The 41,596-nt window shown below is 72.4% G+C and carries 43 protein-coding genes and 1 pseudogene (1 of these 44 only partly in view); 23 read left to right on the top strand and 21 right to left on the bottom strand.

Annotation, left to right across the window (positions count from 1 at the left end):
• The coding region (locus tag ACFP2E_RS06345) for an integrase core domain-containing protein (protein ID WP_378522057.1) at positions 1–126 on the top strand (126 nt) is incomplete at its 5' end.
• Here ACFP2E_RS06345 and ACFP2E_RS06340 read toward each other — a convergent pair.
• On the bottom strand, positions 123–1,394 hold the full coding sequence (locus ACFP2E_RS06340) for a lipopolysaccharide biosynthesis protein (protein WP_378522515.1): 1,272 nt from the start codon (positions 1,392–1,394) through the stop codon (positions 123–125). The two genes, ACFP2E_RS06345 and ACFP2E_RS06340, sit on opposite strands and share 4 nt — an antisense overlap.
• A gap of 101 nt (positions 1,395–1,495) precedes the next feature.
• Between ACFP2E_RS06340 and ACFP2E_RS06335 the strand changes: the two genes are divergently transcribed.
• The 3 genes from ACFP2E_RS06335 to ACFP2E_RS06325 are packed head-to-tail and all read left to right on the top strand — an operon-like array spanning position 1,496 to position 3,653.
• Positions 1,496–2,599, top strand: coding sequence for a DNA recombination protein RmuC (locus ACFP2E_RS06335; RefSeq protein WP_378522516.1), 1,104 nt, complete (start codon positions 1,496–1,498; stop codon positions 2,597–2,599).
• A 21-nt stretch (positions 2,600–2,620) separates the two neighbouring features.
• Positions 2,621–3,031, top strand: coding sequence for a DUF6542 domain-containing protein (locus tag ACFP2E_RS06330; protein WP_378522517.1), 411 nt, complete (start codon positions 2,621–2,623; stop codon positions 3,029–3,031).
• Positions 3,032–3,077: 46 nt separating this feature from the next.
• Complete coding sequence (locus tag ACFP2E_RS06325) at positions 3,078–3,653, top strand: hypothetical protein (RefSeq protein ID WP_378522518.1); 576 nt, start codon at positions 3,078–3,080, stop codon at positions 3,651–3,653.
• A 10-nt stretch (positions 3,654–3,663) separates the two neighbouring features.
• On the opposite strand, the gene ACFP2E_RS06320 is transcribed toward ACFP2E_RS06325, so the two are convergent.
• On the bottom strand, positions 3,664–4,287 hold the full coding sequence (locus ACFP2E_RS06320; RefSeq protein WP_378522519.1) for an L-threonylcarbamoyladenylate synthase: 624 nt from the start codon (positions 4,285–4,287) through the stop codon (positions 3,664–3,666).
• 22 nt (positions 4,288–4,309) lie between these two features.
• Entirely contained in the window at positions 4,310–5,317 is a 1,008-nt protein-coding gene (locus ACFP2E_RS06315) for a 4-hydroxy-3-methylbut-2-enyl diphosphate reductase (RefSeq protein WP_378522520.1), read from the bottom strand.
• Between the two features lie 68 nt (positions 5,318–5,385).
• Here ACFP2E_RS06315 and xseA point away from each other — a divergent pair, with 68 nt between their 5' ends.
• A complete protein-coding gene (gene xseA / locus ACFP2E_RS06310; RefSeq protein WP_378522521.1) occupies positions 5,386–6,648 on the top strand; it encodes an exodeoxyribonuclease VII large subunit in 1,263 nt (420 codons plus the stop codon).
• Positions 6,649–6,736: 88 nt separating this feature from the next.
• Positions 6,737–6,940: pseudogene (locus ACFP2E_RS06305) on the top strand (exodeoxyribonuclease VII small subunit); the annotation flags it as partial.
• A 47-nt stretch (positions 6,941–6,987) separates the two neighbouring features.
• Here ACFP2E_RS06305 and ACFP2E_RS06300 read toward each other — a convergent pair.
• A complete protein-coding gene (locus ACFP2E_RS06300) occupies positions 6,988–7,560 on the bottom strand; it encodes a DUF4245 domain-containing protein (RefSeq protein ID WP_378522522.1) in 573 nt (190 codons plus the stop codon).
• 182 nt (positions 7,561–7,742) lie between these two features.
• On the opposite strand from ACFP2E_RS06300, the gene ACFP2E_RS06295 reads away from it, so the two are divergent.
• From ACFP2E_RS06295 to glpX, 5 genes are read left to right on the top strand one after another with little or no spacing between them, the layout of a single operon-like run.
• The gene (locus tag ACFP2E_RS06295; RefSeq protein WP_378522523.1) at positions 7,743–8,138 is read left to right on the top strand and encodes a molybdopterin-binding protein; all 396 of its coding nucleotides are present in this window, start codon (positions 7,743–7,745) and stop codon (positions 8,136–8,138) included.
• Positions 8,135–8,884 (top strand): molybdate ABC transporter substrate-binding protein, encoded by a 750-nt coding sequence (modA, locus tag ACFP2E_RS06290; RefSeq protein ID WP_378522524.1) that lies wholly within the window; start codon positions 8,135–8,137, stop codon positions 8,882–8,884. Before ACFP2E_RS06295 ends, modA begins: the two co-directional genes overlap by 4 nt.
• The gene (locus ACFP2E_RS06285; protein WP_378522525.1) at positions 8,881–9,690 is read left to right on the top strand and encodes an ABC transporter permease; all 810 of its coding nucleotides are present in this window, start codon (positions 8,881–8,883) and stop codon (positions 9,688–9,690) included. The genes modA and ACFP2E_RS06285 overlap by 4 nt, the downstream gene beginning before the upstream one ends.
• Positions 9,687–10,655 (top strand): ABC transporter ATP-binding protein, encoded by a 969-nt coding sequence (locus ACFP2E_RS06280; protein WP_378522526.1) that lies wholly within the window; start codon positions 9,687–9,689, stop codon positions 10,653–10,655. The genes ACFP2E_RS06285 and ACFP2E_RS06280 overlap by 4 nt, the downstream gene beginning before the upstream one ends.
• A gap of 28 nt (positions 10,656–10,683) precedes the next feature.
• Positions 10,684–11,736, top strand: coding sequence for a class II fructose-bisphosphatase (gene glpX, locus ACFP2E_RS06275; RefSeq protein ID WP_378522527.1), 1,053 nt, complete (start codon positions 10,684–10,686; stop codon positions 11,734–11,736).
• Here the strand turns inward: glpX and ACFP2E_RS06270 are convergent.
• On the bottom strand, positions 11,701–12,531 hold the full coding sequence (locus tag ACFP2E_RS06270) for an esterase/lipase family protein (protein WP_378522529.1): 831 nt from the start codon (positions 12,529–12,531) through the stop codon (positions 11,701–11,703). The genes glpX and ACFP2E_RS06270 overlap by 36 nt on opposite strands.
• 180 nt (positions 12,532–12,711) lie before the next feature.
• Between ACFP2E_RS06270 and ACFP2E_RS06265 the strand changes: the two genes are divergently transcribed.
• Positions 12,712–13,683 carry an alpha/beta fold hydrolase gene (locus tag ACFP2E_RS06265; protein ID WP_378522530.1) on the top strand — a complete coding sequence of 324 codons (972 nt, stop codon included), beginning with the start codon at positions 12,712–12,714 and terminating at the stop codon, positions 13,681–13,683.
• Positions 13,684–13,775: 92 nt separating this feature from the next.
• Here ACFP2E_RS06265 and ACFP2E_RS06260 read toward each other — a convergent pair whose 3' ends face one another.
• The 5 genes from ACFP2E_RS06260 to ACFP2E_RS06240 form a co-directional block, all read right to left on the bottom strand.
• Entirely contained in the window at positions 13,776–14,867 is a 1,092-nt protein-coding gene (locus ACFP2E_RS06260) for an ABC transporter ATP-binding protein (protein WP_378522531.1), read from the bottom strand.
• Between the two features lie 61 nt (positions 14,868–14,928).
• A complete protein-coding gene (locus ACFP2E_RS06255) occupies positions 14,929–17,013 on the bottom strand; it encodes an alpha-galactosidase (RefSeq protein ID WP_378522532.1) in 2,085 nt (694 codons plus the stop codon).
• 105 nt (positions 17,014–17,118) lie between these two features.
• Complete coding sequence (locus ACFP2E_RS06250) at positions 17,119–18,051, bottom strand: carbohydrate ABC transporter permease (RefSeq protein ID WP_378522533.1); 933 nt, start codon at positions 18,049–18,051, stop codon at positions 17,119–17,121.
• Positions 18,048–19,220 carry a carbohydrate ABC transporter permease gene (locus ACFP2E_RS06245; RefSeq protein ID WP_378522534.1) on the bottom strand — a complete coding sequence of 391 codons (1,173 nt, stop codon included), beginning with the start codon at positions 19,218–19,220 and terminating at the stop codon, positions 18,048–18,050. The genes ACFP2E_RS06250 and ACFP2E_RS06245 overlap by 4 nt, the downstream gene beginning before the upstream one ends.
• Positions 19,217–20,488 (bottom strand): ABC transporter substrate-binding protein, encoded by a 1,272-nt coding sequence (locus ACFP2E_RS06240; RefSeq protein ID WP_378522535.1) that lies wholly within the window; start codon positions 20,486–20,488, stop codon positions 19,217–19,219. Before ACFP2E_RS06240 ends, ACFP2E_RS06245 begins: the two co-directional genes overlap by 4 nt.
• Positions 20,489–20,852: 364 nt before the next feature.
• Here ACFP2E_RS06240 and ACFP2E_RS06235 point away from each other — a divergent pair, with 364 nt between their 5' ends.
• Positions 20,853–21,989, top strand: coding sequence for a LacI family DNA-binding transcriptional regulator (locus ACFP2E_RS06235; protein WP_378522536.1), 1,137 nt, complete (start codon positions 20,853–20,855; stop codon positions 21,987–21,989).
• Between the two features lie 12 nt (positions 21,990–22,001).
• Here ACFP2E_RS06235 and ACFP2E_RS06230 read toward each other — a convergent pair whose 3' ends face one another.
• Entirely contained in the window at positions 22,002–22,661 is a 660-nt protein-coding gene (locus tag ACFP2E_RS06230; protein ID WP_378522537.1) for a DUF1707 domain-containing protein, read from the bottom strand.
• A gap of 36 nt (positions 22,662–22,697) precedes the next feature.
• Here ACFP2E_RS06230 and ACFP2E_RS06225 point away from each other — a divergent pair, with 36 nt between their 5' ends.
• Both ACFP2E_RS06225 and ACFP2E_RS06220 read left to right on the top strand, forming a co-directional pair.
• On the top strand, positions 22,698–24,383 hold the full coding sequence (locus ACFP2E_RS06225; RefSeq protein ID WP_378522538.1) for a fumarate hydratase: 1,686 nt from the start codon (positions 22,698–22,700) through the stop codon (positions 24,381–24,383).
• A gap of 114 nt (positions 24,384–24,497) precedes the next feature.
• Positions 24,498–24,797 (top strand): hypothetical protein, encoded by a 300-nt coding sequence (locus tag ACFP2E_RS06220; RefSeq protein WP_378522539.1) that lies wholly within the window; start codon positions 24,498–24,500, stop codon positions 24,795–24,797.
• Positions 24,798–24,826: 29 nt separating this feature from the next.
• Here ACFP2E_RS06220 and ACFP2E_RS06215 read toward each other — a convergent pair whose 3' ends face one another.
• The 5 genes from ACFP2E_RS06215 to ACFP2E_RS06195 form a co-directional block, all read right to left on the bottom strand.
• Complete coding sequence (locus ACFP2E_RS06215) at positions 24,827–25,897, bottom strand: ABC transporter ATP-binding protein (protein ID WP_378522540.1); 1,071 nt, start codon at positions 25,895–25,897, stop codon at positions 24,827–24,829.
• Positions 25,894–26,688 (bottom strand): ABC transporter permease, encoded by a 795-nt coding sequence (locus tag ACFP2E_RS06210; RefSeq protein WP_378522541.1) that lies wholly within the window; start codon positions 26,686–26,688, stop codon positions 25,894–25,896. Before ACFP2E_RS06210 ends, ACFP2E_RS06215 begins: the two co-directional genes overlap by 4 nt.
• Positions 26,685–27,581 carry an ABC transporter permease gene (locus tag ACFP2E_RS06205; protein WP_378522542.1) on the bottom strand — a complete coding sequence of 299 codons (897 nt, stop codon included), beginning with the start codon at positions 27,579–27,581 and terminating at the stop codon, positions 26,685–26,687. Before ACFP2E_RS06205 ends, ACFP2E_RS06210 begins: the two co-directional genes overlap by 4 nt.
• Before the next feature lie 14 nt (positions 27,582–27,595).
• A complete protein-coding gene (locus ACFP2E_RS06200; protein ID WP_378522543.1) occupies positions 27,596–28,714 on the bottom strand; it encodes an ABC transporter substrate-binding protein in 1,119 nt (372 codons plus the stop codon).
• A 125-nt stretch (positions 28,715–28,839) separates the two neighbouring features.
• Entirely contained in the window at positions 28,840–29,073 is a 234-nt protein-coding gene (locus tag ACFP2E_RS06195) for a hypothetical protein (RefSeq protein WP_378522544.1), read from the bottom strand.
• Between the two features lie 103 nt (positions 29,074–29,176).
• On the opposite strand from ACFP2E_RS06195, the gene ACFP2E_RS06190 reads away from it, so the two are divergent.
• The 4 genes from ACFP2E_RS06190 (at position 29,177) to ACFP2E_RS06175 (ending at position 32,810) form a co-directional block, all read left to right on the top strand.
• Positions 29,177–29,848, top strand: a complete 672-nt coding sequence (locus ACFP2E_RS06190; protein ID WP_378522545.1) for a spermidine synthase — start codon at positions 29,177–29,179, stop codon at positions 29,846–29,848.
• Positions 29,849–29,894: 46 nt separating this feature from the next.
• Positions 29,895–31,283 (top strand): class II fumarate hydratase, encoded by a 1,389-nt coding sequence (locus ACFP2E_RS06185; protein ID WP_378522546.1) that lies wholly within the window; start codon positions 29,895–29,897, stop codon positions 31,281–31,283.
• A 348-nt stretch (positions 31,284–31,631) separates the two neighbouring features.
• Entirely contained in the window at positions 31,632–32,312 is a 681-nt protein-coding gene (locus ACFP2E_RS06180) for a hypothetical protein (protein ID WP_378522547.1), read from the top strand.
• Positions 32,313–32,408: 96 nt separating this feature from the next.
• Complete coding sequence (locus tag ACFP2E_RS06175; protein WP_378522548.1) at positions 32,409–32,810, top strand: four-helix bundle copper-binding protein; 402 nt, start codon at positions 32,409–32,411, stop codon at positions 32,808–32,810.
• Positions 32,811–32,832: 22 nt separating this feature from the next.
• Here the strand turns inward: ACFP2E_RS06175 and ACFP2E_RS06170 are convergent, their stop codons facing one another.
• The 4 genes from ACFP2E_RS06170 to ACFP2E_RS06155 form a co-directional block, all read right to left on the bottom strand.
• Complete coding sequence (locus ACFP2E_RS06170; RefSeq protein WP_378522549.1) at positions 32,833–33,537, bottom strand: lytic transglycosylase domain-containing protein; 705 nt, start codon at positions 33,535–33,537, stop codon at positions 32,833–32,835.
• Between the two features lie 289 nt (positions 33,538–33,826).
• Positions 33,827–35,188, bottom strand: coding sequence for a PhoH family protein (locus tag ACFP2E_RS06165; protein WP_378522550.1), 1,362 nt, complete (start codon positions 35,186–35,188; stop codon positions 33,827–33,829).
• Positions 35,189–35,459: 271 nt separating this feature from the next.
• Positions 35,460–35,789: a hypothetical protein gene (locus ACFP2E_RS06160; protein WP_378522551.1), complete on the bottom strand. Its 330-nt coding sequence runs from the start codon at positions 35,787–35,789 to the stop codon at positions 35,460–35,462.
• 69 nt (positions 35,790–35,858) lie between these two features.
• Positions 35,859–36,635: an isoprenyl transferase gene (locus tag ACFP2E_RS06155; RefSeq protein ID WP_378522552.1), complete on the bottom strand. Its 777-nt coding sequence runs from the start codon at positions 36,633–36,635 to the stop codon at positions 35,859–35,861.
• A gap of 98 nt (positions 36,636–36,733) precedes the next feature.
• On the opposite strand from ACFP2E_RS06155, the gene ACFP2E_RS06150 reads away from it, so the two are divergent.
• Together ACFP2E_RS06150 and ACFP2E_RS06145 are read left to right on the top strand one after the other, a co-directional pair.
• Positions 36,734–37,453, top strand: coding sequence for a hemolysin III family protein (locus ACFP2E_RS06150; RefSeq protein ID WP_378522553.1), 720 nt, complete (start codon positions 36,734–36,736; stop codon positions 37,451–37,453).
• A gap of 94 nt (positions 37,454–37,547) precedes the next feature.
• On the top strand, positions 37,548–37,907 hold the full coding sequence (locus ACFP2E_RS06145) for a hypothetical protein (protein WP_378522554.1): 360 nt from the start codon (positions 37,548–37,550) through the stop codon (positions 37,905–37,907).
• A gap of 12 nt (positions 37,908–37,919) precedes the next feature.
• On the opposite strand, the gene ACFP2E_RS06140 is transcribed toward ACFP2E_RS06145, so the two are convergent.
• Positions 37,920–39,905, bottom strand: coding sequence for a thioredoxin domain-containing protein (locus ACFP2E_RS06140; RefSeq protein WP_378522555.1), 1,986 nt, complete (start codon positions 39,903–39,905; stop codon positions 37,920–37,922).
• A gap of 167 nt (positions 39,906–40,072) precedes the next feature.
• Between ACFP2E_RS06140 and ACFP2E_RS06135 the strand changes: the two genes are divergently transcribed.
• Both ACFP2E_RS06135 and ACFP2E_RS06130 read left to right on the top strand, forming a co-directional pair.
• On the top strand, positions 40,073–41,236 hold the full coding sequence (locus ACFP2E_RS06135; protein ID WP_378522556.1) for a hypothetical protein: 1,164 nt from the start codon (positions 40,073–40,075) through the stop codon (positions 41,234–41,236).
• Positions 41,208–41,596 carry the 5' portion of a GSU2403 family nucleotidyltransferase fold protein gene (locus tag ACFP2E_RS06130; RefSeq protein ID WP_378522557.1) on the top strand. Its footprint extends 427 nt past the window's final position, so the window shows 389 of its 816 coding nt (coding positions 1–389); it begins with the start codon at positions 41,208–41,210; its stop codon lies beyond the right edge, outside the window. Before ACFP2E_RS06135 ends, ACFP2E_RS06130 begins: the two co-directional genes overlap by 29 nt.

Below are 41,596 nucleotides of genomic sequence, written 5' to 3'. Positions count from 1 at the left end.
GAGGCAGCCAGGCTCGCGGCCCTGCCAGCATGGATCCACGAGTACAACCACCACCGGCCCCACTCGGCCATCGGGAAGCGCTCACCCATCGCCAGGTTGGACAACCTGGCTGGGCATCACAGCTAGCAGTCCCGCCGGTCGGCCCACCGGTCGGCGAGGACGAGGAGCACGAACGCCGTCACCTCGACCACCAGGAACGTCCAGCAGGTCCGCTCGGTCGCGTCGACGCCCCAGACGGCGAAGAGGGCAGCGCCGACGGCGACGGCGCCCAGCCAGGCGCGCAGCAGCACCGCCGTGCTGCCGCGGGCGATCAGCGCCACGGTCACGACGAGGTTGCCCAGCGCGGCTGCGCTGCCGACGGCCACCAGCAGGGTGAGCGTGCCGTCGAGCCGGACGTCGGACCCGAACACCAGCGCCATCAGCGGCGGCCCCAGCCAGAACCCGACCGGCGCGGCGACCGCGGCCGCCCCCAGGGTCGCCGCCACGGCCATGAGGCGGGCGCGGGCGAGCCGTGCCCACTCGCCGGCCGCGACGAGGTTCGACAGCCGCACGGTGAGCGGCCCGACCAGGCCGAGCGAGAACGTGTAGGGCGCTCGGAACAGTGCGAGCGCCGCGAAGAGCGCCGTCACGTCGGCGGCGCGGCCGCCCGCGAGCGCCAGCACCACCGGTCCCCCGGTCAACACGGTCTGCGACACCAGCTGCCCGGAGGCGACGCCGCCGACGAAGCCGAGCGAGCCGCCTGCGGCCGGCGGTGCCGCCGCGTCGCTGCGGAGCCGGAACGCACCCGGCCACAGCGCCGCGGTGACGTAGCCGAGCACCAGGCACGCGCCGTACGCCGCGGGGTCCTCGACCCCGGCCGCCAGCAGCACCGCGGCCCCGACGCAACGCAACGCGTTCTCCGCCGCCAGCCCGACACCGACGAGCGCGAACCGGCGGCGGGCGGTGAGCGTGCCGCGGACCAGCCCGAGCAGGGCCGAGCCGACCGCCACGGCGGCCACCATGAGCGGGAACAGCACGCCGTCCTGCCGGAACAGCAGGTCCCGCAGCAGCCACGAGACCAGCCCGGCGACGACGGCCACCGCCGCGACCGTGGCCGCGAGCCGGCCCGCCCCGCGGCGAACCGCGCCCTCGTCGCCGGCGTGGACCGCGACGGTGCGGGCGATCCAGTGCTGGATCGGGAAGGTCAGCGCGGCCCCGGCGAAGCCCCACCAGGCCCACAGCACCGAGACCGGGGCGGCGGCCTCGGCGCCGAGCGCGCGGGTGACCAGCGCGAAGAAGACGTAGGCGAGCAGGCCGCTGGCGACCGAGCCGGCGCCGAGCAGCGACGTCTCGCGCACGGCGCGGGCACGTCTCCCGCCCGATCCCCCGCCCGAGGCGGCACGCCGTGTGTCCACCGGCCGGATTGTGCCGGATCCTCCCCCCGGCCGGGCCGGCGGACGGGCATTCGGCCAGGCGGACGCACGGAGTGTCGGTGGCGTGCGGCACGCTTCACGCCATGGAGACGACCACTCTCTTCGGGGCCCTGCTCATCCTCCTCGTCGGGCTCGCGCTCGGCGCGGCGATCGGCCTGCTCTGGGCGCGCTCGCGGCCGTCGGTGGCTGCCGGGATGGTCGACCAGGCCGAGGTGATGCAGGGGCTCGACCGGCTCAGCGACCAGGTCCACGAGCTCGACCGCCACCGCGCGGCCTGGCAGGGCCAGTTCCACCAGCACGTCTCCGACCTGCAGCGGGAGACCCGCTCGCTGTCCACCGCGCTGCGCCGGCCGCAGGTGCGCGGCCGCTGGGGCGAGCTCCACCTGCGCCGGGCCGTCGAGCTCGCGGGGCTGGTCGACCGGTGCGACTTCAGCGAGCAGGTGCGGCTCGAGGACGGCGCGCTGCGGCCCGACCTGGTGGTCCACCTGGTCGGCGACCGGCAGCTCGTCATCGACGCCAAGGTGCCGCTCGACGCCTACCTCGACGCGACCTCGACCGACGACGGCCCGGACGACGGGGCGGCCCGCGCCGACGCGTTGCAGCGCCACGCCCGGCAGGTCCGCCAGCACGTCGACCAGCTGTCCTCCAAGCAGTACTGGCGGGCGCTCGCGCACACCCCGGAGTTCGTCGTGCTGTTCGTGCCGGCCGAGTCGTTCCTGGCGGCGGCGCTCGAGGCCGACCCCGGCCTCATCGAGCACGCCGCGTCCCGGCAGGTGGTGCTGGCCAGCCCGACCACCCTCATCGCGCTGCTGCGCACCGTCGCGCAGGGCTGGAGCCACGAGGCGCTCGCCGACCGTGCCCGCGAGATCCACCGCCTCGGCCGCGACCTCCACGACCGGCTCGGCACCCTCAACGGCCACCTCGACCAGCTCGGCCGCTCCCTGAACGCCGCGGTCGGCCACTACAACACCGCGGTCGGCTCGCTGGAGTCGCGCGTGCTGGTCGCGGCGCGACGCTTCACCGAGCTCTCCGTGGCCGACGACGAGCTTGGCTCGCCGCGCCAGGTCGAGAGCGCCGCCCGCACGGTCGCCCCCACGAGCCAGTCGACGCTGCCGGCCCACTCCGTGGCGGATGGCACCGACGAGCCGAGGCGCGAGCTGCGGCGCGTCGCCTCCGGAGGCGACTGACCGCCCCCTACCGTGACCTCCGTGAGTCCCGTGACGCACGCGAGGACCCTCTGGGAGGAGGGACGCGAGCCCGGCCACCAGGTCGTCGCGCTCGGGTCCGCGCTCGCCCTCACCGCGGCCGTCGTCGACCAGGCGCTGGTCGGCCGGATCAGCCTGCTGTTCGACGTCTGCTTCGTCGCGCTGTGCGTGCTGCTCGCGCTGCTGGTGCGGCCCACCGACTTCTTCACGGTGGGCGTGCTGCCGCCGCTGCTGATGGTCGGCGTCTTCACCCTGCTCGGCATGACCCGCCCCGAGCTGATCGCCCACCCCGAGGACGGCGCCGTGCAGGCGGTCGTGTCCGGGCTGTCGCACCACGCCGGCGCGCTGGTCACCGGCTACGTGCTGTGCCTGGCCTGCCTGGCGACCCGGCAGCGGGTCGCCGCCGCACGCTGAGGCGCGCCACCCCTCTCCGCCCTGCCGGTGGTGGCAGACTCCCCCGGTGATCTCGGACACCGCGCCCCCGTCCCACGACTCGCGGCCCCGCAGCCGGCTGCGCTCACCGGGGGTGGTCGCGGCAGTCGTCGGCGTGCTGGTGGTCGCCGGCCTCGCCCGGGTCGGCTGGGAGTGGCGCCACCCGGAGGCGTTCGTCGGCTACGACGGTGTGGGCATCGAGGACACCTGGCCGGCGGACGAGTGGGTCCACATCGGCGTGTCCCCCCGCGCTGACGGCGCCCGCGGTCTCGTCCGCATCCACTCCGTCCGGGCCGACGTCCTCGACAACACGGCGGGCGCCGAGATCACCTTCCAGGTCTGCCACCTCGCCGGGGACGCGGGAGCGGACATCGGCTCCGTCAGGGAGCCTGACCTGCGCAGCATGTGTGCATCGCTGGTCCCGGCCGAGGGCGCCACGCTCGACCTCGACGCCGAGCCGCTGCAGCAGCTCGTGATGGGGATCCGTCTCGACGGCCCGGGCCGCCTCGCCATCCGCGACGTGGAGCTCGGCTACAGCCACGGCTGGCAGCGCGGGTCCCAGCGGATCGGGGACGGAGTGGTCCTCAGGGCCGAGACGGGCTGAGCGACCCTGGTCAGGCCTCGAACCGGTCGGGGTCCCCGGCGCCGCGCCGCAGCACCTCGGGGTAGCCCTCCGACCAGTCGACGACCGTGGTCGGCGTGGCCGTGGTGTCGCCGGACTCGACCACGATGTCGACCTGGTGGTCGAGCTCCTCCTTGATCTCCCAGCCGGAGGTCCGCGCCTCCTCCTCACCGGGGAGGATCAGGGTGCTGCTCAGCAGCGGCTCGCCGAGCTCCTCGAGCAGCGCCTGCACGACCGGGTGGTCGGGGATCCGCACCCCCACGGTCCGCTTCTTCGGGTGCAGCAGCCGCCGCGGCACCTCGGGGGTGCCGGGCAGCACGAACGTGTACGGCCCCGGGGTGGCCGCCTTGATCGCCCGGAAGGCGGCGTTGTCGACGTGCACGAGCTGGCCCAGCTGGGCGAAGTCGCGGCAGACCAGCGTGAAGTGGTGCCGCTCGTCGAGGTCGCGGATCCGCAGGATCCGGTCGCGGCCGTCGCGGTTGCCGATCCGGCAGCCCAGCGCGTAGCCGGAGTCGGTCGGGTAGGCGACCAACGCGTCCTCGCGCAGCGCCTCCACGACCTGCGCCACCCGGCGGGGCTGCGGGTTGTCCGGGTGGAGGTCGACGTACCTCGCCATGCTTCCGTCCCCCTCGCGTCGCTCAGGCCTGCGCCTGGGCGGCGGCCTTGAGGTCCCGGCGCAGCTCCTTGGGGAGCGCGAAGATCAGCGACTCCTCGGCGCTGTGGACCGCCTGCGCGTCGGGGTAGCCCCGCTCGGCGAGGAAGGCCAGCACGCCCTGGACGAGCTCCTCTGGGACGCTGGCCCCGGAGGTGACGCTCACGGTCCGGACGCCGTCGAGCCATGCCTCGTCGATCTCGGAGGCGTCGTCGACGCGGTACGCCGACCGGGCGCCGGCCTCGAGGGCGACCTCGACCAGGCGCACGGAGTTGGACGAGTTCCCGGAGCCGACCACGATCACCAGGTCCGCGTCGCGGGCGATCTCCTTGATCGCCAGCTGGCGGTTCTGGGTGGCGTAGCAGATGTCGTCGCTCGGCGGGTCGAGCAGCTGCGGGAAGCGCTCGCGGATCGCGGCGACCGTCTCGAGGGTCTCGTCGACCGACAGCGTGGTCTGCGAGAGCCAGGCGACCTTGTTGGGGTCGCGGACGACGATGTTCGGCACGTCGGCCGGGCTCTGCACGAGCTGGATGTGCTCGGGGGCCTCGCCGGCGGTGCCCTCGACCTCCTCGTGGCCCTCGTGGCCGATCAGCAGGATGTCGTAGTCCTCGTTGGCGAAGCGCTTCGCCTCGTGGTGCACCTTGGTGACCAGCGGGCAGGTCGCGTCGATGGTCTTGAGCGAGCGCTCCTCGGCCTGCCGGTGGACCTCCGGCGAGACGCCGTGCGCCGAGAACACGACGGTGGCACCCTGGGGCACCTCGTCGAGCTCCTCCACGAAGATCGCGCCGCGCTCCTCGAGCGTGGACACGACGTGCTTGTTGTGGACGATCTGCTTGCGGACGTAGACGGGGGCGCCGTACAGGTCGAGGGCCTTCTCCACCGTCACGACGGCCCGGTCGACGCCGGCGCAGTAGCCGCGCGGGGCCGCCAGCAGGACGGCCCGCTCGGCCTCGTCCGGAGGCAGGATCCGCGGGGTGCCGAGGTCGGTCGTCATGGGCGCCACTGTAGTGGGGCGACGGTGGGTCGGCCGAACCGTCGTACCCCTCCTCTACGCTCGCCGCCATGGCCCTGGAGACCTCACCCGAGTCGCCGGCCCCGGTCCGGCAGATCGCCAACGCGATCGCGGGCTGGGTCGACCGGCTGGGCGCGGTGTGGGTCGAGGGGCAGGTGGCGCAGGTCAACCGCCGGCCGGGGATGAACACCGTCTTCATGACGCTGCGCGACGCGGTCGCCGACATCTCGATCACCGTCACCTGCTCGCGCACCCTCTTCGACGGGCTCAACCCGCCGCTCGTGGAGGGCGCGAGCGTCGTGGTCCACGCCAAGCCGTCGTTCTACGCCAACCGCGGGACGCTCTCGCTCTACGCCCGCGACATCCGGATGGTCGGCCTCGGCGAGCTGCTCGCCCGGCTCGAGCGGCGCCGCCAGCTGCTCGCCGCGGAGGGGCTCTTCGCCCAGGAGCTGAAGCGAACACTGCCGTTCCTGCCCGGCCGGGTCGGCCTGGTGACCGCGCCCGGCTCGGCCGCCGAGCGCGACGTCCTGGAGAACGCCCGCCGCCGCTGGCCGGCGGTCGCCTTCGAGGTCGCGTACGCCGCCATGCAGGGGCCCCGCGCCTCGGCCGAGGTCATCGAGGCGGTCGAGCGGCTCGACCGGCGCCCCGACGTCGACGTCATCGTCATCGCCCGTGGCGGCGGCTCGGTCGAGGACCTACTGCCCTTCTCGGACGAGGGACTGATCCGGGTGGTCCACAAGGCCCGCACCCCGGTGGTCTCGGCGATCGGCCACGAGCCCGACCAGCCGCTGCTCGACCTGGTCGCCGACGTCCGCGCCTCGACCCCCACCGACGCCGCCAAGCTGGTCGTGCCCGACGTGGTCGAGGAGCTGCGCGGCGTGACGACTGCCCGCGACAGGCTCCGGGGAGCCGTGGCCGCGCTGGTCGCCCGCGAGCAGGCCGGGCTCGACGCGCTGCGCTCCCGCCCCGCGCTGGCCGACCCGCGCTCGCTGGTCGACGCCCGCACCGACGAGGTCGCGGCGCTGCTCGACCGGGCCCGGCGCAGCCTGTCCCACCGGCTCGACCGGGCCGGCGACGACCTGGTCCACCAGCGCGCCCGCGCCCGCGCGCTCTCGCCGCTGGCCACCCTCCAGCGCGGGTACGCCGTGCTCCAGGACGCCGCCGGCCACGTCGTCTCCTCCGTCGCCGGCGCCGACACCGGGGCCGCGGTCTCGGTCCGGGTCGCCGACGGCCGGATCCACGCCACCACCACCGGGGTCGAGCCCGACCCGGACCCCGCCAGCCAGACCACCAGCGAGGAGAGCGATGCCTGAGAAGAAGGCAGCCCAGCAGCCCAGCGAGTCGGGCGGCGAGTCGGGCGGCGAGTCCGGCGGCGAGTCCGGCGGCGAGTCCGGCGCCCCGGCGCTCGCCTACGAGGCCGCCCGCGAGGAGCTCGTCGACGTGGTGCGCCGCCTCGAGGCCGGCGGCACCACCCTCGAGGAGTCACTGGCGCTGTGGGAGCGGGGCGAGGAGCTCGCCCGCATCTGCCAGGCCTGGCTCGACGGCGCCCGCAAGCGCCTCGACGCCGCGATGCAGGCGGACGGGGACGAGGACACCCACTCCTGAACGCTGACCGCCTGGCCGGTGGTCGAGCCTGTCGAGACCCGGGCGGGTCAGGGGGCGGTGGCGTCCTGGCCCTCGAGGGCCTCGGCGGTCAGCAGCTCCGCGAGCGCGACGACGTCCGCCTCGGGGGCCGAGCCGTAGACGAGGACGACCGTGTCCTCGTCGAGCTCGGCGGCCAGCGCCAGATCGCCGCCCTCGTCCTCGAAGGCCCGCCACTCGGTGGCGATCTCGCTGTCGAGGCGACGCGGTTCGACCTCGTCGACGTCCTCGTCGACGTAGGTGTCGAGCATGTCGTCGAGGTCGTTGGCCTCCTGCCGGACGCCGACGAACCGCTCGTCGTCGGTCAGCATCCCGATCCGCCAGGCGGGCGGCTCGCCCTGGGTGAGGTCGACGCTGGTGGCGATCCACCCCTCCGGCAGCTCCGGCGGGTAGACGAGCTCGAACCCCTCGCGCTGCGCGAAGCCGACCGCCGAGAGGTAGTCGACCGGCTCCGGCTCGACCTCGAGCTCGCTGCGGAACAGCGCGCGCAGGGTCACGAACGCGCCGATCACCAGCAGCGTGATCAGGATGGCGCCGATCAGGCCGGAGGTGGACCGGCGGTAGCGCCCGGGCTGCTCACTCACGGGGCCCATCCTCACAGGCAGCCCCAGCCGCCCCGCCCGGACCCTCCCGACGCTGTCCCTCTCCCCCGGTGGTCGAGCAGCGCGCACAGCGCGCGTGTCGCGACCCGGAAGGGTCAGCACGAGACACCGCAAGTGCGGACCGATGTCGGCCATTCCAGCCGCAGGTGCGGCACAATGGAAGCGTGACGACGTACCGAGTTGCGGAGGTGGCCGAGGTCCTCGGCGTCAGCGACGACACCGTGCGCCGCTGGGTTGACGCCGGCCGGCTGCCCGCCCGGCAGGACGGCGGCCGGACCACGGTCGAGGGCGCCCACGTCGCGGCGCTGGCCGAGGAGCTGGCCGATCACCCCGACCGGGAGCAGACCCGGGCGTCGGCCGTCAGCGCCCGCAACCGGCTGGCCGGGATCGTCACCCGCGTCGTCAAGGACACGGTGATGGCGCAGGTGGAGATGATCTGCGGCCCCTACCGGTTGGTCTCGCTGATGAGCACCGAGGCGGCGACGGAGCTCGGCCTCGAGCCCGGGGTCCGGGCGATCGCGTCGGTGAAGTCCACGAACGTCGTCGTGGAGCGGCCGTGAGGACGCGGCCCGCCCTCCCAGCACTGCTGCTCGCGACGCTGCTGCCCGTCGCGCTCGCGGGCTGCGCCGCCGACGGGGAGGACACGCTGACGGTGCTGGCCGCGGCGTCGCTCACCGACGTGTTCTCCGAGCTCGCCGAGGACTTCGAGGCCGCCCACCCCGGGACGGAGGTCGAGCTCGTGCTCGGCTCGAGCACGGACCTCGCCGAGAACGCCGCCGACGGCGCCCCGGGCGACGTCCTCGCCACCGCCGACGCCGCCTCCGTCCGCCTCGCCGTCGACGCCGGCTCGACCGCGGCCGACCCGGTCACCTTCGCCACCAACGTCCTCGTCCTCGTCACCGCGCCCGGCAACCCGGCGGGCCTGGAGGGCCTCGCCGACCTCGACGGCGTGACCTGGGTGCGCTGCGCCGACGACGTGCCCTGCGGACGGGTGGCGCTCTCGCTGCTGGAGGGCGCCGGTGTGGAGGCACGGCCGGCCAGCCTCGAGGTCGACGTGCGGGCGACCCTGGAGAAGGTCGTCTCCGGCGAGGCGGACGCCGGCCTCGTCTACGCCAGCGACGCGGTGGCGGCCGGCGCGGACGTGGCGACCGTGCCCGTCGCCGGCGCCGAAGCGGTCCCGGCGAGCTACCACCTCGCACCGCTCGTCCAGGCCGAGGACGCGGAGCTCGCCGACGACTGGGTCGAGCTCGTCACCTCCGACCAGGGCCGGCAGGTGCTCCGCGACGCCGGGTTCACGGTCCCGTGAGCCGGACCGCCACCACCGCCGACCACCTCGGCCGGCCGCCCGTCCTGCTCGTCGTCCCGGCAGCCATGGCAACGCTGCTGCTCGTCGTCCCGCTGCTCACGATGGTCGCGGCGACGGACTGGCGGCAGCTGCCGGCCGAGCTCGCCTCCGAGCCGCTGCGGCAGGCGCTGTGGCTCTCCCTGACCACGTCCACCGCGACCATGGTGGTCTGCCTCGTGCTGGGGCTGCCGCTGGCATGGCTGCTGGCGCGGGTGCCGTTCCCCGGCCGCTCGCTGGTCCGGGCGCTGGTCACCGTGCCACTGGTGCTGCCGCCGGTGGTGGCGGGCGTGGCGCTGCGCACGGCGTTCGGCCGCACCGGCACGCTCGGCGAGCCGCTGCTCGAGGTCACCGGGTTCGCGTTCCCGTTCACGCCGTACGGCGTGGTGCTGGCGCACGTGTTCGTCTCGCTGCCGTTCGTGGTCATCGCGATCGAGGGCGCGCTCCGCTCCGCCGACCCCGACTTCGACGCGGCGGCCGCGACGCTCGGGGCGGGCCGGTGGTACACCTTCCGCCGCGTGACCGTGCCGCTCGCCTTGCCGGGCATCCTCGCCGGGATGGTGCTGGGCTGGGCCCGGTCGCTGGGCGAGTTCGGGGCCACCATCACGTTCGCCGGCAACTACCCCGGCCGCACCCAGATCATGCCGACCCTCATCTACGAGGCGCGGCAGAGCGACCCTGACGCGGCGCTCACGCTGAGCCTGGTGATGCTGCTCGTCTCCGTCGGCGTCCTCGTGGCGCTGCGCGACCGCTGGCTGGGGGTCCCGTGACCGTCCTCGAGCTGCAGGTCACCGTCCCCGGCCGGGTGGAGGCGGAGCTGACCGCCGCGGCCGGCGAGGTCGTGGCGGTCATCGGGCCCAACGGCGCCGGGAAGTCCTCGCTGCTGCGCGCCCTCGCCGGCCTGGTGCCCGCCCGGGGGCACGCGCGGCTCGACGGCGCCGACCTGCTGGACCTGCCGGTCCGCGAGCGGTCCGTCGGCATGGTCTTCCAGGGGCAGCTGCTCTTCCCCCACCTCTCGGCGCTCGACAACGTCGCCTTCGGTCCCCGGGCCGCCGGAGTCCGGCGGGGCGAGGCCGACCGGCGCGCCCAGGAGTGGCTCGACCGGTTCGGCATCGGCGACCTCGCCGGCCGCCGCCCCCGCGAGCTGTCCGGCGGCCAGGCCCAGCGGGTCGCGCTCGCCAGGGCCCTCGCCGTGGAGCCCCGGATGCTGCTGCTCGACGAGCCCCTGACCGGCCTCGACGTGGGGGTGGCGACCGCGCTGCGGATCGAGCTCGCCCGCCACCTCGCGGCGTACGACGGCGTCGCGCTGCTGGTCACCCACAACGCAATCGACGCGCTCACCCTCGCCGACCGGGTGCTGGTGCTCGACGAGGGCGTCGTCGCCCAGGTCGGCACGCCGCAGCAGGTCTCCGCGCAGCCGCGGACCGAGCACGTCGCCCGGCTGGTCGGCCTCAACGTCATCCGCGAGGGCGACCGGTTCCGGTCCTTCAGCCCCAGCGCGGTCACGGTCTCGCTCGACGTGCCGGCCGGCTCGGCACGGCACCGGTGGCACGGAACAGTGGCGTCCGCCGTGCCCCACGGGGACGCCGTACGCCTCCTCGTGCGCGGCGAGCGGGAGCTGATTGCCGACGTCACCCCGGCGGCGACCGTGGAGCTCGGCCTGGCGCCGGGTCGCGAGGTCTGGGTCTCGGTGAAGGAGACGGCGGTGGCTGCGTACGAGCACGGCCCCGAGTGACCGGCGTCACTGGCGCTACGATCCCGGCATGAGCGATGCGCCGACGACCGCCGCCGATCCCACCACCGAGACCCGGACGCCGACCCGCCCGGACCGCCCGGACCGCAACCTCGCACTGGAGCTGGTCCGTGTCACCGAGGCCGCGGCCATGGCGGCCGGCCGCTGGGTCGGCCGCGGCGACAAGAACGGCGCCGACGACGTCGCGGTGAACGCGATGCGCGTGATGATCTCCAGCATCGGCATGAACGGCACCGTGGTGATCGGCGAGGGCGAGAAGGACAACGCGCCCATGCTCTACAACGGCGAGCGCGTGGGCGACGGGACCGGCGCCGAGTGCGACGTCGCCGTCGACCCGATCGACGGCACCACCCTGACCGCCAAGGGCATGAGCAACGCCATCTCGGTGCTCGCGGTCGCCCCGCGCGGCTCGATGTACGACCCGTCCGCCGTCTTCTACATGCGCAAGCTGGCCGCCGGCCCCGAGGCAGCCGACGTCGTCGACATCCGCCTCCCGGTCACGGAGAACATCCACCGGGTCGCCAAGGCCAAGGGCTCCAAGCCGGCCGACGTCACGGTCGTGCTCCTCGACCGCCCGCGCCACCGCGAGCTGGTGGACGAGATCCGCTCGACCGGCGCGCGCATCAAGTTCATCACCGACGGCGACGTGGCCGGCGCGATCATGGCGGCCCGCCCCGAGACCGGCATCGACCTGCTCCTCGGCATCGGCGGCACCCCCGAGGGCATCATCGCCGCCTGCGCGATGAAGGCCACCGGCGGCGTGATCCAGGGCCAGCTGTGGCCGCGCGACGACGACGAGCGGCAGAAGGCCCTCGACGCCGGGCACAACCTCGACGACGACTTCGTGCTGTCGACCGACGACCTGGTCACCGGCGACGACTGCTTCTTCGTCGCCACCGGCATCACCGACGGCGAGCTGATGCAGGGCGTGCGCTACCGCGCCGGCGGCTGCACCACGCACTCGCTGGTCATGCGCTCGCGCAGCGGCACGATCCGCTCGATCCGGTCCGAGCACCAGCTCCAGAAGCTACGCGATTTCGCCGCGATCGACTTCGAGAGCTGACCGGCCGGCGGTCAGCGCCGCCACCACCCGGTCGATCACGTCGGGGTCGACCGCCATCCCGACGTGGGAGGTGGTCACCTCGACGGCCCGCGCCTGCGGGTCGATGCAGGCCCGCCAGTCGACGATGCCGTCGCGCCGCGAGTAGATCGCGGTGAACGCCACGTCGGCCGGGATCGGCAGCCGGCTGTCGTCGAAGCTGCGCCGGGCGCAGTCGCCGCCGACGCAGTCGTCCGACATCAGGCCGGGCACACCGACCCGGGACAGCCGAACGAGCATCTCGACGCTGGCCGCGAGCGAGATGTGGTGGGCGGCGGGGGCCAGCATCGGGCTGCCCAGCGTGACGATCCCGGAGACCAGGTCGGGACGGCGCGCCGCCACCCCGCGGGCGAGCATGCCGCCGAGGCTGTGGCCGACGACCTGCACCCGCGACCCGCGCCGCGAGGCGATCGACTCCAGCCGGGCCTCGAGCAGCGCCGCCGCGTCGACGGTGCAGCCGATGTTGGCGTGGATGTTGGAGCGGTAGGTGCGCAGTCCCTGCCGGCGCAGCGACGCCGACATCCACCGCAGCGATCCGTCACCGGCGAGGAAGCCGGGCACGAGAACCACCGGGTCGCCGGAACGCGGCGCCGTGCGGGCGGCGTACGGCGTGTCCCGGCGGCTGCGCCGCTCGCCCACCGACCGCAGGGCGTAGCGGCCCACCTCGCGGACCACGCTCGCCTCGCGCACCACGGCCGAGACCAGCGGCGGCTCGAAGCCGTCGGGCCTGAGGAAGGCGGCGAGTGTGGTTGACCTCACAAGTACCGACGGTACGCCTCATACCCGCCGGATCCGAGGAGAAGTGGCCCGTGTCACGCAGTTCCCCCACTATTGGGCATCTTCGGCCACGGAATCCGCCGGCCGCCCCGGGTGGCCCCGAGCGGTGCCGGGACCGGCCCCGGGGTGAACGGATCGGCCTGTTGCGATTGACTGGCCGGCATGGTTCCCTCCCCCCGGCCGGCCGACCGCACCCCCCGACCCGCAGCGATGCCCAGGTCACGCGTGCGCGACGCGGCCGGTGTGCCGGTCTCGGAGGAGCTCTTCGCCCCCGTCAGCCGGGACGTCGAGCTGTGCTACCAGACCTTCGGCGACCCCGACGGCGACCCGCTGCTCCTCGTCATGGGGCTCGGCGGCCCGATGACCTGGTGGGACCCCGAGCTGTGCCGGCTCCTCGCGGCGGCCGGGTTCTTCGTCATCCGCTACGACAACCGGGACGTCGGGCGGTCCTCGCGGCTCCCCGGGCGCGTCACCCGGAGCATGGTGCTGCGGGCGTTCGCCGGGAGGCCCGTGCGGGCGCCGTACACGATGGACGACCTCGCCGAGGACGGCTTCGCGCTGCTCGACCACCTCGGCATCGATGCCGCCCACGTGGTGGGCGTCTCCATGGGCGGGATGGTCGCGCAGACCATGGCCATCGACGCGCCGCACCGGGTCCTGTCCCTGACCAGCGTCATGTCGACCACCGGCAAGCGCTCGGTCGGCTGGCAGCACCCGTCGCTGCTGCCCTCCCTCGTCATGGGTCGCAAGCCCGGGGTCGAGGAGTACGTCCGCACGAGCAGCGCGTTCTGGCGGCTGATCGGCTCGCCGAGCTACCCGCAGCCCCACGAGAAGGTGGAGGCCCGGGCCCGCGAGACCTTCGAGCGCGGCGTCAGCCGCATGGGCGTGATGCGGCAGATGCTGGCGGTGCTGACCCAGCCCAACCGCGGCCCGCGGCTGCGCGGGCTGCGGGTGCCGACCCTGGTCGTGCACGGCGTCGACGACAAGATGGTCCACGCCTCGGGCGGCCGGGCGACCGCCGCCGCCATCCCCGACGCCGAGCTGCTCCTCGTCGACGGCATGGGCCACGACATGCCGGCCGCGCTGTTCCCGACGTTCGTCGACGCGATCCGTCGCACCGCCGACCGCGCCTGACGCCGCCCACCCCGCGAGCTGCCAGCAGTTCCCCCCGAAATGGGGCCGAGCTGCCACCAGTTGCGGAAACTGGTGGCAGCTCGGCGGAGGGGTCAGTCGCTGAGGCGCTCACCCGTGTCGGTGTCGAACACGTGCACGTGGTGGGGGTCGGTGGTCACGTGGATCACGTCGCCCTTGCGGACCGCGTTGCGGTCGCTGACGCGCACGATGATGTTGCTCGGCGTGCCCTCGATGCCGCTGGTGCCGTAGACGAACGCGTCGGCGCCGAGCTCCTCGACCACGGTCACCTTGACCGGAAGGCCGCCCTCGCTCTCGCCGACCATGCGCCAGGCCTCGGGCCGGACGCCGACGGTGATGTTGTTGTGCTGCGGACCCAGCTTCTTCGAGGAGGTCTCGTCGACGGGCACGAGGTACTCGCCGATCTGGGCCTTGCCGTCCTTGGCGTGCGCGTCGATGAGGTTCATCTGCGGGGAGCCGATGAAGCCGGCGACGAACAGGTTCTGCGGCTTGTCGTAGAGGCGCAGCGGGCTGTCGACCTGCTGGAGGTAGCCGTCCTTCATCACGGCGACCCGGTCGCCCATCGTCATGGCCTCGACCTGGTCGTGGGTGACGTAGACGGTGGTGACGCCGAGGTCGGCCTGGAGCTTGGCGATGTCGGTGCGGGTCTGCACGCGCATCTTCGCGTCGAGGTTCGACAGCGGCTCGTCCATGCAGAACACCTGCGGCGAGCGCACGATCGCGCGGCCCATGGCGACGCGCTGGCGCTGACCACCGGAGAGGGCCTTCGGCTTGCGGTCGAGGTACTCCTCGAGGCCGAGGATCCGGGCGGCCTCGGCGACGCGCTTCTTGCGCTCCTCGTCGGGGACCTTGGCCATCTTGAGCGCGAAGGCCATGTTGTCGGCCACCGACATGTGCGGGTAGAGCGCGTAGTTCTGGAACACCATCGCGATGTCCCGGTCCTTCGGCGGCATGTGCGTGATGTCGCGGTCGCCGATGAAGATCTTGCCGGAGTTGACCTCCTCCAGCCCGGCGAGCATGCGGAGGGTGGTCGACTTGCCGCACCCGGAGGGTCCGACGAGCACCATGAACTCGCCGTCCTTGATCTCGAGGTCGATGCCGGGAACCGCGGGCTTGTCCGCTCCGGGGTACCAGCGCTGGGCCTTCTCGAAGGTCACCGTTGCCATGTTCTGTTCTCTCCTTCACCGGCAGGTACGTGCCGGACGATCCGTAGTGAAGTGACGCCCATCACTCTACTTGCCGCGTCGCTCGCAGCACACGGGCGGTCTCAGGGGCGAGGACGCCGAGACGTACGCCGACCTCGGCCAGCGCGCGCCCCGTCAGCACGACGTCGACCCGCCGCGGGGCGAGGTCGGCCAGGTGCTGCGGGGCGTCCGGGGTCTCCTCGGTGACCCTGTAGCGGGCGTCGGGGTCCAGGCCCTCGAGGAGCACCGGGGCCTGGTGCTGGGCGACCGTCCGCTCGGTCTGCGCGACGACCCACCAGCCCTCCGCCCCGTCGGCGGCCACGACGCCGGTGACGAAGCAGCCGGGGTCGGGGTGGTCGCTGCGCACCAACCGGCCGTCGGCCACGAGCGGCCGCATCCGCTTGTGCAGCGCCACCCACTCCGCGACCTGGTCGCGGTCGGTCTGCCCGACCGCCCGCAGGTCCCACTCGATGCCGTAGTGGCCGATCAGCGCCGTGGCCGCCCGGAACGGCAGCGCGTGGCTGCGGCCGGTGGTGTGGGCGACGGGGCCGCCGAGGTGGGCGCCGGTCATCTCCGGCGGCACCAGCAGCGTGGTCCAGCGTTGGATCCGCTGCCGCTCGACGGCGTCGATGGTGTCGCTGGCCCACACCCGGTCGGTGCGGGCGAGCACGCCGAGGTCGATCCGGCCGCCGCCCGAGGCGCACGACTCGATCTCGAGCCCCGGGTGGGCGGCGCGGAGCTCGTCGAGGAGCCGGTAGAACGCGAGCGTCTGCGCCCGGGCCCCGGGCACGTCGATGAGGTCGCGGTTGTGGTCCCACTTGAGGTAGGCGATGTCGAGCTCGTCGAGGAGCGCCATCAGCTGCCCCCGCACGTGGTCGTACGCCGCGGGGTTGGCGAGGTCGAGCACCTGCTGGTGCCGCCACTCGGGCGGGTGGTCGCGGTGGGCGCCGAGCACCCAGTCGGGGTGCTCGCGGGCCACGTCGGAGTCGAGGTTGACCATCTCCGGCTCCACCCACAGCCCGAAGTCGAGCCCCAGCGCCGTGACCCGCTCGATGAGCGGCTGCAGTCCCTCCGGCCAGACGTCGGGGTCGACGGTCCAGTCGCCGAGCCCGGCGCGGTCGTCGCGCCGGCCGCGGAACCAGCCGTCGTCGAGCACGAACCGCTCGACGCCCGCCGCGGCCGCCACCTCCGCCAGCTCGGTGAGGCGGTCGAGGTCGTGGTCGAAGTAGACCGCCTCCCAGGTGTTGACGAGCACCTTGCGGACCGGCCGCGGCGTCGTGCGGCGGAGCAGGTCGTGGAAGCGGGCGGACACGCCGTCGAGACCCTCGCCGGACCACCCCCCGACGAGCCAGGGCGAGGAGTAGGACTCCCCCGCGCCGAGCACGACCTCGCCCGGCGCGAGCAGCTCGCCGCCGCCGAGCAACACGTCGCCCTCGGGCGTGCGGTCGGCGTAGCTCTCGTGGTCGCCGCTCCAGGCGACGTGGATCGACCAGACCTCGCCTCGCCGGAACGCGAAGCCGGGGGTCCCGGCCGAGAGCAGCAGCGTGGCGTCGTGGCCGGTCCGGCCGTGGCGTCCGGCGCGCTGCCAGGTGCCGACGGGCCACGAGTGACGCTGCGGGACGCGCTCCCCGACCCATCGGCCACTGAGGTCGAGCAGCTCCGCGGCGCGCGCGGGCACGGGAAGGGTGGAACGCACCGCCGCGACGTGCAGGCCGTCGTCGCCGGTGTTGACCACGGTGGTCCGCGCGCGGAGCAGCCCCTCGGGGGTGAGGTCGAGCTCGAGGCGGACCTCGCAGCCGAGGTCGGCGTCCGCGGCGGCCGCGACGACGCCCTGGCCGTCCTGGGTCCACGACCACCCGTCGAGGCGGACCGGCACCGCGCCCGAGCGGAACAGCTCGACGGCCGGCGTGCCGGTGTAGCCGTGCGCCGTGAGCGGCACCAGGCCCGTGGCGCGAGGCTCGTCGAGGGCGCTGTGGGACACCCCGGTCGGGTGAGCGTCCGCCAGCCCGTCGAGGTCGCTGTCACGCAGCGCCGTGCCCCAGTGGAGCATCGTCGGGACACCCGACGCCGCGGGCGCGAGCACCACGCTCACGCCCGCCGCCGTCAGGTGGACGACCGGCCCGCTCACCTCGCGACCACGCAGGCGGCGAGGCGACGGACCGGACAGTGGGACATGACCAGCAAGACCATGCGGACAACGGTAGTGACGGCCGCGCCTGCAGCTACCGGGCGCTCACCCCTTGACCGCGCCCGCGGTGAGGCCGCGGACGAAGTAGCGCTGCATGACGAAGAAGACGGTCATGGGGATCACGATCGTGATGAACGCGCCGGCCGTGAGCAACTCCGCGCCCTGCCCCTGCGTGCCCAGGATTCCCTGCAGCTCGACGATCACGGTCTCGTTGGTGCCGCCGCCGAGGAACAGCTTCGCGATCAGCAGGTCGTTCCAGACCCACAGGAACTGCAGGATCGCGAACCCGGCCAGCGCCGGCACGGACATGGGCACGATCAGCCTCCAGAAGGTCTGGAAGTGCGTCGCGCCGTCGATCTTCGCCGACTCGATGACCGTCGTCGGCAGCGTCGTCATGTAGTTGCGCAGGATGTAGATCGCCAGCGGCATGCCGAACCCCGTGTGCAGGATCCACACGGACAGGTAGTCGCCGACGATGCCGAGCCCGCGCGGCCCCATCAGGTCGAGCATCGGGGCCAGCGCCACCTGGAGCGGCACCACCATGACGGCCACGATCGACACGAACAGGAAGTCCTTGCCGCGGAAGCTCATGAAGGTGAACGCGTAGGCGGCGAAGGCCGCGAACATGATCGGGATGATCGTGGCGGGGACCGCGACGACGACGCTGTTGACCAGCGCCGACGCCATGTCGGTCCGCTCGAACATCCGGTCGTAGTTGTCGATCGTCCAGGTGGTGTCGAACGGGTTGAAGATCGCCGTCCACCAGCCCGAGGTGATCGAGTCGGTCCGGGACCGGAACGAGGTGACCAGCAGGCCCAGTGTCGGAACGGTCCACAGGATCACCAGGACGGTCACGGTCACGATGGAGAACCAGCTGCGCTTCTCCCCGTGGCCCTTGGGCGGTGGCCCGTAGTCCTGCATCGGGTCCGGCATCTTCTCGGTGCCCCGAGGGGCGTGGGCAGCGGCCTGGGAGGTCATCGGGCCAGCTCCTCTCGACGGAAGTGCCGCACCTGGTAGACGAGGATCGGCAGCACGGAGATGAGCAGCACCACGACGATCGCCGAGGCAGTGCCTGCCTCCCGCCTCGCGAAGAGCTCGTTGAAGAACAGGTTCGCGATGACGTTGCTCTCGAAACGTCCGTTGGTCGTGACGAAGATGATGTCGAAGATCTTGAGCACGAGGATGGTCACCGTGATGTAGACGGTGATCATCGTGCCCTTGATCTGCGGCACGACCACCCGCCAGAAGATCTGCCACTCCGTCGCGCCGTCGATCCGGGCCGCCTCGATGGTCTCGTCGGGAACGCCCTTGATGGCGGAGGACAGCAGGATCATCGCGAACCCCACCTGCAGCCAGATCAGGATGACCATGAGCAGGAAGGAGTTCAGCCGGAACTCCGAGATCTGCAGCCACGTCTGTGGATCGCCGCCGATGCTGGTCCAGATCGCGTTCAGCAGGCCCGTCTGGTTCGCGCCGGCGTCGTCGAAGGCGTAGATCAGGCTCCAGATCGCCGAGGCGCCGACGAAGGAGATCGCCATCGGCAGGAAGATGAAGCTCTTCGCGACCTTCTCTGCCTGCGGGCCGAGTCGGTCGGCGAGCACCGCGATGATCACACCGAAGGCGACCACGAAGGCCGGCACGACCAGCAGCCACAGGAGGTTGTTGAACAGCGCGGACTGGAAGTCCCCGTCGGTGAAGATCTCGCGGTAGTTGGCCAGCCCGACGTAGGCGTCGCTGTCGGAGTTGGCGAACGAGTAGTTGATCGTCTGGAGCGTCGGGTAGATCAGCATCAGCCCGATGAAGAACAGGCCCGGCAGCACGTAGGCGTACGGCATCGCGGCCAGGGACGCCCGCTGGGGCAGGCCCTCCACGAACATGTTCAGGAACCAGAAGAACACGCCGGCGCCGCCGACCCCGGCCACCAGGGCAACGATCCCGATGATGATCTTGCTGTCCAGGAAGACCTCGGGGTAGAGCCCGAAAGCCAGGAACAGGTTGAACAGCGCCCAGATCACGGCCGCCATCCCGACGAGGCCGCCGACGATCTTGGCCGGTGACGTCTGGTGGGCCCGCGAGGTCGCGCTCCCGGCACCGGGCTCCAGCACCGACGTGTCGCCGGTGCTGGAGCCCTTCTGCTCAGTTGTCATTCGGGCCACTCCTCCTCGATGGCCGCGAGCGTCTCCTCCGTCGACTTCCCGTCGATCCACTCCACCATCTCGTCCCAGAAGACGTCGGAGCCGATCACCGGCGGCATCAGGTCGGAGGCGTCGAAGCGGAACACGTCGGCCTCGGAGGCGATGGCCGCGATCTCGCGGGTGGTCTCGTCGGAGTAGTTGGACGCGTCGAAGGTCGCGTGCGGCGACAGCCAGCCGCCCGCGGCAGCCCACTCCACGCCGAACTGGTCGGACGTGAGGAACTCCATGACCTCGATGGCCTCGTCATCGTCGCCGTTGAAGAGGGCCGCGAGGTCGCCGCCGCCGAGGATCGGCTGGCCGTCGAACCCGCCCTCGACGGGCGGGAGCACGAAGACGCCGACCTCGTCGTCGAGGTTCTTCTGCACGTCCTCCGGGTAGAACCCGGTGGCGAAGTTGCCCTGCCGGTGCAGGTAGCACCGCGGGGGCTGGGCGAAGGCCGGCTGCATCGCGTCCGCGAACCCCGTGTTCAGGATCGCCCGCTCGTCGCCGAGCACCATGCCGTCGGTCTTCATGACCTCACCGGCGGCGTCGAGGGCCTCGACGATCGCTGGGTCGTCGAAGGGGATCTCGTGATTGACCCACTGGTCGTAGACGTCCGGCCCGGCGGTGCGCAGCACCATCTCCTCCAGCCAGTCGGTGCCGACCCAGCCGGTGTCCTGGTCCGACTCCCAGCCGATGCACCACGGAGCCGTGCCGTCCTTCATGATCTGCTCGGCGGTCTCCTGGAGCTCCTGGAAGCTCTGGGGGTCGGTGTTGTAGCCCTTGTCGGCGTACTCCGGCTTCGGGTACCACACCAGGCTCTTGACGGCCATGCGCATCGGGGCGCCGTACACCTCGCCGTCGAGCTCGGTCGCGTCGAGGAAGCCCGGGATCAGCGTCGACTCGATGGCCCCGAGGTCGATGGCGTCGCCCAGCGGGGTCAGGAACCCGTCCTCGGCGAGCTCCACGAGGCCGCCCGGCTGGGGGAAAAGGGCGATGTCCGGGGCGTCACCTGCGTTGACCCGGGTCGGGATCGTGGTGCTGAAGTCCGAGTCAGCGGTGTACTTGACGTCGATGCCGCTCTCCTCCTCGAAGGCGGCCAGCGACTCGAGGAACGCCTCCTCCTCCTGGCCGCCGAAGGCGCCGAGGATCTCGACCACCCCGTCGCCGTCCGAGCTGCCGAGGCCGCTTCCCCCGCCTCCGCCCCCGTTGTCGTCACCCTGGAGACATCCCGAGGTCACGAGGGCGAGAGAGAGACCTACCCCCAGGGCCGACCACTGCCGGCGTCGCTTGCCTGTTGCCATCTGCCACTCCTCTGTCCGGTTCCAGGGACCCAACCTGTGCGGTGATGCACCTCACATCACTGCCTGTCTACTCGACCGCGTCATCGGGTGTCCACGACGCCCGAGGTCACGATTCCGCAGCCATTTCCGGCCTTTCGGGGGCGACCGGCATGCTCCGGCCCGCGCCACAGTTTCGTGGCACAGGTCACGCAAACGCTTGCTCTCACCCTCCCCTGCCGATCGCGGGAAGTCAACGAACGTCCAGTCATTGAGCCCGTGCGAGGTATGGAAACGCTTGCGGACTCATGGCAGAGTGCGCAGGGTGCGGCCCGGAGCGCAGGTCAACATGGCCGATGTCGCCCGGCACGCGGGCGTGTCCACGGCCACCGTCTCGCGCGCCCTGCGGGACCTGCCCGGGGTCAGCGAGGAGACGCGGGTGCGCGTCAAGGCGATCGCCACCAAGCTGTCGTACGTCGTCTCGCCCGAGGCCTCGCGGCTCTCCGGCGGAGCCACCGGACGGGTCGCGGTCGTGGTGCCGCGGGTCAACACCTGGTACTTCTCCACGATGCTCGCCGGCCTCGAGGCCGTCTTCCGCGAGGCGGAGCTGGACATGCTGCTCTACCACGTCGGCGGAGCCGCGGACCGCCAGCGGTTCTTCGAGCGGCTCCCCACGCGTCGCAAGGCGGACGCGGTCGTGATCGTGGCCCTGCCGGTACCCGAGGAGCAGATGGACCGGCTCGACCTCATGGGCGTCGAGGTCGTCGTCGCCGGCGGCCGCATCGCCGACTACGCCTGTGTGCGCGTGGACGACAGGGCAGCCGCGGAGCAGGCGGTGCACCACCTGCTGACCCTGGGCCACACCCGCGTCGCCATGATGCGCACCGAGGACCGGGAGGGCATCGTGTGGCCGATCGACCGGGCGCGGTGGCTCGGCTACCGGGACGCCCTCGAGGCCGGAGGCCTCGAGTACGACGAGCGCTACGTGGTGACCGTGCCCTTCACCAACGACGGCGGGGCCGAGGGCATGGCGCAGCTGCTGTCCATGCGGCAGCCGCCCACCGCGGTCTTCGCCCACTCCGACGAGATGGCCCTCGCTGCGATGCGCACCCTGCGACGCGCCCACGTCGCCGTCCCGGCGTCCATGTCGCTGGTCGGGGTGGACGACCACCCCATGGCGGAGCTGCTGGAGCTCACCACCGTCCGCCAGCCCGTCGAGGAGCAGGGTCGCCGCACCGCCATGATGGTGCTCGACCTGCTGGCCGGCCGGTCGGTCCAGGAGCGGGACGTCGTCCTGCCCACGTACCTCGTCGTGCGCGGCTCCACCGGTCCTTCAGCCGACGGGGCCCCCCGACGGCCCGCGGGCAGGCAGGCCGACAACCAGGCCGGCAAGCAAGCCGGGAAGCAGGCCGGGAAGCAGGTCCGCAGGGCGGGCAGCAGCAGCCCGGCCCGCGGCGCGTAGCGGTCCGGGCGCTCAGCGCCCGCCGAGCAACCTGCGTCGCGGGGTTCCTGGCATCGGGCGGCGGCTCACCGTCACGCCGGCCATGAGCGCGATGCCCTTGACCCGGATCGTCGGCGAGTCGGGACGCAGCTGAGGGGCCACCTTGTCGCGGCCCTGCTCGAACGCGCCCATGATCCCGACGCCCTCGACGACCACGTTCGTCCACTCGTTGACGTAGATGTCGACGCCGCCCCAGATCGCGTTGGCGTTGATGACCGTCTCGCGGCTGGTGAAGCGCGCCTCGCGCAGGTCGATGTCCACCCCGCCGCAGAAGGCGAACGCCGTGTGCGTCGGCCCGACCTCCCAGACCCCCTTGCGGCTGCATCCGCCCAGGATCGCCACCGAGGAGTCGTGGCGGGCGGCCGGCACCAGCGGCCCGGCCGGCTGCGGCCGCGGCACCGGCGGGTGGTCGTCGTGCCGCACGGGCAGGTCCGCCGTGATGGGCACGAGGTCGGCGTAGGTCTTGGCGGCGTACGTCGACTCGAGGCGCTCGTCGAGCTCCTCCAGGTCGAGCCGACCCTCCCCGGCGGCCTCTCTCAGGATGTCGGCCACGCGGTGGCGGTCGGCGTCCGAGACCCGCATCTGCGACGGGTCGCCCCCGAACGGTCCTGGGCGCTCCAGCGGTCCCTCCATGACGGCCAGCCTAGTCACCTCGACTAGCCTGCGGCCGTGAGCACCGAGCCCGAGTTCCGCTTCTCCGACCTCCTGCCGATCGGCGCCGACGACACGCCGTACCGGCTCCTCACGACCGAGGGCGTCTCGACCTTCGAGGTCGACGGCCGGACCTTCCTCGAGGTCGACCCCGAGGCGATCCGCCGGCTGACCGCGGAGGCGATGCACGACATCTCCCACTACCTGCGGCCCGCCCACCTCGCGCAGCTGCGCAAGATCATCGACGACCCCGAGGCGTCGGGGAACGACCGCTTCGTCGCTCTGGACCTGCTCAAGAACGTCAACATCTCCGCCGGCGGCGTGCTGCCGATGTGCCAGGACACCGGCACCGCGATCGTGATGGGCAAGAAGTCCGAGGGCGTGCTCACCGGCGCCGACGACGCCGAGGCCGTGAGCCGCGGCGTCTTCGACGCCTACACGAAGCTCAACCTGCGCTACTCCCAGCTCGCGCCGCTCACGACGTACGACGAGAAGAACACCGGGACCAACCTGCCGGCCCAGGTCGAGATCTACTCGACTCCGCAGACCTCGGGTAAGCCTGAGTACAAGTTCCTCTTCATGGCCAAGGGCGGCGGCTCGGCCAACAAGTCCTTCCTCTACCAGGAGACGAAGGCTGTCCTGAACCCCCAGCGGATGCTGAAGTTCCTGGACGAGAAGATCCGCTCGCTCGGCACCGCCGCCTGTCCGCCCTACCACCTCGCCGTGGTCATCGGCGGCACCTCCGCGGAGTACGCCCTCAAGACCGCGAAGCTCGCCTCCGCGCACTACCTCGACAACCTGCCGACCGAGGGCTCGATGAGCGCCCACGGTTTCAGGGACCTCGAGCTCGAGCAGCAGGTCTTCGAGCTGACGCAGTCTTTCGGCATCGGCGCCCAGTTCGGCGGCAAGTACTTCTGCCACGACGTGCGCGTCGTCCGGCTCCCGCGCCACGGCGCGTCCTGCCCGGTGGCTCTGGCCGTCTCCTGCTCCGCCGACCGGCAGGCGCTCGGCAAGATCACCCCGGAGGGCGTCTTCCTCGAGCAGCTCGAGACCGACCCGGCGAAGTACCTCCCGGACACCACCGACGAGCACCTCGACGACGAGGACGTCGTCCGCATCGACCTGAACCGGCCGATGCCGGAGATCCTCGCCGAGCTGACGCAGTACCCCGTCAAGACCCGGCTCTCGCTCACCGGCCCGCTGGTCGTGGCCCGCGACATCGCGCACGCCAAGATCAAGGAGCGGCTCGACGCCGGCGAGGAGATGCCGCAGTACCTCCGCGACCACCCCGTCTACTACGCCGGCCCGGCGAAGACCCCCGAGGGCTACGCCTCGGGATCGTTCGGACCGACCACGGCCGGCCGGATGGACTCGTACGTCGAGCAGTTTCAGGCCGCGGGCGGGTCCATGGTGATGCTGGCGAAGGGCAACCGGTCGAAGCAGGTGACCGAGGCGTGCGCCGCCCACGGCGGGTTCTACCTCGGCTCGATCGGCGGCCCCGCGGCCCGGCTCGCCCAGGACTGCATCAAGTCGGTGTCCGTCCTCGAGTACGAGGAGCTCGGCATGGAGGCGGTCTGGAGGATCGAGGTCGAGGACTTCCCCGCCTTCATCGTCGTCGACGACAAGGGCAACGACTTCTTCACCGACCCGTCCGGCGCGGTGACGGTGCCGATCTCCGGGATCCGGGTCCGCTCCGCCGAGTAGGGGTCAGCCGGGGACCGGGGTCTCCCCCATCTGCGGGAAACCCGGCCCACGGGTCTCGACCCGCGGTCCGGGCCCGTGGAAGAACGGGTGGTGTCCCCTCGAGAGGAGCACCCCATGAAGACCATCGCCCTGGCCGCCTGTGCCGCGCTGGCAGCGACCGTGCTGACCCCGACGGCCGCCGCCGCGAAGCCCGACACGGCCTGCATGAAGTCCGGCATCAAGACCCTGCAGGGCGCCGGCCTGCTCGACGACGTGGCCCGCGGCGGGCTGCCCATCGCCACGGCGGTCGGCCTCGGTGTCGTGCCGCGCGAGGGCACCGACGTCGGCGCGCTGCCCGACCCGCTCCCGCTGCGCGTCGTGCTCGCCGACCACCGCGCCGGCGACAGCAGCCTGTTCATCTACCCCTGGTGCTGACCCTCACCTGACGGCGTCGCGCCAGCGCCTCAGGCACCGACGACGAGGACCGGTCCCGACTCGATCCGGACGGAGACCCGGTCGCCGTGGCGGAGCCCCGCGGCGTCCCGGCTCGCCAGCTGGGACACCAGGGTGGTGCCGTCCGAGAGACGGGCCGTCACCCGGGAGACCGGGCCCAGGAAGGACACCGTGTCCACGGTGGCCTCGCCCGACGGGTCCGGCGCCAGGGTGACCGACTCGGGCCGGACCAGCGCCAGACCGCTGCCCTCCGCGGAGCCGGGAAGCAGCGGGAGCGTGGTGCCGAGCACCTGGGCCGAGCCGTCGGCCACCGTGGCGGGGAGCCGGTTGCTGAGGCCCACGAACTCGCCGACGAAAGGCGTGGCGGGCGAGGCGTAGAGCTCGGACGGCGGCGCGAGCTGCTCGAGCCGACCGGCGTTCATCACGCCGACCCGGTCGGCGACGGCGAGCGCCTCCTCCTGGTCGTGGGTGACGAACAGCGTGGTGGTGCCGACGTCGAGCTGCACCCGGCGGATCTCGTCGCGCAGCTGCACGCGGACCTTGGCGTCGAGCGCGGAGAGCGGCTCGTCGAGCAGCAGCACGGCCGGCTCGATGGCCAGCGCGCGGGCGAGCGCCACGCGCTGCTGCTGGCCGCCGGAGAGCTGGTGCGCGTAGCGCCCGCCGTGCTCCCCCAGCCCGACGAGGTCGAGCATGTCGCCCGCCCGCCGGCGACGGTCGCGACGGGAGGCGCCGCGCAGCTTGAGGCCGAACGCCACGTTGTCGAGCACCGTGAGGTGGGGGAACAGGCTGTAGGCCTGGAACACCATGCCCATGTCCCGCTTGTTCGCCGGCACCGCCGACAGGTCCCGACCGCCGACGACGATGGACCCCTCGTCCTGCCGCTCCAGCCCGGCCAGGATGCGCAGCGCGGTCGTCTTGCCGCAGCCCGACGGCCCCAGCAGCACGACGAGCTCGCCCGGCTCGAGGTGCAGGTCGAGCCCGTCCAGCGCGTGCACCGCGCCGTACGACCGGCGCAGTCCGGTCATCTCGACCGCCACGCCCTGGCGGGCGGCCGTCGAGGCGACGGAGGTGTCCGTGGTCATTCTCTGTCTCCGATCAGGCGGCGACGACGGTCGAGGAAGGACAGCATCACGAGCAGCGAGGAGGCGAACAGGATGGATGCCAGCGAGGCCGCCATCGACGTCGAGGCGTCGCTCTTGCCGAGCGCCACGATCGCGACCGGCAGGGTCTCGTAGTTGAGCAGCGAGGCGACGGTGTACTCGCCCAGCACGAGGGCGACCGAGATGAACGCCGCTCCCAGCACCCCGCCCCAGATGTTCGGAACGACCACCCGCACCACGACGGTCGCCCAGCCCGCGCCCAGTGAGCGCGCGGCCTCCGCCAGCGTGGCGGCGTCGATCGAGGCGAGGGCCGCGTCGATCGACCGGTAGGCGAAGGGCAGGACGAGCACGACGTACACGAAGGCGAGGTTCAGCGGGGAGTCGCCGAGCAGGTAGGTCACCCAGGCGAAGACGTTGTTGACCCCGACCACGAGGACCAGTGCGGGGATGGTCAGCGGGAGCAGGCACAGGAACTCCACGAGGCGGGTCGCACGCGGGACCCGGAGCCGCACCCAGACCATCGTGGGCACCAGCAGGAAGACCATCCCCACGACCGTCAGCACGGCGAGCAGGAGCGAGGTGGTGATCGCCTCGACCATGGTCCGGTCCTCGGCGAGGTTGCGCCAGGCGTCCCACGTCCGCTCGTCCGAGCCCGGGACGCTGGTGCTGAAGTCGAGCAGCGCGATCAGCGGGAGCAGGAAGAACGCTGCGAACAGCAGCAGCAGGAGCACCCGCGCCACCCGCCAGGCCACCGCTCCCGAGCCGCGCGTCATCCCAGCCACCTCGACGTACGCCGCAGCAGCAGCGCGTAGAGCACCATCACGACGGCCACGACCGCGACCATCTCCAGCGCCAGCGCGAACGCGAAGTTCGCCTGGCCGAGCACGATCTCGCTGGTGAGTGCCGCGCGGATCAGCAGCGGGGTGATGGGCGAGCCCTGGCTCACCAGCGCCGCGGCCGTGGCGTAGGCGGCGAAGGCGTTGGCGAAGAGCAGCAGCGCCGACCCCAGGAAGGCGGGTCGCAGCAGCGGGATCGCCACCCGGGTCCAGTACTGCCAGGTGCTGGCCCCGAGGTTGACCGCCGCCTCACGCCACTGCGGGCGCAGCCCCTCCAGGGCGGGGAGGAAGACGATCACCATGAGCGGGATCTGGAAGTAGGTGTAGACCAGGATCAGGCCGGGCAGCTCGTAGAGCCACGGCGACCCTGCGGCGTCGACGCCGAGGACGTCGGCCAGCAGGTCGGTGAGGAGACCCCCGAAGCCGAGCGTCGCGATCCACGCGAAGGCCAGCGTGACCCCGCCGAACTGCGCGAGGGCGCCCGCCACCGCCGTGACGACGCGGCGCAGCACGCTCGTCCTCGGGGCGGTCACGATGAGGTAGGCCAGCAGCGCACCGAGGACCGCGCCCACGGCCGCGGACGCGAGCGAGAGCACCACGCTCTCCCTCAGTGCCGCGAGCGCGGTCTCCCCGCCGAGCGCGCGGATCTTGTCGAGCGAGAAGCCGCCGTCGCTGTCCTGGAAGGCGCCGACCGCCACGGTGACGGTCGGCACCAGCAGGAAGATCGTGACGTAGACCAGGAACGGGAGCAGCCCGAGGGCCGGGCCGAATGCCGGTCGTCGGCCCGGGGACGGCGGTGTCGGCTCGACCTCCGGCTGCGACGCCGACACCGGGGCGACCGCGGTCAGCCGACCGCCTTCGCCCAGTTGTCGGCCAGGTAGGCCGCCATCTTCTCGGTCTGCTCGTTGGTCGGGATGATCGGGTCACCCTCGACCGGCGGCAACGCGTCGTACAGCTCCTGGTCGATCGTGCCGGCCTCGGCCATCGCGTCGGCCCGGACCGGTCGGGCGCCGCCCTCCAGCCAGAGGTTCTGCCCCTCGTCGCTGAAGAGGAACTCCTGCCACAGGCGGGCTGCCGCCGGGTGCGGAGCGTCGGCGTTGATCGCCTGGAAGTAGTAGCCGGCGATCGGCGCCTCGGGAGGCACGAAGGACTTCCAGGTCGGCACCTTGGCGGCCTCCGCGGCGTTCAGGTAGTCCCAGTCGATGACGACGGGGGTCTGGCCGGACTCGATGGTCGCCGCCGTGGGGTCCACGGGAAGGAAGTTGCCCGCCGCCTTGAGCTTCTCGAAGAACTCGACGCCGGGGGCGATGTCGTCGGTCGAGCCGCCGTTGGCCACCGAGGCCATGACCACGCCGCTGAACGCGGCGCCGGCCTGGGTCGGGTCGCCGTTCAGCGCGACCTTGCCCTTGAACTCGGGCCCCAGCAGGTCCTCGACCGAGGTGATGTCGGGGACCTTCGACGAGTCGTACCCGATCGACATGAACCCGCCGTAGTCGTTCACCCACGCCCCGTCGGGGTCCTTGAACTCGTCGGGGATCGTGTCCCAGGTCTCCACCCTGTAGGGCGCGTACATGTCGGTGTTGGCCAGGGCGACGGACTGGCCCAGGTCGAAGACGTCGGGGGCTCGGTCGGTGCCCTTGAGCTGGTTGGCGGCGTTGATCTCGTCCTGGCTGGCGGCGTCCGGCTGGGCCGAGTTGACCTGGATGTCGTACTTCTCCTCGAAGGTCTCGATGATCTCGCCGTAGTTGGCCCAGTCCGGGGGAAGGGCGATGACGTTCAGCTCACCCTCCTCCTGGGCGGCCTCGACCAGCGCGTCCATGCCGCCGAGGTCCTCGGCGCTCGTGGCGGTCGCCGCCTCCGAGGTTCCGGAGGCCGCGGAGTCGTCCTCGGGCGGGGCGCAGGCGGCCAGCGATGCGGCCACCGTGAGCGCGACGACGGCGGCGTACGACGTGCGGAGCTTCACGAGCGTCTCCCCTGTCCGGCGCCTCGGGGGCGGGCGCGGCTGAGCGGAGACTACTGCTGTGTCCGGGTGGGCAGTCCAGCATTTCGGACCGGGTGTGTCGAACTGCACCGGCTGGTCCGGTCCGGTCAGACCCCGGGCGCTCCGGCGTCCTCCGGACCGGCCTCGTCCTGCTCCCGCCCGGGTCGACCGCGGAGGGGCGAGGCGTTGGGGCCCGCGGTCCCCTCCTGGGGCCGCCCGCTCTCGCTGTCCGGATAGCCGGCGACGGCGTTGTCGCCGGCGATCGGCTCCGGCTCGCCAGCCATCCCGGAGACCTCCGAGACCTGGCCCTCCTGCCGATCGTGCTCGTGCTCCTGGCCCATGCCGCCTCCTCGGTGCGCCGGTCCGGTCCCCGCCAGCCTACGGACGGCCCCCACGGCGCGGAGCCGCGTGTGTCGCCGGGGGCCGCAGGGTAAGAAGGGCGTCGTGGAGTACGTCGAGGTCGCGAGTCACGAGTCCGAACGGGGCGAGCTGGTGCTGCGCGAGCGCCGGGAGGAGAACGGCGGCACGTCACTGGAGCTGCGTGCCAACGGCGTGTTCGTCATGGACACCCTGGAGACGAGCACCGAGCAGGCGCTCGCCGAGGCGGCGCTGGGACTGGTGGACGATCCCCGGGAGGTGCTCGTCGGCGGCCTCGGCCTCGGCTTCACGATGCACCAGGTGCTGGCCGACCGGCGGGTGGAGCGGTGCGTGGTCGTCGAGATCGAGCAGGCGCTCGTGGACTGGATGCGCGACGGAACGATCCCGCACGGTCCGACACTGCTGGCCGACGACCGCGCCAGCATCGTCGTCGCGGACGTCGCGATGGCGGTCGGCGAGGCCGCGGACACGTCGTACGACCTGGTGCTCCTCGACGTCGACAACGGCCCCGACTACCTCGTGCACGACACCAACGCCGCGATCTACGAGCCGGCCTTCCTCACCGAGGTGCACCGGCTCCTCCGGAAGGGTGGCGTCGTGGTCGTCTGGTCGGCCACCCGGTCGGCCGACCTCGAGCGTGCGCTCCGCGAAGCCTTCGGCGATGCCGAGGCGCGCGGGTACGACGTCAAGCTCCAGGAGCGCGACGAGCAGTACTGGCTGCACGTGGCCCGCGCCTGATCGAAGGCCCCTGACGACCGGTCTCCGCGCAGGTAACGTCCCCCGCATGAGCGAGCAGGAGTTCCGCACCGAGCACGACTCCATGGGGGAGGTGAAGGTGCCCGCGGCAGCGCTGTGGCGGGCGCAGACGCAGCGCGCCGTGGACAACTTCCCGATCAGCGGCACCACCATGGAGCCCGGCCTCGTGCACGCGCTGGCCCGGGTCAAGGCCGCCGCCGCCGAGGTCAACGCCGACCTCGACGTCCTCGACCGGGAGCGGGCCGACGCGATCGCGGCCGCAGCGGCCGAGGTCGCCTCGGGCGCCCACGACGACCACTTCCCGATCGACGTGTTCCAGACCGGGTCGGGCACCTCGACCAACATGAACACCAACGAGGTCATCGCCTCGCTCGCCGGACGTGCCGGCGTCGACGTCCACCCCAACGACCACGTCAACGCCAGCCAGTCCTCGAACGACACCTTCCCGACGGCCATCCACCTCGCTGCCGCGCTCGCCGTCACCGACGACCTGCTGCCGGCGCTCGCCACGCTCGAGCGGAGCCTCGCCGGCAAGGCCGAGGAGTTCGCCGGCCTGGTGAAGTCCGGCCGCACGCACCTCATGGACGCGACACCGGTGATGCTCGGCCAGGAGCTCGGCGGGTACGCCGCGACCGCGCGCTACGCCGCCGAGCGGCTGGAGGCGGTCCTCCCCCGGGTCCGCGAGCTGCCGCTGGGCGGCACCGCCGTCGGCACCGGCATCAACACCCCGCCGGGCTTCGCGGCCGCCGTGATCGACCGGCTGGCCGAGGACACCGGGCAGCCGTTCACCGAGGCCCGTGACCACTTCGAGGCGCAGGGCACCCGCGACTCGCTCGTCGAGCTGAGCGGGGTGCTGCGGACCATCGCCGTCGGGCTCACCAAGATCTGCAACGACCTGCGCTGGATGGCGAGCGGCCCGACCACCGGCCTCGCCGAGATCCACCTGCCCGACCTCCAGCCCGGCTCGAGCATCATGCCCGGCAAGGTCAACCCGGTGCTGCCGGAGGCGACGCTGATGGTGTGCGCACAGGTTGTCGGCAACGACGCCACCGTCGCCTGGGCGGGTGCGGCCGGAAACTTCGAGCTGAACGTCATGCTGCCGGTCATCGCGCGCAACCTGCTGGAGTCCGTCCGGCTGCTCGCGAACGCCTCCCGGGTGCTGGCCGAGCGCTGCGTCGACGGGATCACCGCAGACGCCGAGCGGATGCGCACGTACGCCGCCTCCTCGCCGTCCGTGGTCACGCCGCTCAACAAGTACCTCGGTTACGAGAACGCCGCGAGGATCGCCAAGCAGGCGCTCACCGACGGCGCCACCATCCGCGAGACGGTGCTGGCGATGGGCTTCGTCGAGCGCGGCGAGATCACCGAGGAGCAGCTCGACGCGGCGCTCGACCTGGAGGCCATGACCCACCCCTGACCGGGACTCCGGCCTCCCCCGGGCACACGGGTTCGACCGGGCCCGTGCGTCGTGCCTGAAAGTGGTGAAGTTCCCGCATCGACGACGGGGCCCGGCGCGGGGCGGCCTAGCGTCGGGCTTGCCCGTGGCCGGCTGCCCCGTCGGCCACACGACTGACCGGGGGGTCACATGAAAGGGCATGCACCGGGCGTGGTGCTCCTCGCCCTCGCACTCGCACTGTCGGGTGCTTCCGGCACGACAGCGGCTCCTGCCGCGACGAGCTCGTCGGGCTCGACGGGCTCGACGGGCTCGCCAGTCCGGGTCGCCGAACCCGCCCCCCGCAAGGCGGGCGTCGAGGTGCGACTCACGATGGAGTCCGGGTCCGCCGCGCTCCGCCAGACGGTCCGCCGGCTGCGCAGCACCGGGACCGCGGCGGTCCGCGCCGTCGTCGTCAAGGAGAACGACGGCCGGGCGAAGCTCGTCGAGGGCGCACGCCGAGGCTACGCGCTGCAGCTGCCGAAGTTCGTCGCCAGCCCGAAGCCGCCCCTCGCGATCGTCAGGGTGCGGAGCAAGAGCAGGAACCCTCTCAGCCCGCGCGCCCGCGACTTCTCCATCGGCGCCGACTTCCGGCTGGGCCGGGTGTCCAAGGGGACGCGGATGGACGACGGCGACAACCTCGTGCAGCGCAGCAGCTTCCACGCGCCCACCCAGTACAAGCTGCAGGTCGACGACGCCGTGCCGTCCTGCCGGCTGAAGGGGGACGCCGGGGAGGCGCTGGTGGAGGCGAACCCCATCCGTCGACTGCGCTGGTTCCGCGCACTCTGCACCCGGACCGGCGACACCGTGACGCTCAAGGTGTGGCGGATCAAGAAGGGCGGGCTGAAGCTCCGCTCGGCGGTGAGCAAGACCGAGACGATCGGCTCGATCCACCACCCGCGCACGGTCCCGCTCACCGTGGGCGGCCGGCTGCGCGACAACGGCACGATGCCGCTGCGCGACACCGACCAGTTCAACGGCCGGGTCGACCGGGTCATCTACGACCGGCGCTGACCCTCGCCACACGATCCAGCTGGCCACACGATCCAGCTGGCCACACGATCGAGGCCGGCGGGGTGTGCCCGCGCACGGACCGGGTACGCCGCCTCCATGACCATGGAGATGCTGCAGAGCCACCCCGCGGGGACCGGAGGCCTCGACGCGACGCTCCTGGACGCGTGCGTCAAGGCCTGCTACGAGTGCGCACAGGCGTGCACGGCGTGCGCCGACGCCTGCCTCGCCGAGGACCTCGTCGCCGACATGCGCCGCTGCATCCGCGGCGACCACGACTGCGCCGACCTGTGCGAGACGACCGGACGCGTGCTGAGCCGGCGCACGGCCGGCGACCCTGCCGTGCTGCGCGCCGTGCTGGAGGCGTGCCTGGCCGCCTGCCGGGCCTGCGCCGAGGAGTGCGAGAAGCACGCCGACATGCACGACCACTGCCGGCTGTGCGCCCAGGCGTGCCGTCGCTGCGAGCGCGCCTGCGCAGACCTGCTCGCCTCGCTCGGCTGAGCCGGGCCGCGGGCCCGCCTACTCAGTACCAGTTGTTGGCCTGCTTGAACGACCACGCGCTGCAGGGCGAGCCGTAGGCGTCGCGGATGTAGTCGAGGCCCCAGCGGATCTGGACCTCGGCCGACGTCATGTAGCCCGCCGGCAGGTCGTGCAGCTCGGTCAGGGCCTGCGGGATGCCGTAGGCACTGGAGGTCGGGTTGTCGGCGTCGACGCGCCAGTTCGACTCGCTGACGTAGAGCGCGTCGAGGCACTGGTACTGGTCCGACGAGAAGCCGTACTCCGGCAGCAGCGCGCGGGCGATGTCGCGCGGCGCCTCGTCGCTGAGGGACTCCTCGCGGGTCACCGCGGGTCCGTCCTCCTGCGACAGCGCAGCCTTCTTCGCCGGGTCCGCCGTACGCCGGTCGGAGCGGGTCACGGGCACCTCGCGCTCCTCGTCGGGGGAGGCGTCGCTCGAGGCGACGTTGGAGGCGAGGTCACTCGGGGTCGGCACGGTCTCGGCGAGGTCGCCGGCGGTGTTGGTGATCGCCGGGCCGCCGGCGACACCGGTCGCGACGACGCCGGCGGTGGCGACGACCGCCGTCGACAGCAGCACGCTCGAACGCACGGCCCGGCGGGACGCGTCGCCGAGGCTGGGCGCCACCTGGCGGTGCTTGGGGGCGTAGTGCTCGCGGTCGGGGCGCCGGGTGAGGCGCGAGGCGAGACGCGGGAGGGCAGGAAGCTGAGGCATGCGGGGGACGCTCACGAGGTAGACGGCACGGACGTCGTGACGGTGGGGTCGGGGGCCGACCGGAACGGCTGGCGCGACCGGCAAGCGCTCCCCCGGCGGCGGCTTGGTCACGAAAAGGTCACGAGCCACCGTGCAAGATCCCCCCGGGGCAGGCAAATCAAACCCCCCGGAACCGGGGCGAGTGTGACCCGATCTACGCCGGAGTCACCTCACACGCCACACGGACCACACCGGCCCCGGGTCCGTCCTCCGCGACCGGAAGTCGGACGACCGGGGCCGGCCGGCCACCTCAGAGCGTGACGTTCTCGAGCATCTCCGTGACGAGCGCCGCAATGGGCGAGCGCTCCGAGCGGGTGAGCGTGACGTGGGCGAAGAGCGGGTGCCCCTTGAGCTTCTCGACAACCGCCACGACGCCGTCGTGGCGGCCGACCCGGAGGTTGTCGCGCTGCGCGACGTCGTGCGTGAGCACCACCTTGGAGTTGGCCCCGATCCGCGACAGCACCGTGAGCAGCACGTTGCGCTCCAGCGACTGCGCCTCGTCGACGATGACGAAGGCGTCGTGGAGCGAGCGGCCACGGATGTGGGTCAGCGGGAGCACCTCGAGCATGCCGCGGTCGAGGACCTCGTCGATCACGTCGCGCGTGGTCAGCGCACCGAGGGTGTCGAAGACGGCCTGGGCCCAGGGCGACATCTTCTCCGACTCCGAGCCGGGCAGGTAGCCGAGCTCCTGGCCGCCGACGGCGAACAGCGGCCGGAACACCACGACCTTCTTGTGCTGGCGGCGCTCGAGCACCGCCTCCAGCCCGGCGCACAGCGCCATGGCCGACTTGCCGGTGCCGGCGCGGCCACCGAGGGAGACGATGCCGACGTCCGGGTCGAGCAGCATCTCCAGCGCGATCCGCTGCTCCGCGGACCGGCCGTGGATGCCGAAGGCCTCCCGGTCGCCCCGGACCAGGTGGACCTGCTTGTCGGCGCCCACGCGGCCCAGCGCCGTGCCGCGGCCGGAGAGGAGCACCAGGCCGGTGTGGCAGGGCAGGTCGCGGGCGGCCTCGAGGGCGAGGCTGCCGTCGTCGTACAGCTCGTCGAGGTCGGCCGCGGTGACGTCGAGCTCGGTCATCCCGGTGTAGCCGGTGTCGGAGTCGCTGACCGCCTCGGCGCGGTACTCCTCGGCGGTGAGCCCGACTGCGGAGGCCTTGATCCGCAGCGGCAGGTCCTTGGAGACGAGGGTGACGTCGTGGCCCTCGTTGGCGAGGTTGCGGGCCACCGCGAGGATGCGGGTGTCGTTGTCGCCGAGCCGGAAGCCCGACGGCAGCGACTCGGGGTCGGTGTGGTTGAGCTCGACCCGGAGGGTGCCGCCCTCGTCGCCGATCGCCACCGGCTGGTCGAGGCGGCCGTGGGTGACGCGCAGCTCGTCGAGCATCCGCAGGGCGGTGCGCGCGAAGAAGCCCAGCTCGGGGTGGTGCCGCTTGCCCTCCAGCTCGGTGATCACGACCACCGGCAGCACGACCTCGTGCTCGTGGAAGCGCTTGAGTGCGCCCGGGTCGGCCAGCAGCACGCTGGTGTCCAGCACGTAGGTACGCCGGGTGGCAGCCCGGGCGGCGTGGGCGGGAGCGGGCGTGGAGCGCTGGGACTTCTTGGCCGTGGTGGACACGGTGGTCACCCCTCACAAGGCCGGCGCGCGCACCCTCGCCCGGCCCTCAGTTCACGCTGTGGACCGGGAGAGGTCCCGGAAGCCGGAGTGCCGGCTCCCGTGCGCGCAGCCGGTGAGCTGCGAACTGCAGTCGTGAGATCTCACGCCCGGGCCTCCCGATACGGCGGGCTTCCCCACCCGCCGATGTCCGGAACGTACGCCCGGGTCACATGCCGATCCGGACGACACGCCCGAACGTGGGGTGGCGGCACGGTGAAATCACCCGGGGTGACTAGACGGCGCCGGGGTCGTCCTGGCCCGTGCGCCCCACGGTCGTGGTCCGCTCGGCGGAGAGCTTGTGGCGAGCCACCTGGAGGCCGCGGGCGACGGCGCCCACGATGAGGAAGTAGGTGGCGACGACGGCCGTGAGCACGGCCGCCACGGCGAGGACGACCGACTGCTCCTCCGCGCTGACGTCCGCCAGCACGGCGCTCAGCAGGAACATCCCCAGACTGGCGAAGAGGTAGCCCAGCCCCGCGGACGGGGTGTAGTCGTCGGCTGCCTTCGCCGCGCTGGTCGTGCCGCTTGTCGTGCGGCTGTCCTGCGTCCCCCGGTCCGTCATGGGCCCGATCCTGCCAGTCAGTGAGCGGGCTCACGTCCCGGGGTGCTCAGGAACCACCCTTCGACAGGCTCAGGAACCGAACCTTCGCTCGCGCTGGGCGTAGGCGCGCACCGCCCGCAGGAAGTCGACCCTGCGGAAGTCGGGCCAGAAGGCCTCGCAGAAGTAGAACTCGCTGTGGGCGCTCTGCCAGAGCAGGAAGCCGCCCAGCCGCTGCTCGCCGGAGGTGCGGATGACGAGGTCGGGGTCGGGCTGCCCCTTGGTGTAGAGGTGCTCGGCGATGTGCTCGACGTCGATGACCTCGGCGAGCTCCTCGAGGGTCATCCCCCTGCTGGCCTGCTCCTGGAGCAGTGACCGGACGGCGTCGGCGATCTCGCGCCGGCCGCCGTACCCGACGGCGATGTTGACCAGCATGCCGTCGACCTCGCGGGTCTCGTCGGCGGCCGCCTTGAGCTTCTCGGCCGTCTCCGCGGGGAGCAGGTCGAGGGCGCCGACCGGGTGCAGCCGCCACCGGCCCTGCTCCGCCAGCGAGGCGACCGCGCCCTCGATGATCCGCAGCAGGCCGGTGAGCTGGTCGGAGGGGCGGTTGAGGTTGTCGGTGGAGAGCAGCCACAGCGTGACCACCTTGACGCCGACCTCCTCGCACCAGTCGAGGAGCGGCTCGATGTTGGCGGCGCCGGCACGGTAGCCGTGGGCGGTGTCGGCACCGACCGCACGGGCCCAGCGCCGGTTGCCGTCGAGCATCACGCCGACGTGCTGGGGGATCTGGTCCGGCGGGAGCGCCTTGACCATGCGGGCCTCGTAGGCCGGGTACAGCAGGCGTCGTACGCCGCGTTTCCAGTCAGCCACCGTCCGATGCTACTGCCGCTCGCTCGTGACCGACATGTGACGCGGCCTTCACCGCGTTCGCGTTTGTCCCGTCGGCCCGGCCGGGTAACTTGCCCTACATGAGCCACGCAGTCCGCGGTCGCCTCGACCACCTCGCCGACTCGATCGCGGGGACCGTCGCCGAGGTCAAGCCCAAGCTGCGCGGCTGGCTCCACCTCGCCACGGCGCCGCTCACGCTCGCCGCCGGCATCGTGCTCATCGCGCTCTCCCCCGACACCCCGACCCGGATCGGCTCGGCGGTGTTCACGGGCAGCGCGCTGGTGCTCTTCACCGTCTCGGCGATCTACCACACCGGCTCGTGGTCGCCGCGGGTGTGGGCCTTCCTGCGCCGCTTCGACCACTCGAACATCTTCCTGCTGATCGCGGGCTCCTACACGCCGTTCAGCCTGCTGCTGCTGGAGGGCACCGAGCGGGTGCTGCTGCTGTCGGTGGTGTGGACCGGCGCGATCCTGGGCGTGCTCTTCCGCGTCTTCTGGACCCACGCGCCCCGCTGGCTCTACACCCCGATCTACATCGCGCTGGGCTGGGCCGCAGTCTTCTTCATCCCCTCCTTCGCCGAGGGCGCGCAGCGCTACGGCGTCGGCATCGGCACCGCCGTGATCGTCCTCGTCATCGTCGGCGGCGGCCTCTACACGCTGGGCGGCGTCGTCTACGGCTTCAAGCGCCCCGACCCGTGGCCCCGCTGGTTCGGCTTCCACGAGGTCTTCCACACGTTCACGATCCTCGCGTTCATCACCCACTACGTGGGTGTGTCCCTCGCCACCTACTCGCTGCGCTGAGGCCCGCCACCCGGCCGATCGCCGGGCGTGTGCTCCCTCACAGCAGGCTCACGTCGGGCAACCGTTCCCGGGTCTCGTGCGTTGCACAGGAGTCATGTCCGAGCAGAAGACGTCCCTGAACTACCCGACCGTCGTGGGCGGCGCGGTCGCCGCCGCGACCGCCGCGGCGCTCAGCACCCGGCTCGGCCTCGTCGGGACCATCCTCGGCGCCGCCTTCGCCAGCGTGGTGAGCACGGTCGTGACCACCTGGCTGGCCGGCTGGCTCGAGCGGCTGCACCACGTGGCCGCGCGGGCGGACGAACGACCGCCCACCCCCTGGCGCGGCGTCGTGGTCGGCGCGCTCGCGATGGGCATGGTCGGGTTCGCGTTCCACACCGGCCTCGACCTGGTCACCAGCGACCTGCCACGCGACGCGTTCGCGGCGCGGGTGCTCGCCGAGCTCGGCCTCGACTGACCTCCCGGCCGGTCAGGCCCGGATGTCCTCCGGGTCGGTGACCGGCCGCTCGCAGACGAGGTCCCGGCACACGTAGGCGGCGGGCCGGCCGTCGACGGCGTCGCGGCCGGCGAGCAGCGGCACGTCCTCGTCGGGTCCGTCGGCCACCAGGACCACAGCCCCGGGGATCCGGCGCGCCCGGTCGGCCAAGGCGTCGCGCTGGGGTCCGGCGGGGCCGACCACGGCGACCTCGACCGGCCCGTCCTGCATCGCGACGGCCGCGGCCAGCGACCAGCCGGCGAAGCGCGGCGCGCGGGTCGCGATGGCGTGGACCGTGGCGAGCGCCTCCTCGGCGGCCTGCCGGTGCGGCCCGGAGCCGGTGATCGCGGCGTACGCCGCCAGCGCGTGGACCATCGCGGAGATGCCGGACGGGCTGGCGTTGTCGGAGGGGTCCCGCGGCCGGGCGACCAGCGACTCGGCATCGTCGGCGGTGTCATGGAAGCCGCCGTCGTCGGCGCGGAAGTGGGCCAGCGCGTCGTCGAGGACCCGGCCCGCGAGCCGCAGCCAGCGCGCGTCGCCGGTCGCCTGGAGCAGCGACAGGAAGCCCGACGCGACGCAGCCGTGGTCCTCGAGCACCCCGGCGTGCGGGCCCGCGACGCCGTCGCGGGAGACCCGCAGCAGCCGGTCGGGCAGGTGGACCAGGGCGAGCAGCTCGCCGGCGGCGACCGCGGCGTCGACGTGGTCGGGCCGGCCGAGCAGCAGGCCGGCGTCGACGAGGCCGCTGATCGCGAGGCCGTTCCACGCCGCGACCACCTTGTCGTCGCGGGCCGGGCGGACCCGGGTCTCCCGCGCCTCGAGCAGCCGCGCCCGCAGCCCCGCCCACCGGGCGGCGTCCTCGGGCCCCTCGGGGTCGCGCCGCAGCTGGAGCGTGGAGGCACCGTGCTCGAACGTGCCGGCCTCGGTGACCGACAGGAGGCCGGCGGCCCAGGCGCCGTCCTCCGCCCCGAGCACCTCGACCAGCTGGGCGGGCGTCCAGGCGTAGAACTTGCCCTCGACGCCCTCGCTGTCGGCGTCGAGCGCGGAGGCGAAGCCGCCCTCGGCGGTGCGCAGCTCGCGCAGCAGGAAGTCGGCGGTCTCGGTGGCGACCCGCTCCCCCAGCGGTCCGCCCCAGCGCGCGTAGAGGCCGAGGAGCAGCGCGTTGTCGTAGAGCATCTTCTCGAAGTGCGGCACCACCCAGCCGGCGTCGACGGAGTAGCGGGCGAAGCCGCCGCCGAGCTGGTCGTAGAGGCCGCCGCGCGCCATCGCGTCGCAGGTGGCGTCGAGGACCACCCGGGCCGCCTCGCGCTCCTCGTCGGCCGACGCGGTCCGCGCCTCGATGCGGCGCAGGAACTCCAGCACCATCGACGGCGGGAACTTCGGGGCCCCGCCGAAGCCGCCGTGGTGGCCGTCGAACTCCTGCTGCAGCGTCCGGACCGCCGCCGCGAGCGCCTCGTCGTCGAGCGCGCCCGGCTGGAGTCTGGCCTGCTGCTGGAGGTGCTCGCGGACGTTGGCGCCGACCCGGCGCACGTCGTCACCCCGGTCGCGCCAGGCCTCGGCGAGCGCCTGCAGCAGCTGGCCGAACGACGGCTGGCCGTGGCGGGGCTGGTCGGGGAAGTAGGTGCCGGCGAAGAACGGGTTGCCGTCGTGGTCGAGGACGCAGGTCATCGGCCAGCCGCCGTGGCCGGTCATCGCGGTGGTCGCCTGCATGTAGACGGCGTCCACGTCGGGCCGCTCCTCCCGGTCGACCTTGACGTTGACGAAGTGCTGGTTCATGTACGCCGCCGTCGCCTCGTCCTCGAACGACTCGTGGGCCATCACGTGGCACCAGTGGCACGCGGCGTACCCGACGCTCAGCAGAACCGGGACGTTGCGCCGCCGCGCCTCGTCGAACGCGTCGGCCCCCCACTCCCACCAGTCGACGGGGTTGTCGGCGTGCTGGAGCAGGTACGGCGACGTCGCGGACGCCAGGCGGTTGGGCATGCGACCTCCTCGACAGTGGCACGTGCATCACTCTCTTGCGTGAGTGACAGGGTCGCCGACCTGCTCCCGCAACCCAAGCGACAGCGGCGGACGGCATGATGAGTGCATCGGGATTTCTCGAAAATGGTTGCCTTCCGCGATGCGTGGAACTCGGCTATTATCGAGAAATGGCCGGAGTCCAGCGCACACTCACCTTGCCCTCCGAAGGGTATGGCAATGAGCCCAAGAGCGAGGCAGACGTCCTGCTGACAGCGGCTGCGAGAATCCAGAACGCACTTCCCCCGGGCTGGACGGTCCAGGCGAAGAACGAGGTCGGCGGACAGGATGGCTCCACCAACGCTTCACGGCGCCCGGACGGTCGGCTTACTCTCATGCGAGAAGGCAAGACCGTGGCGACGTACGCCGTCGAGGCCAAACGTGCCCTGGCTTCGAACAACCTGATCTCCGCCATCAATCAACTCCTCGCCCGGCAGGAGGCCAAGTCCGTCAACTCGGCTCGGATGCTGCCGATGTTGGTCGCTCGCTACCTCAGCACCCAGCAGCAGCGGGTGTTGAAAGAACGGAGCATCGCCTACGCCGACGCGACCGGAAACCTGTATCTGATGTCGGAAGACCCACTAATCCTGCTGTCCGATCGAGGAGCCAGTGCCGATCCGTGGCGGGGGCCCGGACGCCCGACGACCAGCCTGAAGGGCCTCCCTGCCGCCCGGCTCGTGCGTGCGCTTGCTGACTTCGTCCCGCCGTACTCCGTCGCTGATCTCGCCGATTTGGCTGGCGCATCGCTAGGCGCTGCCTACCGCCTCAGCGACTATCTCGTCGGCGAAGGGCTGCTCACCCGCAGCGAACGCGGGCCGATCACGGATGTCGACTGGCCCGAGTTGCTTCGGCGGTGGAGCCAGGATGCTCGATACCTCGACACCAGCACGACGCGTGGTTTCCTTGAACCGCGTGGCATCGACAGTCTCGTCGACAAGCTCAGCAAGCAGACGCAGTCACAGCGCTACGCAGTGAGCGGCTCATTGGCCACCCAGCCCTACGCCCCGTACGCCGAAGCTCGCTTGGGGCTCATCTACGCCGAGGACCCTGCGATGCTCGCGTCGGACCTCGGACTGCGTCCCGTGGAGTCCGGCGCCAATGTCATCCTCGCCGCTCCGCGCTCCCCCGTGGTCTTCGAGCGCACCTCGATCTGGCGAGACGTCACCATCGTCGCCCCCAGCCAGGCGGTTGCCGACCTCCTTGGAGGTCCCGGCCGCAACCCCGCCGAAGGCGAATTCCTGCTGGACTGGATGAAGGAGAACCCAGATGCCTGGCGCCGACAACTTGATCGTTGAGGCGCGCGCCGCTTTGCTGGACGCGGTCACAGCTCTCGAAGCGCACAAGGATTCGGTGATCCTCATCGGCGCCCAGGCGATCTACCTGCACACCGGCCATGCGACCTTCGCCCTTGCCGAGGCGACCAAGGACTCCGATCTGGCGATCGACGCCCGAGCACTCGGCGAGGACCCACTCCTTGAGGAAGCGATGACACGCGGCGGCTTCATCCTCAACCCGGCAAGCAAGCAGCCCGGCGCCTGGATGTCGCCCAACGGGATCCCCGTCGACCTCATGGTTCCCGAGAACCTTGCAGGCTCAGGGAGTCGCCGTGGCGTTCAGATCCCGCCACATGACAAGCACTCAGCTCGGCGAGCCGC

It is taken from the genome of Nocardioides sp. GCM10027114, from assembly GCF_042659625.1.
Classification (GTDB): Bacteria; Actinomycetota; Actinomycetes; order Propionibacteriales; family Nocardioidaceae; genus Nocardioides.
Note: the sequence above shows the minus strand (reverse complement) of the source record. Positions and strands in the feature narration are given on the sequence as shown.

What these genes read in the sequence shown, in the direction of transcription:
- ACFP2E_RS06335 (WP_378522516.1), top strand. Translation starts at nt 1,496, where the DNA reads ATGGAGACGACCACTCTCTTCGGGGCCCTGCTCATCCTCCTCGTCGGG.
- ACFP2E_RS06320 (WP_378522519.1), bottom strand. Translation starts at nt 4,287, where the DNA reads ATGGCGAGGTACGTCGACCTCCACCCGGACAACCCGCAGCCCCGCCGG.
- ACFP2E_RS06315 (WP_378522520.1), bottom strand. Translation starts at nt 5,317, where the DNA reads ATGACGACCGACCTCGGCACCCCGCGGATCCTGCCTCCGGACGAGGCC.
- xseA (WP_378522521.1), top strand. Translation starts at nt 5,386, where the DNA reads ATGGCCCTGGAGACCTCACCCGAGTCGCCGGCCCCGGTCCGGCAGATC.
- glpX (WP_378522527.1), top strand. Translation starts at nt 10,684, where the DNA reads ATGAGCGATGCGCCGACGACCGCCGCCGATCCCACCACCGAGACCCGG.
- ACFP2E_RS06265 (WP_378522530.1), top strand. Translation starts at nt 12,712, where the DNA reads ATGGTTCCCTCCCCCCGGCCGGCCGACCGCACCCCCCGACCCGCAGCG.
- ACFP2E_RS06260 (WP_378522531.1), bottom strand. Translation starts at nt 14,867, where the DNA reads ATGGCAACGGTGACCTTCGAGAAGGCCCAGCGCTGGTACCCCGGAGCG.
- ACFP2E_RS06250 (WP_378522533.1), bottom strand. Translation starts at nt 18,051, where the DNA reads ATGACCTCCCAGGCCGCTGCCCACGCCCCTCGGGGCACCGAGAAGATG.
- ACFP2E_RS06245 (WP_378522534.1), bottom strand. Translation starts at nt 19,220, where the DNA reads ATGACAACTGAGCAGAAGGGCTCCAGCACCGGCGACACGTCGGTGCTG.
- ACFP2E_RS06230 (WP_378522537.1), bottom strand. Translation starts at nt 22,661, where the DNA reads ATGGAGGGACCGCTGGAGCGCCCAGGACCGTTCGGGGGCGACCCGTCG.
- ACFP2E_RS06220 (WP_378522539.1), top strand. Translation starts at nt 24,498, where the DNA reads ATGAAGACCATCGCCCTGGCCGCCTGTGCCGCGCTGGCAGCGACCGTG.
- ACFP2E_RS06215 (WP_378522540.1), bottom strand. Translation starts at nt 25,897, where the DNA reads ATGACCACGGACACCTCCGTCGCCTCGACGGCCGCCCGCCAGGGCGTG.
- ACFP2E_RS06210 (WP_378522541.1), bottom strand. Translation starts at nt 26,688, where the DNA reads ATGACGCGCGGCTCGGGAGCGGTGGCCTGGCGGGTGGCGCGGGTGCTC.
- ACFP2E_RS06195 (WP_378522544.1), bottom strand. Translation starts at nt 29,073, where the DNA reads ATGGGCCAGGAGCACGAGCACGATCGGCAGGAGGGCCAGGTCTCGGAG.
- ACFP2E_RS06185 (WP_378522546.1), top strand. Translation starts at nt 29,895, where the DNA reads ATGAGCGAGCAGGAGTTCCGCACCGAGCACGACTCCATGGGGGAGGTG.
- ACFP2E_RS06180 (WP_378522547.1), top strand. Translation starts at nt 31,632, where the DNA reads ATGGAGTCCGGGTCCGCCGCGCTCCGCCAGACGGTCCGCCGGCTGCGC.
- ACFP2E_RS06175 (WP_378522548.1), top strand. Translation starts at nt 32,409, where the DNA reads ATGACCATGGAGATGCTGCAGAGCCACCCCGCGGGGACCGGAGGCCTC.
- ACFP2E_RS06170 (WP_378522549.1), bottom strand. Translation starts at nt 33,537, where the DNA reads ATGCCTCAGCTTCCTGCCCTCCCGCGTCTCGCCTCGCGCCTCACCCGG.
- ACFP2E_RS06160 (WP_378522551.1), bottom strand. Translation starts at nt 35,789, where the DNA reads ATGACGGACCGGGGGACGCAGGACAGCCGCACGACAAGCGGCACGACC.
- ACFP2E_RS06150 (WP_378522553.1), top strand. Translation starts at nt 36,734, where the DNA reads ATGAGCCACGCAGTCCGCGGTCGCCTCGACCACCTCGCCGACTCGATC.
- ACFP2E_RS06145 (WP_378522554.1), top strand. Translation starts at nt 37,548, where the DNA reads ATGTCCGAGCAGAAGACGTCCCTGAACTACCCGACCGTCGTGGGCGGC.
- ACFP2E_RS06140 (WP_378522555.1), bottom strand. Translation starts at nt 39,905, where the DNA reads ATGCCCAACCGCCTGGCGTCCGCGACGTCGCCGTACCTGCTCCAGCAC.
- ACFP2E_RS06135 (WP_378522556.1), top strand. Translation starts at nt 40,073, where the DNA reads ATGGCCGGAGTCCAGCGCACACTCACCTTGCCCTCCGAAGGGTATGGC.